Below are 57,538 nucleotides of genomic sequence, written 5' to 3' on the forward strand. Positions count from 1 at the left end.
TAGTACGGCAACCGCACTGTGTGATCTTGAGCGGCGTGTCGTGATCACGGGTCCGGACTGGACGTGATCAACTTCGGGGTGTGGTGAGTCCGGAAGAAGCCGTAGCGCCCCCGCCGGCGGCGTTCGATGACCGCCTGGAGCGGTGGCAGGCCGGGTTCAACGATGCGTTCGCGCTGGTAGCGGGCCGGTTTGCGCAAGCGGACTCGCGTCGCCGTGCCCGGATGTACCTGCTGGGACTGCTCTCGGGAGCGGAGCGGAAGAACTCGTGGACACTGGCCGAGCAGGCCGGTGACCTGACCCCGGATGGCATGCAACGGCTGCTGAACTTCTATCGCTGGGACGCTGACGCCGTCCGTGACGACCTGCGCGCCTACGTGCTGGAACACCTCGGCGACCCGAGCGGGGTCGCGGTGGCCGACGAGACCGGTTTCCTCAAGAAGGGCACCAAATCAGCCGGGGTCCAACGCCAGTACTCCGGCACCGCCGGGCGGATCGAGAACTGCCAGCTCGGCGTGTTCTTGACCTACACCTCGACCAAGGGCCGGGCGTTGATCGACCGCGAGCTCTACCTGCCGGCGTCGTGGACCGACGACCGAGAACGCTGTCAGGAAGCCGGAATCGACGACAAGGTCGAGTTCGCGACCAAACCCATGCTGGCCCAGAACATGCTCAAACGCCTGCTCGACTCCGACGTCGAGGTGGGCTGGTTCACCGCGGACGAGGCCTACGGCGACAACCCCGGCCTGCGGGCATGGCTGGAACAGGTCAACCTCAACTACGTCATGGCCGTCTCCTGCGACCAACGCTTCACTACCCCGACAGGCCCGGTGCGGGCCGACGAATTGGCCCGCAGTGCGCCCCGCAAGGGCTGGCAACGCCTCTCGGCCGGGCGGGGCAGCAAGGGACACCGCTTGTATGACTGGCTGCTGCTGGATCCCGGCGCCGACGAGCACCTGCTGCTGGTGCGCCGTTCGATCAGCAAGCCCACCGAGTTGGCTTACTACATCTGTCACACCAGCCGCCCGGTGCCGCTGGCTGAACTCGTCCGTGTTGCTGGATCTCGGTGGGGTGTCGAGGAAACCTTCCAGTTCGCGAAGAACGAGACCGGCCTGGACCACTACCAGGTTCGCCGCTACGACGCCTGGTATCGGCACATCACCCTGTCCATGCTCGCGGCCGCGTTCCTGGCCGTCACGGCCCGCGCTGAACGGGTCCGCGACGAAAAAGGGGCGCTAGAACCGACGTCGAGTACCTGATTCCGCTGTCCTGCAACGAAATCAGGCGTCTGTGGGCCATGCTGACCCACTCGGCGCGCTCGCGGGCGCACGTCGATCACTGGTCAGACTGGCGACGACGGCGCCAAACCCAAGCCCGCCACAGCCACTACCAGCGACAACGCATCAAATATCCCAGACTGCGGTTGCCGTATTAGGAGGTTTGATGGTTTCGCTGCCCACCGTGCGCCGCCGCTGGCTGGCGATCGGCGCCCTGGTCGCCGTCGGGGCGTTGGTCGTGCCCGTGGCCCTCGCCCAAGCTGACGACCAGCAGGACCGATCCGTCCGGCATTCCTCCGGCGACCGGACGTCCGACGTGCGCAACGCGATCAAGGGCGGCAAGGCCCGCAACGTGATCCTGTTCCTCGGTGACGGCATGGGCGACTCGGAAATCACCATCGCCCGCAACTACGCCAAGGGCGCAGCCGGCCGTCTCGCCATGGACGAACTTCCGTTGACCGGCGAGTACACCACCTACTCCGTCCAGAAGGGCGACCCGTCGAAGCCCGACTACGTCACCGACTCGGCGGCGTCCGGTAGCGGCTGGGCTACCGGCAGCAAGACCTACAACGGCGCCATCTCGGTCGACGCGTACGGCAACCCGCTGCCCACCATCCTCGAACTGGCCAAGCGCAACGGCTACCGCACCGGCGACGTCACCACCGCCGAGGTACAGGACGCCACCCCCGCCGTGCTCGGCGCTCACGTCGTCGACCGCAAGTGCTACGGCCCGGACACGATGGCCAAGTGCCCGAAGAACGCCAAGGAGAACGGCGGCGCCGGCTCCATCTCCGAACAGCTCGTGCAGACGCGGCCGGACGTGCTGCTCGGTGGCGGTAAGGCGTCCTTCGGGCAGAAGGTGCGCGCGGGTGAGTTCGCTGGCAAGACCGTGCTGGACCAGGCCACCGCGTCGGGTTACCAGGTGGTGACCGACGCGTCGGGGCTCGCCTCGGCCGGGAAGGACAAGCCCCTGCTCGGCCTGTTCGCCGACGGCAACATGGCCGTGCAGTGGGCCGGCCCCGGCGCGAAGGTGGGCGGCACGACACCGACCACCTGCACTCCGAACCCCGACCTGCCCGCCGCCGCGCCCAAGCTCGCCGACATGACCCGCAAGGCCATCGAGGTGCTCGACCGGAAGGGGCACGACCGTAAGAACGGCAAGGGCTTCTTCCTCCAGGTTGAAGGCGCCAGCATCGACAAGCAGGACCACGCCGCCAATCCGTGTGGGCAGATCGGCGAGACGGTCGCATTCGACGAAGCAATCGCCGCAGGCCTCGCCTACGCACGCAGCAACCCGGACACGCTCGTCGTGGTCACGGCCGACCACGGCCACACGAGCCAGATCATCCCCAACGACGCCAAGAGTCCCGGTGAGACCGCCACCCTCATCACGAAGGACGGCGTGCCGATGACGGTCAACTACGCCACCAACACTCCCGGAGAGTCCCAGGAGCACACCGGCACCGAGGTGCGGATCGCCGGTTACGGTCCGCAGGCCGCCAACGTCGTTGGCGTCACCGACCAGACCGACCTCTTCCGGACCTTCAGTAGGGCGCTGGACCTGCGCTGACCGTTGGTCGTGACCGCTGGCCCTGACCGCTGGCCCTGACCGGGAGCCTCCGCGCCGCCGCGCGGGGGCTCCCGTTTCAGTGGTGGCGAATTGAGAACATGATTGATTTCCTCCCATTCAATTAATGTCGAGAACCGGTATGGGTAATGTGGGGCACATCTGACCGGCTGTTGGTGGCGTCAACCGCCGGATTCGATAAGCCCGAACGGGGTAACACCGGAAGGCTGGGTGTCGCCGGTGCTACAGAGTCCTTGGCGGGTCCGAGTCCAGATCGCTAGGGTTGCCTCGACAGTGCGATCCGCTCCTACTGTCGCTGGGGACGGCTCGTGGCGGTGGATAGTTTGATCACTGCCCTCCTGGGGTTGACGTTGCTGGTTCGGGCCCCGCTCTGTTGACCAGGGCGGATGTCTGTGTCCAGTGCGTCGCGGGTGCGCTCTGGGGCCGCCTGTCGGGTGTAGGGCGTGGCTGATGGGGGATTGAGATGGCCTGGTACGAAGTCGACCGTGAACCCCGCGTCAATGTCGCGCTGGCTCTCCGCAACGAACTACAGCAGTACGGCGTGGAACGCATGCTCCAGTCGTTGAGCATCGTCGGTGATATTCGCGTTGAGCACACTCCCGAGAGTGCGGTCAAGGCGGTGATCGGTGACGATTACGCCATCGTCGTCGTCGCGCTCCGCGAGATCGACGAATCTGCGGCTGCCTGTTTGGACGCGGCGGCAGGTCGTGGGATGAAAACCTTGTTGCTAGTCGATGAAGCAGACCTGTCCGAACCGCGCAGGCTGGCGGGCATCCGCAGCGGCGGCTTCGTTGTCATCAATGAACTGAGTGCCTCCAAACTGGACGATACGTTGCGGCGTATGCGAGACGGCGAGGTGCCGATCCCGTCTCGCCTGGTCAAGAGCCTCCTCGAGTTGGCTCACGAGGGCGCCGAGCCGGTCAGAACCCGACTCGAGGTGCGGATCACTCCGCGGGAGCGCGAGGTGATCCTGTTGTTGGTGGACGGCCTGAGCAACAAGCAGATCGCACGCCGTCTTGGCATCTCAGGCCACGGTGCCAAGCGGCTCGTCGCGAACATTCTGGCCAAGCTGGACTGCTCCAACCGAACGCTCGCAGTCGCCAGGGTGCTGCGCGAGGGCCTCTACGAGGAGTACCTACAGCAGGTGTGACCTGTCATGGCGGCCGGCCGCCATGATCATGTGTCAGTGCGGACACCTCTCACCCGTCGGCACCCTGTCGTTGGGTCTCGTCGCAGCGTCCCGATCATCGCCTGGCGCGCGGCGGCGGCCACGCGCTGACGTTGCTCGGGAACTGCGCACGGGCAACAGCTCAGGTCGCGTCGTGGAAGATCACCCCAAGCGTGTGCCGATGCCCGGTCCGGATCACGCTGACGCCGTGCCGCACGGTGATCCGGTAGAAGCCGCGGCTGCCAACACCCGGCCGAAATCGAGTCGGCCAGATCACCGCCTGTCCCTGGCCTACAGAGACTGCGGTGCCACGAGACTGTGCCCGAGGCAGGTTCTCCACCAGAAGGAACTCGCCACCGGTGTAGTCCTCGCCCGGCCGGGATAACGCGACCATCACCTGTAAGGGAAACGCGTGTTCGCCGTAGATGTCCTGGTGCAGGCAGTTGTAGCCACCTGCCTGGTACTGAAGTAACAGTGGCGTCGGGCGCACCTGCCCAGCTGCGTGGCAACGGTCCAGGAAGTCGTCGAGTTCGTCAGGGAACCGGTCCGGGAACCGAAGCTGTTCGTTCCAGGTGTTGGCGAGCGGCGCGAGCCGCGGGTAGAAGGCGGTGCGCAGGTCCGCCACCGTCTCTGGCAGGGGGTTCGCGAAGTACTTGTACTCGCCGGAGCCGAAGCGGTGTCGGGCCATGTCGACGCGCGAACGCCAGTGCTCCGGCTCGTCGTAGAGCCCGACGAGGTCCTCGCACTGTTTCGCCGACAGCACCTCAGGGGTGACCGCGTAGCCGTGTTCGACCAGCGACGAACGCAACTCCTGCCAGTCCCACTGGCTCAGCAGTGTGTCCACCGAGGTGGCCAGGTCCGTCATCAGAACGTCTCCTCCCTTGAGGGTCCGCTTCGACTGGTGCCGAGCGGATGGATGGGCATATTCCTTGAACACCGACGGGGGCGATCGGGTTGCACCACGGGTCCGATTCACTCGACAGATACCTGGTGCGCCGCCTGGTACACAGGACACAGTGGACTCCGGCCGAGCCGCATCCGCTCGGCGCCGCCGCCCCGACCACGGCCGAGGGAACTGAGCGGAAGACGAGTGCAACCGAATCCGCCGACTGGTGTTCTTAGTGGTGTGACCGACATGTGCGACGACGAGAAGTCCGGGGCGACCGACGCTCTGCTCGCGCGCCTGGTCGACGATCTCGATGCTGGATTCGTCGACCTGGTGCGTGGCTATGAGCAGGTCGTGTACTCGGTCGCGCTTCGGGTCAGCGGGCAACCATCCGATGCGGACGACCTCGCAGCCGAAGCGTTCCTGCGAGCATATCGCGCCCTGCGCGGCTACGACGCGGCGCGGATTCGCGCGTTGCAGCCTCGCTCCTGGCTATTGACGATTGTGCTGAACATCTGGCGCAACTTGATGCGCGAGTCCAGCAGGCGGCCGAGACAGGTGCCGCTTGCCGACCTCGTCGACCCTCCGGCCAGCGGACCGGGTGTCGAGGAGTTGGCCGTGCAGAGCGAAGGCATGCGCGAGCTGACTCGGACGATCTCGACGTTGCCAACAGTCCAGCGGGCCGCAGTGGTTCTGCGGCATGTCATCGGTCTGCCGATTCCTGACGTCGCAGAGATTCTCGGTTGCCCCGAGGGCACGGCGAAGTCGCACATATCTCGAGGTCTCAAGAAGCTTCGCGCCCTGTACCTGGCGCGAGATCGCCGCGCGACGATGTCGCCGCCGACGATCGTCTCGAACCACCGCGCCGACGGCCTGCGGATCGCCGCAGCCACACCGGCGCTTGCGGGAAGGAGGGATCAGTGATGACGAAAAGCGCAGAGGACGCACTGGTCGAACAGCTCAGCCAGCTCGGCGCCCTGCCTCCGAACGACCTGCTCGGTCGTGTCGCGGTCGACTGGGTCAGCCTGCCGGCGACGGTAGGGCGGGTCTACGTGGCTTTCAGCGGACACGGGATCAGCTATCTGCGAACGGCGGATTCCGTGCACGGTGAGGAGACGGAGTTCCTCGAGTCCTATCGACGCCGGTTCGGCCGCCCGCTGCGTCCGGCTTCGCGTCCGCCAGCCGGGTTGGCGCCCGCACTGCGTACGGGTCGGGCGAAGGCGCTGACCTACGACCTGCGTGAGCTCAGTTCGTTCGAGCGGGCTGTTCTCACGGCGATTCAGGAGATTCCGCACGGTCAGACCAGGCCATACTCCTGGGTGGCGCGGGAGGTCGGTCACCCCGGTGCGGCGCGGGCCGTGGGGTCGGCGTTGGGGAGGAATCCTGTTCCGGTGCTGATTCCCTGCCATCGGGTGACGCGTGCTGACGGTCAGCCGGGCGACTACGTGTTCGGTCAGGAGGCGAAGGAATCGCTGCTGCGTGCCGAAGACGTCGACCTCGACGAGGTGCGGGAGTTGGCGGCGGAGCAGGTCTTCTATCTCGGCAGCGACACCACCAACATCGTGTGCTTCCCGACCTGTCACAACGCGCGAAGGATCAGTGCTGCACATCGGCGAGGCTTCCGCGACGTGGTCGAGGCCGAGGAGGCCGGCTATCGCCCCTGCCAGCACTGCCGGCCGGAGAGCATGGCGACGGCATGATGACCAGGAAGCAGTTCGTCAGGTCAGAGTCGGTGGAAGTGATGGCGGTCGTGGAGCTTGTTCGCCAGCAGCGTGCCGTGCTGGTCAACGTGGGCCACGGTCGCGATCCGGACTCGGTGTCCAACGCGAGTGCGTTCGTCGAGACGTGGCAGTCGATGGGCGGGGAGGTCGGCGCGGTGGTGTCCTGGCCTGCTGTCGCGGCATCGTGGCTCCGTCCGGCCTGCCGGTTCGCGGCCGGTGCACCGGACGCCTGGGTGGTTGCTGATGAGGTCGCGGGTTGGACGGGATTCGCACCGAGATTGGTCGCCACTGGGCTCTGGCGATCGGCGCGCACGGTGGCGTTCGGTTCGTTGGCTGATCCTGGCTTACCCGAGTTGGTCGGGTTCGAGGCCACGGACGGGCTGCGCGGTGCGCGGCCGGATGGTTCCGCGTGGACTTTCCGGGACGGCGTCTTGATCTCCGACCGTGCTGGCGGCCGCTGATGGCAGCCCTCATCGCGCGGCCTCGTCGGGAGATCGCACCCGGTGCGGTCCATGTCCCGGACTGGCTGGACGTGGACGAGCAGCGGCGGATTGTCGACGCGTGACGGGAATGGGCACTGCCGCCGGCTGGACTGCACGCGACCCGACTACCCAGTGGCGGGGTGATGTCGGTTCGAACCGTGTGCCTGGGATGGCACTGGATTCCGTACCAATACTCGCGTACCGCTCCGGACGGTTCGCCGGTGAAACCCTTTCCCGAGTGGCTGGCCGAGTTGGGACGCAGAGCAGTGCGTGAAGCAGGCAGGGAGGTGGGAGGCGGCACTGAGTACCAGCCCGATATCGCGCTGGTCAACTACTACGACAGAGAGGCGAAAATGAGTATGCACCAAGACAAGGACGAGCGCAGTGCGTCGCCGGTCGTCTCGCTGAGCTTAGGGAACACCTGTGTCTTCCGGTTCGGCAACACGGAGAACCGCAATCGGCCGTGGACGGATGTCGAACTGGAGTCCGGTGACCTGTTCGTGTTCGGCGGCGCTTCCAGGTTCGCGTTTCACGGCGTTCCGAAGACGTTACCCGACAGTGGGAATCCGGAGATCGGCCTGCGTGGAGGCCGGCTCAACATCACGCTGCGGGAGTCCGGATTGGACAGCGTCGGCACTCCCTGACGTGTCAGAGGTCCGCGGTCGTGCGTGGGCTTCGCTGGCGGCTGGTGTGGGACGGCCGCCGGCCGCGCGGTCATGGGGTGAGGTGCCCGTTCGCCCAGGCCCAGGCTGCGATTCCGACCCGGTTGCGTGCGGCGATCTTGCCTTGGATGTTGCTGATGTGGGTCTTGACCGTGCCGGGGGAGATGAACAGGTCGGCGGCGATCTCGGCGTTGGTCTTGCCCTCGGCGACACCTCGGGCGATGTCGAGTTCGCGGCGGGTCAGCGTTGTGGCGCCGTTCGCGCTGCCGGGCTGGTCTGCTCCGTCGGTCCGCGCGGCCACCGGGGTGGCAGCCACCGGGCTGGCGGGCACTGTGATGGCGGGCAACGTGGTGGTGGGCACTGTGGTGGTCGGCGCGGTCAGGTTCCGTAGCAGCCGGACGGTGACCTGCGGGCTGATCAGGGTGTCGCCGGCCATGGCGGCGCGCACGGCCTCGATGAGCAGGGTGGGGCCGGATCGCTTCAGCAGGAAGCCGCAGGCCCCGTTACGCAGGGCGGTCGTCACGTAGTCGTCGAGGTCAAAGGTGGTGACCACGATGACACGGGTGGGGTCCATGACGTCGGGTCCGGCGAGCTGCCTGGTGAGTTCCAGGCCGTCCAGGCGGGGCATGCGGATGTCCGCAAGCACGATGTCGGGCTTGAGGCGGCGGGCCAGTTCGAGCGCGGTCGTCCCGTCGGCAGCCGCACCGACCACGGTCATGTCGGGCTGGGCATTCAGAATCAGCGTGAATCCGATTCGGACGTCCTCCTGGTCGTCGGCGATCAGGATGCGTGTGGTCACGTCGGCCATGGTGTCATCCGGCGTGGATCTGTGGCGGCACTGGCAGGGCGGCCACGACGCGCCAGCCAGTCGGTTCGGGGCCTGAGGTGAGCGTGCCGCCGAGGGCGTCGACCCGGGCGGCCAGGCTTGCCAGGCCTGAGCCGCCTCGGCGTTCGGTGCGTGGTGCCGGCGGCGTCGGGGTGGCTGCTGCGTTGTCGCTGATGGTCACCGTCAGCGTCGGGCCGGTTGCGCCGACGGTGACCTGGACGACGGTTGCGGACGGCGCGTGCCGACGGACGTTCGTCAGCGCCTCCACGACGATCCGGTACACCGTCGTGCCGGTCTCGCGGGGCGCGTTGATCCCGGCCTGCCGGTCGAGGTGGACGTACGCCGCGCCGGCCGTGGTGAACCGCTCGGCCAGTTCGGGTAGGTCCGCGAGTCCTGGCAACGGGGTTCGGTCGGCGTCGCCGGCTCCGGTGCGGTCGTCGTGGAGCATCTGCACGGTTCGATCCATTGAGGCCAGCGCACGCAGGCCGGACACCTCGATGCGTTTCAGCGCGTCGAGTGCCTGGCCTGGGTTGGTGGCTGCGACGAACTGGCCGGCCTGGGCCTGCACGATCATGCCGCTGATGTCGTGTGCGACGAAGTCGTGCAGGTCTCGGGCGAGTTCCAGGCGTTGGTCGCGCCGCGCCGAGGCCACTGACTGGCGGCGTCGGCGTTCGGCGAGGCGCGGGTATCCGCCGATGACGGCGGCGCCGAGCGGCGCGATGGACCAGAGTGCGGCGGCTCCGACGACGGTGAGCGGCGTTGGGTCTGGCAGGAATCGCAGTATCCAGACTGCCACCGCGCTGGCGGCAAGCAGTCCGGCGGTGACCGCCTCGCGGCGGGGTGACCATCGCACGATCACTGCGGTCACCAGGAGCAGCGCGGCGGATTCGACGAGCCCCAGAGTGCCTCCGGCGGACCCCTCCGCCGGTTGCCCGACGAACGAGATGGAGGTTGCACCCAACGAGACAACAGCGGCCGCAGCGGTGGGCCATGCCGCGCGGCGGCGGGTGGTCGGCCAGCCGACGGCAAGCCACACGACGACCGCGACGGCCGCCGCCGTCGGAATCGTGGCGAGCCTCGGCGTGGTCACCACACCCGCGAGCACTACCACACCGCCGCTGGCCACCGCTGCTCTGTCGCGTACTCGCATGCTGCAAAGCCTAGGTAGCCCGCGGCGGCGCGCGCCTCTCCCGAACGGCAGAGATTGCGTCCGTGCGGTCTCCGGCAGAGCGTGGGAACCGTTGGTGGCTCGGCGAGGTCAGTTGGTGAGCGCTCGCACTCGGCGAAGCACCTCGTCGGTGCCCAGCGTGTTCGCGACCGTGTACAGGTCCGGGCTGCGGGTCGAGCCCGTCAGGGCCACCCGGATCAGCTGGGACGCCTCTCGGATCGAGCCGGGGTAGGCGTCCGGGTTCTTCTTGTACTCCTTGGGGTTGGGCGCGAACCCGTGCTTGGTGGCCAGCTCCCGGATCTGGTTGAACCACTCCTGCGGGTCGTCCAACGCCTGGTAGCCGTCGGCGAAGTCGGCGGCGAAGGTGCGCACCAGTTCCGGTGCCATTCCGCCAAGACGTTCGTCCGTCGCGGCGACCGGCTCGAACAGCGCTGGGAAGAAGAACGCGTAGGCGGACCGGAAGTCCGACCACTTGCGGAGGTCCTTGCGCGGGTTCTCCACGCCGTCGCGCTCGACCGCGAGCGCCGCCAGCGCGAGCTCGCGTTCGCCCTCGAGCACCGGCACGAGGTCGGCGTCGAACTGCCGCGCCCACTCGCTGACGGCCTCGAGGATCTGCTCGCCGGAGAGCGTGGCGATGTGGTCGGCGCTGATGTCCTCCAGCTTGACCAGGTCCACCAACGGTCCAGCGACCCCGCACTCGTCGAGATTGATCGGCGAGTCCAGCGCCTCGTCGAGCGGCAGCTCGGCCAGGCGGCCGTTGGCCAGCCCGCGCAGGTAGTACAGCACCGCCTTGGCCGGGTAGCCGGCCTCGATGTAGAAGTCGAGCCCGGCTTCCGGGTCCTTGCGCTTGGACAGCTTCCGCTTGCCGCCGGGGATCTGCTTCATCAGCGGCGCGATGTGCGCGTAGGTGACGTGCTCGAAACCGAGCGCGTCGAACAACTGGAGGTGCAGTGGCACCGAGGAGATCCACTCGTCGCCACGGATCACCAGGTTCACCCGCATCAGGTGGTCGTCGACGGCGTGCGCGAAGTGATAGGTCGGCAGCCGCAGCGCCTGGTCGGACGACTTGAGGATCACCACGTCGTTGCGGTTGGCCTCGTGCTCCAGCTCGCCACGGATCGCATCGGTGAAGCTGGCCCGCGCGCCGGGCTCACCGGGGGAACGGAACCGCACGACGTAGGGCACACCGGCGTCGAGCTTGGCCTGCACCGCCTCGGGCTCGGCATCCCGCCAGATCGCCCACGTGCCGTAGTACCCGGTCGGGAGCTTCGCGCCTTCCTGACGCCGGGTGATGTCGGCGAGCTCGTCCTTGGTGGCGAAGCAGAGGTACGCCTTGTCCTGCCGCAGCAGGTGCCGGACGTAGCTGAGGTAGATCGACTCCCTGGCGGACTGGTGGTAGGGCCCGTAGTCGCCGGTGTCGTCCTGCTCGTCGGCGACGAGGCTCACGTAGTCGAACGCCCTGGCGAACTGCTCGAGCGCGCCGGCCACCTCACGCGACTGGTCGGTGTCCTCGACACGCACGAGGTAGCGCCCACCGGTTCGACTGGCGACGTCCCGGTCGATCATGCCGACGTACAGCGAGCCGATGTGGATGAAGCCGGTCGGCGACGGGCCCAGCCGGGTGACCTTGGCCCCGTCCGGGAGCTGCCGCTGCGGGTAGCGCTGCTCCCAGTGCTCCGGCTCGGGCAGGTCGGCGGGGAACAGAGCGTCGATGACGGCACGGTCCAGCATCGGGTCAGGGTCTCCAACACAGCGAAGAGGAAGGGGCCCCAGGGTATCAACCGGCAGGCTCGCCGGCTGCCCCGACGAACGATCCGCCGCGTGGGTGGGTTTGACCTGGTGCGCACTCCAGGTCGTACGGTTCGTTCTACCGCTGGCAGGGCTTCTAGCTGCGGAAACATCGAAGAGAAGGTAGTGCGACGATGAACGAGAGCGGCCGGTACGAGCGTGGGATGGCGATGCTGCGGCAGATCGACGGCGAGGGTGGCCAGCGTGTCGTCGACTCCCTGGTCGACGTCTCGCCCGAGCTCGGCAACCAGATCGTCTCGTGGGCGTTCGGCGAGATCTACGCGCGTCCCGGCCTGGCGCCGCGCGACCGTCAGCTGGTGACGCTCGGCATGCTCACCGCGCTCGGCGGGTGCGAGCCGCAGCTCGACGTGCACATCAACGCCGCGCTGAACGTGGGCCTCACCCCGGATGAGATCGTCGAGGCTCTGCTGCACTCCGCTGTCTATTGCGGCATTCCCAAGGCACTCAACGCGACCTTCGTGGCCAAGAAGGTCTTCGCCGAGCGTGGCCTGTCGCCGGTCGGCGGCGCCGCCTCCGCAGGCGACGCGTCCCGGGCCGACGCGTAACGGCGGACGGGGTAGCAGGTCGATTCGTCGCAGGTCGGCGTCTCCTGGGTTAGCGCCTGGCTGACCCGAGACGCCGATCGCGCCGCCGACCGCACCCGGACCCCGCGCGGTCCAGTCGGGGCGGTGATGCCGGTGCCCGGTGCGCGAGGTCGTTGATCGGGCCACTCACTGGACTGCCTCCGTCGAGTTCGAGGCAGCTGTGTTGTCCCGCTGGGCTGTCGGCGCGGCGGGGCGTTTGAGCGCGAGCACGAGCAGCGCGCCGAGGAGTGTGGCCGCACCGGCAGTCCAGAGGGCCGCGTGCAGTCCATTGACGACGGTCGAGGGAGCGGGCGTCGGCTCGGGTCCGACGCCGAGGCCGGCGTTGGCGATCGCGACGAGGGCGGCGAGTCCGACGGCTCCACCGATCTGCTGGGCCGTGGTGGCCAGCGCGGACGCCGTGCCCTGTTCGCCTCCGTCCACTCCGGACGCGGCGGCCGCGAACATGGCGGGGAAGGTGATGCCGCCGCCGACGCCCCACACGACGAGGCCGGGCAGCACGGTCCAGAAGGATCCGTCGGTGGGCATGCCGATGGCGAGCACGATCATGCCGATCCCGTTGACCAGCAAGCCGATGAACAGCGTCGCCCGGATTCCCCACCTGCCGATCAGCGGCGCGGTGAGCCGGAACGACGACGTCGCCGATATGACGGTCAGCGGCAGGAACGCCAGTCCGGCCGCCAGCGCGCTGTAGTGCAGGACGTCCTGGACGTAGGTGGTGAACAGGTAGTACGCGCCGCCGAGCGAGCTCTGGAACAACAGGATCACCAGCATTGCCGTTGCCAGGCTGCGGTTGCGCCACAGCCTTGGCGGCACGAGCGGGTCGGCGGTGCGCCGCTCGACGAGCAGGAATGTCCCGAGCAGCAGGACGCCGAGCAGCAGCGCGCCCACGACCCTCGGCGAGGCCCAGCCGGCGTCTGGACCACTGACCAGTCCGAAGACCACCAGCGACGACCCGGCGGTGGCGATGACCGCGCCAAGCACGTCGAAGCCGCCCCGGCCGGCGCGGCCGCGCGCGTCCGTCGGCAACGCCGATGGCGCGGCGATGGCGAGTCCCAGCGAGATCGGGACCATGACGAACAGCACCCACTGCCAGCCCCAGGCATTGGTGAGCAGGCCGCCGAGCACCGCGCCCGCGGCGAGGCCGCCGCTGCCCGAGCCGCCCCAGACGGCCAGCGCCCGGTTGCGTTCGGCGCCCTCCGCGAAGCCGGTGTTGATCAGGGACAGCGACGCCGGGGTGAGCAGCGCGGCTCCGATGCCCTGTGCGGCGCGCGCGGCGATCAGCGTGCCCTGGCCGGTGGCGAAGCCGCCGACCAGCGACGAGACGCCGAAGATCACCAGGCCGAGGATCAGCAGGCGGCGGGCGCCGAGCCGGTCGGCCGCCCTGCCGCCGAACAGCAGGAAGCCGCCGAAGCCGACGGCGTAGGCGGTGACGACCCATTGCAGCGACTGGGCGTTGAAGCCGAGCGCGCGGCCGAGATCGGGCAGGGCGACGTAAACGATGTTGTAGTCGAGCGCGACGAGGAACTGGCAGAGCGCCAGCAGCGCGAGCCGGAGCCCGGCGCGTCGCCCGGAAGAGGTTGAGGAGTTAGCCACGAACTCGACTCTTTTCTGAGGCAGCACGATCTTGTCGGTGTCCACGAGATACACGGTGTAGATCTACTACACGGCGTATAGTTGCGACACAGCAGATGGTAGCCCAACGCTGTAGAGTGTCAAGAGTGGGAGACGGGACGCAGAGCCGGCGCGAACGACTGAGGGCGGAGACGTCCCAGGAGATCAAGACCATCGCCCTGAAGCTCATGGCCGAGGGCGGGCCGGGCGCCATTTCGCTGCGTGCCATCGCCCGCGAGATGGGCATGACGGCCGGAGCCATCTACGGCTACTACGCCACCAGGGACGACCTGGTCAGTACCCTGATCGCGGACGTCTACACCTCGCTCGTGGACGCCCTCGAGGCCGCGCGCGACGCGGTGCCGGCCGATGATCCGGCCGGCAGAGTGCTGGCGTGGGCCACCATGCACCGGTCCTGGGCGATCGCCAACCCGGAGGGATTCCGGCTCATCTACGGCGATCCGGTGCCCGGCTACCAGCCCCCTGCGGGCGGTCCGGCCGCCGAAGCCGAACATCGAGCCTGCGCCGGGCTGACCGGCCTGGTCTCCGACGCGTGGCGGGCCGTCGGCCCGCACCTGGCGGACGGTGGCTACCAGTGGTCGGACTTCGACCCTCACCTCGCAGGCCTGGTTCGCGAGGAGTTCCCCGAGCTGCCGCCCGAGGCCGTCGCCGTGTCGCTGCGCATGTGGGGCCGCATGCACGGGCTTGTCTCCCTTGAGGTGTACGGCCACCTGCGCGCCCAGGCGCAGGACCCGGCGAGGCTCTACCTCAACGAGATGCTCGACCTGATCAGGTCGCTCGGCCTGACGCCGCTGGACCTGTCCGCGTCCTGACCGCCCGCCGCGCCGCATACCGCCGCCCGCTCGACCTTCGGGTTAATTGGTTCGACTGCGTTCCCCGCTCATCCGATGATGCTGGTGGAATCAGACAGGTCGGGCGATCGTGCGCCGGCCGGGGAACACCGGAGACGGGATTGCTGATCGACATGAGCGACTATGTGGAGATCAACAAGGCCAACTGGAACGAGCGTGCCGGAGTGCACGCGGCGTCCTCGGGCTACGCCTTCGACCGCTTTCTCAGCGACCCGGGGCACCTCAGCAGCGTCGTCCGGTTCGACCGGGAACGCCTCGGCGACCTGACCGGCCTGCGCGGTGTCCATCTCCAGTGCCACATCGGCACCGACACGCTGTCGCTCGCGCGGCTAGGCGCCAGGATGAGCGGTCTCGACTTCTCGTCGGCCGCGTTGGCCGAGGCCCGCCGTCTCGCGACGGGCGCCGATGCGGAGATCGACTATCGCGAGTCCGAGGTCTACGACGCCGTCGACGTGTTCGGCGCAGGGACGTTCGATCTGGTCTACACGGGAATCGGCGCGCTGTGCTGGCTCCCGAGGGTGGACCGGTGGGCCAGGGTCGTCGCGGACCTGCTTCGACCGGGTGGTCGCCTGTTCATCCGCGAGGGGCACCCCATGCTGTGGGCGTTCGATGAGGAGGCCGAGGCGCTCACGGTCAGGTACCCGTACTTCGAGCACGCGGAGCCGCTGGTGTTCGACGAGCCGGAGACCTACATCGAAACCGACGCGAAAATCACCAACAGCATCACCCATTCCTGGAACCACAGCCTCGGTGAGATCGTGACCGCGTTGCTCGACGCCGGACTGCGGCTCACCCACTTCGTCGAGCACGACAGCGTGCCGTGGCAGGCACTGCCGGGGCATATGACCGTCGACGACGAGGGCGAGTGGCGGCTCAGTGTCGCGCCGGAGCGCCTCGCGGCGACCTACACGATCCAGGCCGTGAAGGCGTAGCGGCCGGCGCCGGGCCGGGTCTCATTCGGTGGTGCGCCAGGAGATCGGCGGCACGTTGTACTTGGCTGCGAGCCTGGCCACGACGGCGTCGGAGTTCTGGATACCGGCTTCGACGAGGGCCCGAACGATCTCCTGCATGGGCACCTGCCCGTGCAGATCGAGCCCCGCCTGGATAGCCGTGATCTGGAGTCGGTTGGCCGAGTCGATGGGCATGACCTTGCTGCCGTCGACGATTGCCTGAACGGGATCCTCTGACATGGCAACGAGATTAGGCGCAGAACGAGGTGCAACTGGTGTCACTAGAGAGTGAGAATTGAGCGCTGGCAAGGGAATAACGTTTGAGCGAGCGAATATTGACGGTCGAGCGCGAGTTCGTCGGTCCTCGTCGGTCGAGGATGCGGCCGGACCTCGGCTCGGTGCCAGGAACACCGAGCCGAGTGGCGACATCGCCCGCGTCGCTTTCGGGCGGGCGGTATCCCCCGTCCGGCCATGATCGGCTGTGGTGGTTGTCCTCAAGGTGCTATCCGGTTCACGTGATCCATCGGCAGCCAGACGATCGGCCCATGGGGTTCGAAGCGAATGCCCACCGTGTCGTCGTAGACCCGGTGGACCGTGCCGCCGCCGCCAATGAAGTCGCCGTCGATCACGTGCACCTCGTCGCCGATGACGATCGGCCTGTCCTCTCGATCCTTGGTCATGCCACCGAAGGTAGAACCGTTGTGGCTCAAGCAAACCGTTCTTCACCCCATCCGGTCATGCAGGTCGGCGGATTCTCACCTTCCGCGGTCGTCGCAGGGCATTGCGTCTTGGACGCTGTGGCTGCCCCTGTCGGAGTGTCATATCCCAGGCGGCCGGCGGAGCGGGGTCACGACCCCACTCGTTTCAGGTCGACCGCCGGGAGCCACACGACTGGTCCGCCAGGGTCGAAGCGGACGCCAATGGTCCTGCCGGCGAGCCGGTGGACTTTGGCGCGGTTGCCCGCGAAGTCGCCGTCGATCACGTCCACCAGTTCGCCGACCTCGAGCGGACTCTCTTCTTGATCCTTGGTCACGGGCCGACCGTAGAACCGTTGTGGCTCAACCGAACTGTTGTTCACCCCATCCGGTCACGACAGTCTGCTGGATTCGCACCGGCCGCGGATTCCGTTGGTATGGAGGCGCGATCCGGTGCCTCGGGAAAGATCTGCCTGTCGAAACGTCGTGTGCATCGGCAAGTGGGCCACGTGGGTCACTTGCAGATGCTCACGGAAGGTCTGGGCTGACGAAGGAAACGAAGTAACGAAGGAATCAGGCCGCTCGTGCCAGAGTGATCACGGCGCCAGTGCCTCGAGGGTTGTGTTGCCGCGTCGGCCGCCTCGAACGACGTGTCCGCCCGCTGAGACGATTTTCTGGGGACTGATCGGGAACCGGCCGAACCGCCGCGACATCAGATCGGGCGACCACCAGCGTGGACTGCCCCGGAGCCGTGATGAGACGCACCCTCGCAACACTGATCGCCCTGTCCGCGCTGCTGGTCGCCGGGTGCTCCGGCTCAACCACGCCCGGCCACGTCCTCCCCGCCGCGCAGGCAACTCCCCTGCGGGCCGCCCTGGCGCGGATCGCGGCCACCGACGACACCAGGACCTCGGTGGCCTACGACCACACCTCGACGCTGGTGCGGCTCGCCGGCAAGGACTGGTCGATCGGCGCCGGCGGGTTCGCCTCGCTACGTGGCGCGGGCGCCGGCGCGATCGCCCAGTACGGGTCGATCCTGCAGGACAAGGCGAACATCCGGCTGTTCGACGCGGACTTCGCGATCTCGGCTGGCAAGCCGCCCAAGCAGCTTGTGCTGGTGGCCGGCGGACAGAACGACCAGGCCAGGCAGGGCCTCAGCCAGTTGGGCTGGCAGGAGGACAACGGTGTGCTGCGAGCTCCCGGTCTGGACAAACTGAGCGAGGACCTCGGCGCACTGGAGTTCTCCCTGGCGCAGGCCAGGGTGAGCGGCTCCGACCTCGTGTACGGAGGGATGGGCAGCAAGCTGGACGACGCCTCGCCGTCCGGGCCGACCCTTGCCGACGATCCCACGATCGGCGGGCTCGCCGACTGCCTCGGCGATGTGGTGGCCGCAGCCATCGATACCCCGGTGTTGCACGGCAAGCTGCACCCCACCGCGATCGCGGTCGGCGTGCGCGCCCCGGGGAACAACAGCGACACCCCGCACATCCTGCTCTGCGCGTCCTGGCCGGACGCCGACGCGGCCAACCAGTACACGACCCTGCTGCGGAAGGCCCTGGACAGCGCGAGTTCGGCGGTCACCAACCAGCCGTGGCGGGACCGGCTGTCCGGCGTGACCGTGCACGACCCGACCGGCGACCGCCACATCGTGGGCTGGGATGCCGATACCCCGAACGGCCGGGCGACCACCGTGCTACAGATGATGATGAACCTGGACCTGCCTGCGTTTCCGTGCGAGGGCAAGGCGATGCCACCGGCGGTGCGCGCCAAGCTCTCGGACTACTGCTGACAGCCTTGGCGCGTTGCCATGAGGTGAGACACCAGCCGCCCAGCGGTTCGTGACCGAGGGGCCGTCTGCGCGAGCGTCACTCGATTGACCGAAGCAAAGCGTCGTAGGCGGTGCGGGAGAAGGACAACATCGGGCCGTCGACATTCTTCGAGCGATCGGTCGATGGACCAGTCACGCTCGGACGGAATCCTTCGCCGCGTTGACCTTCCGACCGCCGTCGTGCGAGCCTGGGGCGGACAACATCAAACAAGGTCGTCAGCGCCAGGTTGGTCGGTGGAGCGCGCTGACGTACTGGCATGTCTCGAAAGGAACCTGATGACCACCGACCCCTACGGCCTCGCCGAGGGCGAGTACGTTCCCGATCCCGACCGCGACACCGCCGCGATCGTCGACGGCTTCTTCGAACACATCGCCGGCACACTGCGCGAACACGCGCTGCCGAACCACCTCGTCGCCGAGATGCGCGCACGGCTCGCGAACCTGGAAGCCGCAAACGCGCACCTGATCGTCGACGAGCCCGCGCACCACAACCTCCGGATGACCCTCGCGCTGGTCGCCGCCTACGAGTTGTTGCTGCCGCACCTCGACCGCGCGGCGGTCCTCGACGCGGTGCGCAGCGGTTTCGTGGAGTCGCTCGGCGACACCGTGTACGAGGCCACCCGGCTGATGCTGGACTCCGCCCCGGACCCGTTCGCGGCCATGGTGGCGATCTCGAAGTCCCGCGAGGAGCACGCGTTCGGCGCGGGTTTCACCTTCCATCGTCCGGTCGACGACGATCGACGTTACGACGTGGACGTGCATCGCTGCTTCTACCACGACGTGCTCGTGGCGAACTCCGCCGCCGAGTTGACGCCGGCGATGTGCGCCTTTGACGGCAACTGGATCGAGGCGATCGACCCGGACCGGCACGGGTTCCGGTTCGACCGCGTCACCACGATCGGACTGGGCGGCACGCACTGCCCGTTCCACTTCCGCCGCACCGGGAACTAGCCACGTGATCGACTGCTGAGTCGTGCTGGCGGCGGCGTCGGGGCGGCTCCGCTCCGACGCCGCGTCGCACGGTGCCTGCTGGCGCGGGAACGCCTTGCCACCGCAGGCAAATCCGATCCGGCTAGGCGCGGGGCAGCCGCTGGAGGGCGATCTTCGCCAGCGACTCCGCGGCCGGGCACACGTCAGCCGGCCGGCCCTTGATCTTCAGGCTCAGCACGAGAATCGGATCGTCGGGCTTCGAGCTGTCGCCGTTCTCGCTGATGGGCTTGCGGATGGCGACTCTAAGCATGCACAGCCCTTCCACAGAGTGGCGCAGTGCCGAGTGGCCATCGACCATCCCCCGTTCGGTCCCCGACCACGCGACGGTGTTCTCAACGGACGCGAGCAGCAGGCTGTCCGGCGTGCCCTCCGCGTCGACACCAGGTCCGATACTCCAGCCGCACTTCCCTTCCTTTCCGGGGACGCTGGTGGCCGGCCCGGCGTCGGCGGCCTTGGCGACCTCCTCTGGCGTGAGGAGCCCGCACAGATCGCCGGGGGCGGCACGCCTCGGCGTCGCCGCGACGACGTCGCTCGGCAGGGCGAACGCCGTCATGGAGACCCACGTCGACGACGGCGAGGCCGACGTGCCGGCCTGGGGAGTTGAACTCGAACAACCGGCAAGGATCGACAGGGCCGTCACGACGATGGTCAGCGGCGCGAGCAGGCTACGGCAGCGGGTCACAGGACCGGACGTTAGCGACGAGTCGATCACTCGACGACACGAACGGGCGGAGATCGTGCGTTCGCCGGATCCGCATTCCGACAGTCAGCCCAGCAGCCCCTGCGGGCACTCGATTGCGGATGTCAGGTGGGGCCGGCGACGAGGGTGCGGGCGAGGAGGTCGTGCCGCCGCTTGGATGCGGGGTCGATGCCGGCGTACACGCGGACTCGGAGCGCCCCGCTGGGCAGCTCGTCGATTGTTCCGCGCTCTCGCGTGAGCTTGCCTGGAGATCTGGCCGTCGACCAAAAAATAAAGGGCCTTGCGTCACGACTGGTGTCATGAAACAAGGCCCTTGCAGAGGAGAAGCCTCTGATTTGTGTGCCCCCGGCAGGATTCGAACCTGCGCTCCCGCCTCCGGAGGGCGGTGCTCTATCCCCTGAGCTACGGGGGCCCATCGCTTGCGCGACGGATGAAGCTTAGCGCATTCCCAGGAGTGCTCCGCACCGCCTACCGTCATGGGGCATGAAACCGGCACGAACGAGTTCCGTTGAGTCTGGTGGTGTGCGGCTCGCGGTGTACGAGGAGGGGGACTCCTCGGCGCCTACTGTGCTGCTCGTCCACGGGTACCCCGACAACTCCTCGGTCTGGCGCGACGTGGCCGCCGAGCTGCGAAATCGCTTCCATGTGGTGCGCTACGACGTGCGCGGCACCGGGGAGTCCGGGCAGCCCGACGGGCGGGAGGGGTACCGGCTCGACCAGCTTGCCGCCGACCTTGCCGCGGTGGCCAGGGCGGTCTCGCCGGACGCTCCGGTCCACCTGGTCGGGCACGACTGGGGCTCGGTGCAGACCTGGCACGCTGTGACGGATCCCACATACGCCTCGCTGTTCGCGTCGTTCACCTCGATCTCCGGGTCCTGTCTCGACCACGTGGGCTCCTGGATGCGGGGACGGCGGCTCCGACCACAGGTGCTGCGGCAGCTCGCGCACTCCTGGTACATCGGGGCCTTTCACCTGCCGGTGCTGCCCGAGCTGGTCTGGCGCGCGCGGCCGTTGCTGGCCCGGTTTCACGCCAACTACCGCGACGCCCGCAACGGGCTCGAGCTCTATCGCGCGAACATGCTGACCGCGACCGGACACCCGGGGGAGCGGCGGGCATCCCTGCCGGTGCAGCAGCTCGCGCTCACCGGGGATCCGTTCGTCACCGGCACGCACCTGACGATGGCCGACCGGTGGTGCGACCGGCTCTGGCGGCGTGAGCTGCACACCGGGCACTGGGCGCCGCGCAGCCATCCCGGGGCGGTGGCCCGGCTGGTGACCGAGTTCGTGGACCATCTCGCCGGTGCACCCGCCTCGCGCGGGCTGGCCAGGGCGCGGGTCGGTGCGCCGCAACACCCGTTCGAGCGGCAGCTCGTGCTGGTCACCGGCGCCGCCAGCGGCATCGGGCGCGCTACGGCGCTGGCCTTCGCATCCGAGGGGGCGGACGTGCTCGCGGTCGACCTGGATCTGGCCGGGGCCCGGCGCACGGCCGAGGAGGCCGCCAGCAGGGGCGGCACGGCGGCGGCCTACGCGCTCGACGTCGCCGACGGCCCGGCGACCGAGGAGCTGGCGGCCAGGGTCCTCGTCGAGCACGGGACCCCCGACATCGTGATGGCCAACGCCGGGATCGCGGTGACCGGGCCGTTCCTGGCCACCTCGGAGGAGGACTGGCGGCGCGTGGTCGACGTGAACCTGTGGGGCGTGGTGCACACGCTGCGCGCGTTCGCGCCGCACCTGGTCGATCGCGCGGAGGGCGGTCACCTTGTCGTCACCGCCTCGATGGCCGGGTACTTCCCGATGCCGTCGCTGCCCGCCTACGCCACCACCAAGGCCGCGGTGCTGATGCTCGCGCAGTGCCTTTCGGCGGAGTTGGCCGGCGCCGGTGTCGGGGTGAGCGCGATCTGTCCCGGCGTGGTGCACACCAACATCACGCGGACGGCTCGGTTCGCCGGCTCGACGCCGGAACAGGAGCGGGCGGGGCGGGAGGCGACCACGACGCTGTACCGGCGGCGCGGCTACGGGCCGGAGCGGGTGGCCAGGGCCGTGCTGCGAGCGGTCGCGGACAAGCGGTTGGTCGTGCCGGTCACCCCGGAGTCCCGACTCGCCTCGATCGGCAACCGCGTCTCGCCTCGGCTGGTTCGGCTCGCGGCGCGGGCGGCGGGGCGCTGGTGAGACGGCCGCGGGCCGCACCCCGGATGGGATGCGGCCCGCGGCTGTGCTGGGTCAGTGCGTCAGAGTCCTTGGCACTGGCCCGTTGCCGGGCCCCGCACGGTGTTCGGCAGGCCGTTGTTCACCGGCTGCTGCGCGTTGCCCGTGCAGGCGAGCGGACCGTCGATGGCGCTGGCGGCCACGATGCTCGCGGCGGGCACGGCGTTGTTCACCAGGCTCACCGGCCCGCTGATCCGCGCGTTCTCGATGCTCACCTCGCCGGTCGCCCCGGTGACGGTCACCGGGCCGTCTACCTTGGTGCCGAGCAGCACCACCGTGCCGGCCCCGGTGGCCGACACCGGACCGTGCACGGACCCGCCGACGGCGTAGAGCGACGCGCCGGCGTCGACCACGATCGGCCCGTTGACGGTCGCGTTGTCCAGGCACACCACGCCGCTGGACACGCGCAGCGGACCGTTGTGCTGGCCCGTGATCGTGCTGGTGCAGCTTGGGTTGGGTTTGGCTAGCAGCTCCAGTTCGGCGAGGGACGTCGTTGCCTCACCGGTGTTCGCGGTGACCTCGAGGCGGTAGTAGGCGTACCGGCCCGGCTTGTCGACCTTGAACGCCCTGGTCTGCTGCCGTGACGCGAACACCTCGCCCGACCGCTGGTCGATCACCGACCAGGTCTTGCCGTCGTAGGAACCCTTGAGCGCCCAGGACTTCGGGTCGCCTGCGCCCTTGCCCGAGGTCAGCGTGTAGAAGCCGACCTTCTCCTTGGCGCCACTCGGCTGGTACTGCACCCACGGCGTCGCGCCGGCGAAGTCGACCTGCGTCTGCGAGCTGTTGTCGAACAGCGCGGTCACGTCGGTCGGACCGGTCGCGGTGCCCTTGCCGGCCCCGGTGATGTCCCGCTGCGGCTGCGCGATCCCGGTGCCCTGGGTGATCGACGGCGGCGCGTCGTCCGCCGCGGTGCCCCACCTCGACGGGTTGGGGCCCATGTCGAAGTCCAGCACGCCGCCCTTGGCCAGCACGTCGTGCGGCAGGTAGGTCTTGTCGTAGGTCTGCCCGTTGACCTTCAGCCCCTGCACATACACGTTGCGCTGGTTGTTCTTCGGGGCATTGATCACCAGGTCCTTGCCGTTCTCCAGGTGCACGGTGGCCTTGGTGAACAGCGGCGAGCCGACGGCGTAGTTCCCGCTACCCATCTGCAACGGGTAGAAGCCGAGCGAGCTGAAGATCTGCCACGCGGACATCTCGCCGTTGTCCTCGTCGCCCGGGTAGCCCTGGCCGATCTCGCTGCCGAGGTAGAGGCGGGATAGGGCCTCGCGGACCTTCTCCTGCGTCTTCCACGGCTGGCCCGCGTAGTCGTACATGTACGCGATGTGGTGCGAGGGCTGGTTGCTGTGCCCGTACTGGCCCATCCGGACGTCGCGGGCCTCGATCATCTCGTGGATCGTGGTGCCGTAGGAGCCCGGGTACAGCGCGGTTTCCTGGGTACCGAAGAACTCGTCGAGCTTCTTGCCGAGCTTGTCCTTGCCGCCGTAGAGGTTCGCCAGCCCCTGGCCGTCCTGGGGCACGGAGAACGCCATGTTCCACGCGTCGGTCTCGGTGTAGTCGTTGCCCCACACCCTCGGGTCGAACTGCTGCGGGCTCTGTCGCCACGCGCCGTCGGGTGTCCTGCCCTGGAAGAAGCCCACGTTCTTGTCGAACATGTTTACGTAGTTCTGCGCCCGGTTGAGGAAGTACTCGGCGTTGTCCTGATACTCCTTGCGGCGCGGGTCGCCCGGCTTGCTCCGCTCGTACAACGCCTTCGCCAGGTTCGCGATGCCGAAGTCGTTGACGTAGCCCTCCATCGCCCACGACATGCCCTCGCCGGTCGCGGTCGAGGTGTAGCCGAGGAACAGTGAGGTGTCCAGGCCCTTGCGGCCCACGCTCTGGTTCGGCGGGGTGACCGTGGCGTTCTTGATGGCCGCGTCGTAGGCGGCCTGCACGTCGAAGTTGCCGACGCCCTTGACGTAGGCGTCCGCGAAGGCGACGTCCGAGCTGGTGCCGGTCATCAGGTTCGCGTAGCCGGGCGAGGACCAGCGCGACACCCAGCCGCCGTCCTTGTACTGCTGCACGAACCCGTCGATCATCTCGCCGGCCTTGCTCGGGGTGAGCAGCGAGTAGGCCGGCCAGGTGGTGCGGTAGGTGTCCCAGAAACCGTTGTTGACGTACACCTTTCCGTCGACGATCTTCGCGCCGGTCTGCGTCGGGGTGTTCGCCCCGGTCGGCGCGGACACCGGGCTGGCGTAGCGGTAGGTCGGAGCGGCGGCGGTGCCGGTGTTCTCGAAGCCCGAGTTGGGGTACAGGAACAGCCGGTAGAGGTTGGAGTACAGGGTGACCAGCTGGTCCTCGCTGGCGCCCTGCACCTCGATCACCCGCAGGGCCGCGTCCCAGGCCTGCTGGGCGCGGGCGCGGACCGAGTCGAACGTGTCGGTCGGCGCGATCTCCTGCGCCAGGTTCTTCTTCGCCTGCTCGACGCCGATCAGCGAGGTGGCGATCCGCATCGTGACGACCTTGTTGGCCGAGGTGTCGAACTGGAAGTACCCGGTGACGTTGTCGCGGCCTCCGCCGGTCAGCGTGCCGGCCGCCTTGACCGGGCTGTCGACGGTGGCGTAGACGAACAGCCTGGTTGAGCCGTTGACCGGCTGGCCCTTGTCGAGCGTATCGAAGTAGCCGGTGGCGACGCCGGTGGCCGGGTCGAGGGTGAGCCCGCCGTTGTTGTTGACGTTGTCGAACACGAGGCTCGAGCTGTCGCCGGTGAAGGTGAACCGGAACACCGCCGCGTGGTCGGTCGGGGTGATCTCGGTGCGCATGCCGTTCTCGAACCGCACGCCGTAGTAGTCGGGTTGCGCGGTCTCGTTGTCGTGCCGGAACGGCAGCGCCCGCGCGCCCCGGTCGGTGGTGGGCGTGCCGCCGGTCGGCATCACCTGGAAGGTCTGCCTGTCGTTCATCCACGGGCTGGGTTCGTGGCTGGCGGTGAACGACTGGAGCGTCGGCAGGTTGTCCGCGTTGTTGGCCTTGGCGTACTCGTACAGCCAGCTGTTGGAGGACGCGTTGGTCATCGGCGACCAGAAGTTGAAGCCGTGCGGCAGCGCGGTGGCCGGGAAGTTGTTGCCGCGCGAGAAGCTGCTGCTGGAGTTGGTGCCCCTGGTGGTGGACACGTACTCGGTCAGGTGCTGGCGGTTCGCCGCGGCAGGGGTTCCGGTCACCTTGATGTCGTCCACCCAGCCGCCGAAGGTGGCCGGGCCGTTGGGGTTGTCGTAGGCGAGCAGGATCCGCTTGATCGTCTTGCCGGCGGCGACCGCGCCGATGGTGGCGGTGAGGTGGTTCCACTGGTTGGTGTACAACGACTTCGACGCGCCCTGGCCCTGCGGCGACAGCTCGAACCCGTGCTGGTCGCGCGCGCCGAGCTGGCTGAGGTAGGTGCCGTCGTCGAAGGCGAGGTCCACCGCCGCGTAGGTGCTGGGGTAGCTCAGGTCACCCTGCACGAACTCGGGGAAGATCAGGTAGGACAGCTGGGTGTCCTTGGTGACGGCGAGGTTGACGTCGAAGACCTTGTTGTAGGAGTAGCCGTGTCCCTTGGCGTAGTGCGTGCCGAGGTAGCGGAACGCCCGCACGCCGGTGAAGCCGACGTTGGACTTGGTGTTGTAGCCGCCGGTCGGGCCCTTGTCCGTGAACGTCCGCATGTTCGGGGCGGGCGGGATGACCGCGTTGGTGATCAGGTGCACGTCGGCCAGTTGCAGGATGGGGCCGCCGTTGTTGAGCGTGATGTCCAGCCGGTAGTACAGGTACGCCGTGGTGTTGGGCACCTCGTACTTCTTGGTCTGCTGCCGGCTGTCGAAGGTCTGGCCGGTCTGGGTGTCCAGCGTCGTCCAGTTCTGGCCGTCCGCCGAACCCTTGATGGTCCAGTTCTTCGGGTCGCGCTCGGGGGCGTCGTTGGCGGAGGACAGCGCGTAGCGCGCGATCGCGACCGGCTCGGACAGCTTGAACTGCGCCCAGCCGGTGTTCGCGAACACCAGCCACTTCGTGTTGACGTTGCCGTCGACGAGGTTCTCCTTGACCTCGCCGCCGGGGGTGTTCTCGGCGCTGGCCGTCACCTGGACAACCTTGTCGGTGACGTCGCCGGGGATGCTCACGGCGTCGTTGCCGTTGACCCCGGACGCCTTTGGCTGCCCGCTCGGGTCGGTCTCCACGGTGTCGGTCCAGGTCGGCGCGGGGTCGCCGGCCTCGAAGGAGGAGGAGAAGTCCGTGGCCGCGCCTCCCTGCTGTCCCGGTGCTGCCAGTGCGTTCGAGTAGCCGCCGAGGCTCAGCGCCGCGACGACCGCGCCGACAAGCATGGTCCGTGTTGTTCTGGCCCGCATCCGCCCCATCGCGTCGCGCCCTTTCGTTCGGTGTCCGCAGTGACCCGCGCGACAGCGAAACCGGGCGGTGACATCGTTGTCAAGATTCGTGATCGGTCTTGTCCTGCGACGTGTCCGGTAATTGCGGCGAACAGGGCCGTGGACCCTCCGCCGCGCGCGGAGGGTCCACGGGGTCGGGGCAGGGTCAGGCCGCGGTCGCGGTGAGGTACTGCTCCCTGATCTCCTTGGGGCCGAACGGCCAGGTCCGCTCGACCTTCGCCCAGACCAGGTAGGCGGCGATGCCGACGACCATCCAGGCCAACGACAGCAGCACCGGTTTGAGGCCCGCCGAGTAGTAGATGAACAGCCAGCCGGCGAGCGCCACGATGGCGGGCACCGGGTAGAGCCACATCCGGTACGGCCGGTTCAGCCCGGGTTGCCTGCGCCGCAACACGATCAGCGCGAACACCTGGGCCACCGACTGCACGATGACGAACACCGCGGTGAGCATGTTGATCACGTCGCTGAGGGTGAACAGCGAGCCGATCGCGGTGATCACGCCCATCACGATCAGCCCGACGTGCGGGAAGTGCAGCCGTGGGTGGAGCTTGCCGAACCACGGCAGGAACAGCTTGTCCCGCGCGGCCTCGAAGGGCACTCGCGAGCCGCCGAGCAGCCCGGCGAACACCGAGCCGAACGCGGTCACGATGACCAGCACGGTGATGATCTTGGCGGCCACCACGCCCCAGCTGCGCTCCAGTACCAGCGAGGCGATCGACGTCGACTTGGTGACCTCCTCCCAAGGCACCGCGCCGAGCACGCCGACCTGGAGCAGGAAGTACAGCGCCATGATGCCGACGATCGAGTAGACGATCGACCTCGGCAGCACCCTGCCGGGGTCGCGGATCTCCGCGCCGAGGTAGGCGGTGGTGTTGTAGCCGAGGTAGTCGTAGATGGCGATGACCAGGCCGGCGCCGAGCCCGGCCCAGAACGCCCCGCCGAAGGGGTGGAACGCGCCGGGGGTGAAGGCGAAGGCCAGGCTCGGGTGGAAGTGCGTGTAGGCGGCGATGATCACCGCGATCACCGAGCAGAGCATGACCCCGAACAGCACCGAGGTCAGCTTGCTGATCTGGCCGATCTTGCGGTAGAGCAGCACGACGGTCAGGGCGACGACGGCGATGCCGATCACGTGGCCGATCAGCGTGGTGTTGCCATTGGCGTCCACGACCCCTGGCACCAGGTAGCCGAGGTAGGTGACGAGCCCGATCACACCGGTGGACATGATCAGCGGGATGAACAGCAGGGCCGTCCAGGCGAACAGGAACGGCATCAGGCGTCCGGTGCGGTACTGGAACGCCTCGCGCAGGTAGACGTAGGTGCCGCCGGCGCCCGGCATCGCCGCGCCGAGCTCGGCCCAGACCAGCCCGTCGGCCAGCGCGATGATCGCGCCGATCAGCCAGCCGAACATCGCCTGCGGGCCGCCCATGGTGGCGACCATCGTCGGGATGGTGACGAACGGGCCGATGCCACACATCTGGGTCATGTTGATGGCGGTCGCGGACTTGGGGCCGACGCTGCGCTCGAAGCCGCTACTTGGCGGGGATCCGGTGTGGGCCTGGGACGCGGGATTCGTGTTGGGGGTCACGGCCGTACCTCCTGGGTCAATTAGGAAAGTTTCCTAACATAAGTGGGGCGGCAGCAGAAGGTCTGAGACGTAAACTTGCGTCGACTCGTGACGGAGGCAAGCGGTGGCGGTGCGGAAAACCCCGCAGGTGGGGACCCCGGCGGGGATGCGCGAGCTGAATCAGCGTGCGGTGTTGGACCTGCTCAGGCGGGTCGGCATGGCCACACGCCCCCAGGTCGCCAAGGACACCGGCCTGTCCAAGCCGACGGTCGGGCAGGCGCTGCTCGACCTGGAGCAGCACGGACTGGTCCGTCCGGTCGGTCGGACCACGACCGGGCCGGGCCGCTCGGCGGTGGTCTACGAGGCGAACCCCTCGGCGGGGCACGTGCTCGGCGTGGACATCGGCCGGGAGCGGATCAGGGTCGCGGTCGCCGACCTGGCCGGCGCGGTGGTGGCCAGGGTGGACGAGCGCAACCGGTGCCGGTCGGCCAGCTCGCTGGTGCGGACCGTGCGCGACCTCGCGGAGCTGACCGTGCGCGACGCCGGGCTCGAACTGTCCGACGTGGTGAGCAAGGTCGTCGGCAGCCCCGGCGTGCCGGACCCGCGCAGCCGGGGCCTGCACCACGCGCCGAACCTGCCTGGCTGGGGCCGGGCGGGGCTGCTCGACGAGCTGGAGGCCGTGCTGGGGCCGGGCCTGGTGGTGGAGAACGACGCGAACCTCGCGGCGGTCGGCGAGCACACCTACGGCGTCGCGCGCGGGGCCGACGTGTTCGTCTGCGTCACCGTCGGCACGGGCATCGGCATGGGCATCGTCGTGGACGGCCAGCTGTTCCGCGGCGCGCACGGCGCGGCGGGCGAGATCGGCTACCTGCCCTACGGCGAGCCGGGCGCCGAGCAGGCGCCGCCGTCGCGCGGGCTGCTGGAGACGGCGGCCGCGGCGAACTCGGTGGTCGAGATGGCCGCCGCGCGCGGCCTGCACCAGGTCCGGTCGGCCAGGGAGGTGTTCGGGCTGGCCAGGGAGGGCGACGAGCGGGCGCTGGCCGCCGTCGCCGAGGAGGCCACCAGGCTGGCCTTCGTGGTCGCCTCCGTCGCCGCGGTGATCGACCCGTCGATGGTGGTGCTCGGCGGCGGTGTCGGCAGCAACACCGACCTGCTGCACGAGCCGCTGGAGCTGGCGCTGCGCCGCACGACGCCGCTGGTGCCCTCGGTGGTGGCCGGGGAGCTCGGCGACGGCGCGGTGCTCAGCGGGGCCATCGCGATCGGCCTGCGGTCAGCGCACGAACTGGTGTTCAGCCAGCGTGGCAACGCTCACGAGTCGATTACTCTCTGAGAGTGATGTGCGGCCATTCGCCAACGAACTCACTCGTTTGGCCTAGATACGAATGCTGTTTCGTGGCTTAGCGTTACTTCTGCCTCCCCCTGGAGGCTGTTGTGTCCTTCCGTTACCGGGAAGCTGGAGAGGGTCGGGGATGGTGCCCGTCCTCTCGGCAGCACGGGACAGGTAACCGCGCCCGCACCACACCTGTCCCGTGCACCGGGTGACGGTCGGCAGTGACGGTGAGTCAGTCGGCCAGTCACCCGGCGGTGACGGTCGGCGGTGCCAGCCAGCAGTGTCAGTCGGCAGTGACGGCCGGCCAGTCAGCCGGCGGTGTCAGCCAGCAGGGTCAGCCGGTCGGCTCCTGCGCTCGGACGGCCGAGGCCAGTACGGCGTGACTCGGGCCGGACCCGGGAACCCGCCTGCCGTAGCGCTCGGACAGCCCGACCGTGTCGTGCGCGACACCGTGCCAGCCGTGCCGGGCCAGCCACCCCACCGGCTCCTCGGTCAGCGTCGACCGCCACACGCCCCTGGTGTTGCGCAGGCTGTGCGCCAGCGCCAGCCGGCTGCCCATCGGCGAGACGCCCCGCAGCGCGCCGATCAGCCGCTCCACCTCGTCGCCGGTCAGGTACACCAGGATGCCCTCGGCCAGCCACGCGATCGGCTCGTCGACGCGCAGCCCGGCCGCGACCAGCGCGGCCGGCCAGTCCTCCCGCAGGTCGGCGACCACGGTCCGCCGGTCACACCTCGGCGGACGCCCGGCCAGCACCCGCTCCTTGAAGGCCAGCACGTCGGGCAGATCCAGCTCGAACACCGTCGTGCCGTCCGGCCAGGCCAGCCGCAGCGCCCGCGTGTCGAGGCCGGCCGCGAGCAGCACGACCTGCCGGCAGCCGGCCTCGGCCGCCTCGAGCAGCTGGTCGTCGAAGAACCTGGTGCGGATCGACACGTGATGGGCCAGCCCGACCCATTTCGGTTCGAGCGCCACCGTGCCACCGATGGCCGCGACGAAGTCGGCGGCGAAGGGATCCTCGAACAGCCGGTCGGCGCGCTCGCTCTCCAGCGCCCGGAACCCGGCGACGGCCAGCGCGGTCGCGCCGACCCCGGTTGGTGCGTCTGCCGTCACGGTGCGCAGTCTGGCAGGCGCGATCCGTTCCGCTCCACGGGTTTTCGCGGCGGCGCGGAGCGTCAGGCAGGCGGCGGCAGCGGCTGCGCGCCGCGCTCGACGAGCATGTTCGTCATCGTCAGGATCTCGCTGCTCTGCGACTTGAGCATGTTCTCCGCCAGAGTCCGCACCACGGACACGCCCGCGTGCTCGGCCGCGTACCTGGCCATCGGGCCGCCGCCCTCGTGGTGCCGGATCATCAGCTGGAGGAAGTAGACGTCGAAGTCCTTGCCGGACAACGACCGCAGCTTCGCCAGCTCGTCCTGGCTGGCGATGCCCGGCATGGTGGTCACGCCCGTCGACCCGGTCGACGCGCCGCCGTGCGCGTGCCCTGCGGCGCCGGCCATCCACGCCATGTGGGTGGTGCCCGGCGACTGCTCGGGCTGGCTCCACAGGCTCAGCCAGCCCTTCATCCTGCCGACCTGCTCCAGCTGCGAGCTCTCCACGTCGAACGCGATCTGCCGCAGCGCGGGGTCGGTGCTCTTCTGTAGCGCGATGTTGGACATCTCGACGGCCTGCCGGTGGTGGGTGGCCATGTCCTGGCAGAAGCCGACGTCGACCGAGTCGGCCGAGGGGGACGCGGTGTCGCCGGAACCGGGCAGCTGGATCAGCAGGCCAACGGCCGCGCCGAGCAGGAGGATCGCGAGCACTGCGGCGGACGCGACCAGCGCCTTCGCCCACGGGGCAGGCCGCCCGCCGGTCGAACCGGCGGACGGCTGCTCCTCGTCGACGTCGATCTCGGGCACGTCAGCCGCTCGGGGTGCCCGACGCGGGAGCGGACGGCTGGCCGGTGGGCGCCTGCTGCTGGGGCGCCGCGCCGGGCTGTTCGCTGGTGGCCGCCGTGCCGCCGTCCATCGGGACCGCGTCCGCGCCGGGCTTGTCGGCCACGAACGGCGGCGGGTTGTCCTGGTCGAACTGGCCGGGGCCGCCCGCGTCGCAGGACGCGCCGATCTCCGGGTAGGTGTACTGGTTCTGCCGCAGCGACTTCACGAACTCGTCGATCCGCTCGTCAGTCGCGCTGTCCAGCTTGAGCTGGTGGCCCCACGACTGGAGCGAGACGGCCTTGTCCAGGCCGGGGTACGGCGACATCATCATGTACGGCTGGCCGCTGACCTTCTTCGACAGCGAGTCCAGGTCGGCGCCCTTGACCTTGTCCGGGTTGTAGGCGACCCAGACCGCGCCGTGCTCCAGCCCGTGCACCATGTTCTCGGTGCGCACGGCCTTGGGGTAGACCACGCCGTTGCAGCCGGGCCAGAAGCCGTCGTGCGGGCCGCCGAAGGGCGGGCTCTGGTCATAGGCCACCCGCTGGGTCGGCTGCACGTGCTTGCCGGCCGGGTAGTCCTTCTTGACGACCCCGCTGATCTGGCTGGACGGGTCCTTGTTGGAGTCCGAGGGCACCCACTTCGCCAGCGCGGCCTCGCGCGCGTTCTTCGCCGAGATCTGCGAGTAGGCGTAGCCGAACACGCCTCCTGCCAGCGCGAGCACGGCGATCACCGCGACGATCGTGCCCCACGGCTTCGGCTTGTTCGCCACCACCGATGAGCGCGCCGCCGCGACGCTGCTGCGCGTGGCCTTTGTCTTCTTGCCGCTGGTCATGTCCGCCTCAGACCTCGTCTTCGTCACCCATGCCGGACGACTGCCGTCGGCTAGTGTAGGGACTGGGTGTCTGGTGCATGTCAACTCGTTCGTGTCTCACCCACCGGGACCGGCCAACCCGGTCGGGAGCTGCGCATACGCTTGCCTAGACTTCTCCGGGTGACTCCCGCCGCGCTCGCTGACCTGGTTCGTGCCACGGCCCTGGACGTGCTGTCCAGCCGTGGGCTGGACACCTCCGTCCTGCCCGAGACAGTGACCATCGAGCGTCCGCGCAACCCCGAACACGGCGACTACGCCACCAACCTCGCCCTCCAGCTCGGCAAGAAGCTGGCCGTGTCACCCCGCGACCTGGCCGGCTGGCTGGCCGAGGCGCTGACCGGCCAGGACGCGCTGACCTCCGTCGACGTGGCCGGCCCCGGCTTCCTCAACCTGCGGCTGGCCGCCGACGCCCAGGGCGCGATCGTGCGCGAGGTGCTGGCCGGCGGCGCCGACTACGGCACCGGCGACCTGCTCGCCGGCCGGCGGATCAACCTGGAGTTCGTCTCGGCGAACCCGACCGGCCCCATCCACCTCGGCGGCACCAGGTGGGCGGCCGTCGGCGACGCGCTCGGCCGGATCCTGACCGCGGAAGGGGCCAGCGTCACCCGCGAGTACTACTTCAACGACGCCGGCGCGCAGATCGACCGGTTCGTGCGGTCCATGATCGCCGCGGCCAAGGGCGAGCCAGCCCCCGAGGACGGCTACGCGGGCGCCTACATCAACGACATCGCCGACGCGGTGCTCGCCAGCGAGCCCGGTGCGCTCGGGCTGCCCGACGCGGAGCGGGCCGAGGTCTTCAGGACGATCGGCGTCGGGCTGATGTTCGAGGAGATCAAGAAGAGCCTGCACGAGTTCGGCACCGACTTCGACGTCTACTTCCACGAGAACTCGCTGCACGAGTCCGGCGCGGTCACCAAGGCCGTCGAGGCGCTCAAGGAGTCCGGGAACCTGTACCTGGAGGACGGCGCCTGGTGGCTGCGGTCCACCGAGTACGGCGACGACAAGGACCGGGTGGTCATCAAGACCGACGGCAACCCCGCCTACATCGCCGGTGACATCGCCTACTTCCAGGACAAGCGGTCGCGCGGGTTCGACCTGTGCATCTACATGCTCGGCGCGGACCACCACGGCTACATCGGCAGGCTCAAGGCCGCCGCGGCCGCGTTCGGCGACGACCCGGACACCGTCGAGGTGCTGATCGGCCAGATGGTGAACCTGGTCGCCGACGGCAAGCCGGTGAAGATGAGCAAGCGCGCCGGCACGGTGATCACGCTGGAGGACCTGGTCGAGGCCGTCGGCGTCGACGCGGCAAGGTACTCGCTGATCCGGTCCTCGGTCGACTCCTCCCTGGACATCGACCTCGACCTGCTTCGCAAGCACAGCAACGACAATCCCGTGTTCTACGTGCAGTACGCGCACGCCAGGGTGTCCAGCGTGCTGCGCAACGCCGCCGACCTGGGCATCGAGCTCGGCGAGCTGGCCGACTTCGACGCGACGCTGCTCACGCTGCCCAAGGAGGGCGACGTGATCCGCACCCTCGGCGAGTTCGCGCGGGTGGTGGCCTCGGCCGCCGAGCTGCGCGAGCCGCACCGGGTGGCCCGCTACCTCGAGGAGCTGGCCGGCGCGGTCCACAGGTACTACGACGAGAAGGGGGCCAAGGTGCTGCCCAAGGGCGACGAGGAGACATCGCCGCTGGCGGTACCGAGGCTCCGGCTCTACCAGGCCATGAAGCAGACGCTGGTCAACGGCCTTCGGCTGCTCGGCGTGAGCGCCCCGGAGCAGATGTGATGCGCGCGCACCCGGCAGGACCACGGCACGCCGACGTCATCGTTGCAGGCAACACAGCGGGATCGCGTCCGTCCACCACGGACCAGCTCGACGCGCTGCACCCGGATGTGTGGCCGCGCAACGCATCCCGGGGCGACGACGGTGTGGTGCGGCTCGCCGGGGTGGACGTGCGCGAGCTGGCCGAGCGGTACGGCACGCCCCTGTTCGTCATGGACGAGGCGGACTTCCGCGCGCGCTGCGCCGAGCACGCCAGGGCGTTCGGCGACCCGACGCTGGTGCACTACGCGTCCAAGGCGTTCCTCAGCGTCGAGGTCGCGCGCTGGGTCGCGCAGGAGGGGCTGAGCCTGGACGTGTGCAGCGGCGGCGAACTCGCCGTTGCGCTGCGCGCGGACTTCCCGCCGGAGCGGATCGCCCTGCACGGCAACAACAAGTCCGTCGCCGAGCTGGCCGCCGCCGTCGAGGCCGGTGTCGGCGCCGTGGTGGTCGACTCGTACTTCGAGATCGCCAGGCTGGACCAGATCGCCAGGGACCGCGGCGTGGTGCAGCCGGTGATGATCCGCGTGACGGTCGGCGTCGAGGCGCACACCCACGAGTTCATCGCGACCGCGCACGAGGACCAGAAGTTCGGCTTCTCGCTGTCCTCGGGGGACGCCGCGGAGGCCGCCGGCCGCGTCATCAAGGCCGAGGGGCTGAGCCTGGTCGGGCTGCACAGCCACATCGGCTCGCAGATCTTCGACGCCAACGGTTTCGAGGTGGCCGCCCGCAGGGTGATCGAGCTTGTCGCGCAGCTGCGCGACAAGCACGGCCCCGAGCTGCTGGACACACTGTCCACTGTGGACCTCGGCGGCGGACTCGGCATCGCCTACACGCCGGACGACGACCCGCCGCCGCCCGCGTTCCTCGCCGAGCAGCTGCGCACCATCGTGTCCAAGGAGTGCGAGCACAACGACCTGCCCATGCCGAAGATCGCGGTCGAGCCCGGCCGCGCCATCGTCGGGCCGGGCACCGTCACGCTCTACGAGGTCGGCACCATCAAGGACGTCGAGCTGGACGCCGGCCTGAGCCGCCGCTACGTCAGCGTCGACGGCGGGATGAGCGACAACATCCGCACCGCGCTGTACGACGCCGTCTACGACTGCCGCCTGGTGTCCCGCGCCGCCGAGCACGACTCGGCCGCCGTGCTGTGCCGCGTGGTCGGCAAGCACTGCGAGGCGGGCGACGTCGTGGTCAGGGACTGCTGGCTGCCGGCGGACCTGGCGCCGGGCGACCTGATCGCGGTCGCCGCCACCGGCGCGTACTGCTACGTCATGGCCAGCGGCTACAACCGGCTGCCGCGACCCGCCGTCGTGGCGGTCACCGACGGAACGTCCCGGCCGCTGCTGCGCCGGGAGACCGAGGACGACCTGTTGCGCCTGGAGGTTTCCTGAGCATGGCGGACAAACCCATCCGAGTCGCGCTGCTTGGCTGCGGCACCGTCGGCACCGAGGTGACCAGGCTCCTGCGCGACCAGGCCGCCGACCTGACCGCGCGGATCGGCGCGCCGATGGAGATCACCGGCATCGCCGTGCGCCGCCCCAACAAGCACCGGGACGTGCCGGCCGAGCTGCTGACCACCGACGCGGCCGCGCTGGTCGCCTCCGACGACGTCGACGTCGTCGTCGAGGTGATCGGCGGCATCGAGCCAGCCCGCACCCTGCTGCTCGACGCGCTGCGCGCCGGCAAGTCCGTGGTGACCGCGAACAAGGCGCTGCTCGCGGAGAGCGCGGGCGAGCTGTTCGCCGCCGCCGACGCTTCCGGGGCGGACCTGTACTTCGAGGCCGCGGTGGCAGGCGCGATCCCGCTGCTGCGGCCGCTGCGCGAGTCGCTTGCCGGCGACCGGATCACCCGCGTGATGGGGATCGTCAACGGCACCACCAACTACATCCTCTCCGCGATGGACAACACCGGGTCGGGCTACGGCGAGACGCTGGAGGAGGCGAGCAGGCTCGGGTACGCCGAGGCCGACCCGACCGCCGACGTCGACGGGTTCGACGCGGCGTCGAAGGCGGCGATCCTCGCGTCGCTCGCCTTCCACACCAGGGTCACCGCCGCCGACGTGCACCGCGAGGGCATCGCCTCGGTCGCCTCCGCCGACATCGCGGCGGCGCGGGCGCTCGGCCGCACCGTGAAGCTGCTGGCCATCTGCGAGCGCGTCACCGACACCGACGAGTCCGGCGAGACCACCGAGTCCGTCGCCGTGCGGGTGCATCCCGCGATGATCCCGCGCAGCCACCCGCTCGCCGGGGTCGGCGGCGCGTACAACGCGGTGTTCGTCGAGGCCGACGCGGCCGGCAGCCTGATGTTCTACGGCCAGGGGGCCGGGGGAGCGCCGACCGCGAGCGCGGTGCTCGGCGACCTCGTCGCGGTGGGCAGGAACATGGTGCAGGGCGGCAGGGGGCCGCGCGAGTCGGCCTACGCCGCGCTGCCGGTCCGCCCGATGGGCCAGACGCCGACCAGGTACCACATCAGCCTCGACGTCGCCGACCGCGCGGGCGTGTTGTCGCAGGTCGCGGCCGTGTTCGCGGAGCACGACGTGAGCATCGCCGTGGTCCGCCAGGAGGGCAGGACCGACGACGCCAGCCTGGTGATCGTCACGCACGCCGCGTCCGAGGCCGCGCTACGGTCCACAGTGGACATGGTCGCCGGCCTGCCGGTCGTGCGCGAGGTCGTCAGCGTGATGCGGGTGGAGGGCACGGAGTGAACGAGATTGTGACCGACTCGACCCTGCGGCCGGGCTGGCCGGGCATCCTGCACGCCTACGGCGACCGAATCCCGGTGCCCGACGGCGCGACCGTGGTCACCCTGCACGAGGGCGGCACCCCGCTGGTCGAGTCGGCGCACCTGTCCGAGCTGACCGGCTGCCGGGTGCTGCTCAAGGTCGAGGGCGCGAACCCCACCGGCTCGTTCAAGGACAGGGGCATGACCGTCGCGATGACGTACGCCCTGGCCAGCGGCGTGCGCGCGGTGATCTGCGCCTCGACCGGCAACACCTCGGCCTCGGCGGCCGCCTACGCCGCCCGCGCCGGCCTGACCTCGGCCGTGCTGGTGCCCAGCGGCAAGATCGCGCTCGGCAAGCTCGCCCAGGCCGTCGCGCACGGCGCGCGGATCCTCCAGATCGACGGCAACTTCGACGACTGCCTCGAACTGGCCCGCAAGACCTCGGCCGAGTACCCGGTGACGCTGGTGAACTCGGTCAACCCGGTGCGGCTGCTCGGCCAGAAGACCGCCGCGTGGGAGATCTGCGACGTGCTCGGCCGCGCGCCCGACATCCACTGCCTGCCGGTCGGCAACGCCGGCAACATCACCGCGTACTGGCAGGGCTACTCCGACTACGCCGCCGACGGCGTGGTCGAGGGCACGCCGAGGATGTTCGGCTTCCAGGCGGCCGGGGCAGCGCCGCTGGTCACCGGCGAGCCGGTGAGTCACCCCGAGACGATCGCCACCGCGATCAGGGTCGGCAGCCCGGCGTCCTGGACCGGCGCGGTCACCGCGCGGGACGAGTCGGGCGGCCTGTTCGAGGCCGTCACGGACGAGCAGATCCTCGACGCCTACCGGTTGCTTGCTCGCCGGGAGGGCATCTTCGTAGAGCCAGCCTCGGCGACCAGCGTCGCGGGCCTGCTGGCGACCTCGGAGGACGGCCGACTGCCAAGGGGTTCCGTGGTGGTCTGCACGGTCACCGGCCACGGCCTGAAGGATCCGGACACCGCGCTGATCGGCATGTCCGAGGTCGAGCCGCTGCCGGTGAGCCCCGGCGCGGTGGCGCACGCGCTGGAACTCACATGAGTGGTGTTCGGGTCACGGTTCCGGCGTCCTCGGCGAACCTCGGCTCTGGGTTCGACGCGCTCGGTGTCGCCCTCGGCCTGCACGATGTCGTTGAGGTGTTCGTCACACCCGGTGGGCTGACCGTCGAGGTGACCGGCGAGGGCGCGGGCCAGGTGCCGACCGACGAGAGCCATCTGGTGGTACGGGCGTTGCGCGCCGCCTGCGCGGCGACCGGGACGCGGCCGCCCGGCCTGCTGCTGCGCTGCCACAACGTGATCCCGCACTCGCGGGGCCTCGGCTCGTCCGCGGCCGCCGTGGTGGCCGGCGTGGCGGCCGGGTTTGCGCTGGCGGGACAGGAGTTGGACGAGCGGGCGCTGCGGTTGGCTGCCGGGTTCGAGGGGCACGCGGACAACGCGGCGGCGAGCCTGTTCGGCGGGGTCGTGGTGGCGTGGTCCGAGGACGACGGGTTCCGGGCCGTGCGGCTCGACCCGCATCCCGGGATCTGGCCGGTCGCGCTCGTGCCGGCGCAGGAGTCGGCGACCAGCACGACGCGCGGGCTGCTGCCTGCGACCGTGCCGCACGCCGACGCCGCCTTCGCGGCAGGCCGCTCCGCGCTGGCCGTGCACGCCTTCACCACTCGCCCTGACCTGCTGTTGGCCGCCACGGACGACCGGCTGCACCAGTCCTACCGGGAACCCGCCTGGCCCGCGACCATCCGGGTGATTCGCGAGCTGCGGGCGGCCGGGGTGCCGGCGGCGGTGTCCGGGGCCGGCCCGACCGTGCTCGCCCTGCCGGCCGACGGGACGCTGCCGGACGGCGTCGACCTGACCGGTTTCGCGGTGCGGCCGCTGCCGGTGGACCTGGTCGGCGTCCGGACAGAGCCGATCGGCTGAGCGGCGACTGCCCTGTTCGCCGGACCTGCCCTGTCCGGAGCGTCCTCGCATGTCCGCCAGCTGGAACAAAGTCGAGGTCGCCGCTGTTGAATTGAGACACGACGCGCCACCCCGGTTGTTGCACCCGGCCTGGCGTGCGTCTACCCTCGGGGGCGATCAGTCACCGCGCGCACGGGCGCCGGTGCCGTTCCCGGACATTCGTTCCGGGTCGCATCTCCTGCTGCGAAGCGACTCTGTGCCGTATGGGCGGGGTCGACGCTGACAGGTACCCGATCGCCGTGATGACCGAGAAGTCCCGTGTCGGCGTTCCCCGTCGTTCGTGTGCACAACGCCCTCGTCGAGGTCCGCTCTCACCGGGCGAACGTGCCGTTCCGCGTTCCGTCGGACGGCAGGTCCGCTGGGCCGCGTAGGAGGCGCGGTTCGGTCAGGAAGGACATGTGTGAGCACCACAGATTTGTTGAGCAGCGAGGCCGTTTCCGCTGCCACCAGCGTTGGCCAGGCAAAAGCGGCCAAGATCGCAACCGATTCCAAGGAGAGCACGCTGACCACCCCATCCAACGGCAGCTCGCCGCGCCGTCGTGCCGGCCTGTCGGGCATGGTGCTCGCTGAGCTCCGGGAACTCGCCGGCACGCTCGGGATTACCGGCACCACGGGCATGCGTAAGGGCGATCTGATCGCCGCGATCAAGGAGCGGCAGGGCGGCACCTCCAGTCGGGGCAGTGCCGCGACGACGCCGTCCGCTCCGGTCGCCGAGGCGGCCCCCGCGCCGGCGAAGGCTGAGCGGTCCTCGGCCAAGTCCGCCGCGAAGGCCCCCCAGCAGCAGCTTTCGGTGCTCGACGCGCCGGCCGAGCGGGCCGCAGAGCCCGCCGCGCCCGCCGCCGACCGGCCGGCCGAGGCCGCAGCACCCGCTGTCGAGCGCGCTGGCGGCTCCGACGAGGACGGCAGCCGCCGCAACAACCGTCGGCGTCGTTCCTCCGGCCGCGCGGCCGGCAGCCCGGACGCGGCCGAGGCCGCGGCACCGCGCCAGGGCGGCGCCCCGGCCGCCGAGCAGCGCCCGGCCGCCGACACCGCCGTGAAGCAGGACGAGCGGCAGCCGGAGCGCCAGGAGCGCACCGACCGTCAGCAGGGCGAGCGGCAGCAGGGCGACCGTCAGCAGGGCGAGCGCCAGGAGCGGTCCAACGACCGCCAGGGCCGCCAGCAGGGCAACCGCCAGGAGCGCAACGACCGCGGCGACCGCAACGAGCGCCAGGACCGGCAGGAGCGCAACGAGCGCAACGCCGACCGCGCCAACGAGCGCCCGAACGGTCCGGACGACGACGACGAGGACGGCGGACGTCGGCGCGGCCGGCGCTTCCGGGACCGTCGTCGTCGCGGCGGCCGTGAGGACGTCAACGAGCGCGGCGGCCGGGGCGTTGGCGGCGGCGGTGGCGACACCGAGGTCCGCGACGACGACGTGCTGCTGCCCGTCGCCGGCATCCTGGACGTGCTGGAGAACTACGCCTTCGTGCGCACCTCCGGCTACCTCGCTGGCCCGAACGACGTCTACGTGTCGCTGTCGCTGGTCCGCAAGTACGGCCTGCGCCGGGGCGACGCCATCACGGGCGCGGTGCGTCAGCCGCGCGACGGCGAGCAGCAGCGGCAGAAGTTCAACCCGCTGGTGCGCGTCGACAAGATCAACGGGATCGACCCGGACGAGGCTCGGAACCGGCCGGAGTTCACCAAGCTGACTCCGCTGTACCCGAACGAGCGGCTGCGTCTCGAGACCGAGCCGCACATCCTCACCACCCGCGTCATCGACCTGGTGATGCCGGTCGGCAAGGGGCAGCGCGCGCTGATCGTGTCGCCGCCCAAGGCCGGCAAGACCTCGGTGTTGCAGTCCATCGCCAACGCGATCGCGACGAACAACCCCGAGTGCCACCTGATGGTCGTGCTCGTCGACGAGCGGCCTGAAGAGGTCACCGACATGCAGCGGTCGGTGAAGGGCGAGGTCATCGCCTCCACCTTCGACCGCCCGCCGTCAGACCACACCTCGGTCGCCGAGCTGTCCATCGAGCGGGCCAAGCGCCTGGTCGAGATGGGCTTCGACGTGGTCGTGCTGCTCGACTCGATCACCCGGCTTGGTCGTGCCTACAACCTGGCGGCGCCGGCGTCCGGCCGAATCCTGTCCGGTGGTGTCGACTCGACCGCGCTGTTCCCGCCGAAGCGTTTCCTCGGCGCGGCGCGCAACATCGAGAACGGCGGCTCGCTGACCGTGTTCGCCACCGCGCTGGTGGAGACCGGCTCCGCGGGTGACACGGTGATCTTCGAGGAGTTCAAGGGCACCGGCAACGCCGAGCTCAAGCTCGACAGGAAGATCGCGGACAAGCGGACCTTCCCCGCGGTGGACGTGGACCAGTCCAGCACCCGTAAGGAGGAACTGCTGCTCTCTCCGGACGAGCTGGCGGTCAACCACAAGCTGCGCAGGGTGCTGCACGCCCTGGACAGCCAGCAGGCGATCGAGCTGCTGCTCGACCGGCTGCGCAAGAGCCGCACCAACATCGAGTTCCTGATGCAGGTCGCGAAGACCACGCCGGGTGCCGGCGAGGACTGAGCACACTGACATATGTGGGCCCCTGACGCTCGGCGTCAGGGGCCCACATGCGTTTCGAGGGCTGTGCCGGTGAGGGCGGTGTGTTGGGCGCTGTGCGACGGAGCCGGGACGGGGCGCGTCCCGACGCCGAGGTGAGAGGCAGTGTCCTCAGCGTCGAAATCTAGGGGCGGGGGCGGGCGGGCGGGGTCCAGCCCCGGTAGTTGGAGAAGTAGCTGTAGCCGCCCTGCGACCTGGTCACGTGGCCGATGGCCCCGTTGACGCTGGTGGCGTAGAAGCCGCCGTTGCCGTCGGAGATGCCGACGTGGCCCCACGCGCTGATGTTCCAGTACACGAACGCGCCGGCCGGCGGGTTGCGGTCGCCGGGGTGCTTGGGGCTGGCGCCGTTCCAGTGCGCGTTGGCCGAGGCCCAGACGCCGGAGGTGCCGTAGGAGACCTCGGCGGCCTTCTCGCAGTAGTGCTGGTAGGCGGTGCTGCCGAGGTGGTTCTGATACCACTGGACGGCGCCGGACGGGGTGCCGTCGCCGGCCGCGTGCGGTGCGACGACGGCGGCCGAGGTGTCGGTCAGCGGGGCCGCGTTGCCGGTCAGGGGGCTGGCGAGCAGGGCGGCTGCGGCGATCGCGGCGATCGCGGTCGCCGAGCCGAGTCGATGCAGAGAGAGTTTCACTAACTTCCTCCGGATATGGTTGGCAGGTAACCATTCGGTCAAGAAGCTAGTGATTGCCGGGTCCGGTGTCACTCGACCGGTTGGCCCAAGTCGCGTGGCATGGACCGGCGCCAGGTCAGGCGCCGCAGCCCGTGGTGAGCCTGCCGTCCTCGCCCTCGGCGACCCTGCGCCGGCTTCGCACCGACTCCACCACCAGCAGCACCGTCGCCGGCATGCCAATGGCCAGCGCGAGCGGCGTCGGCAGCCGCACGCCGTCGAGCGCGACCCCGGCCGCGAGCACCACGGCCAGGTACGGCCAGCGCAGCCAGCGGCGCTGCCAGGCTGCCGCCCAGCTGACGTTGTCGCTGACTGCGGCGGTCACCGCGGTCGCCGCCCCGAACACGGCGACCGACAGCGAGACGTGCCAGCCGAGGCCGCCGAGCGCCGCGCCGGCCAGCGCGGTGAGCGTCAGCACGGAGGCGGCGAACAGCAGCGGCACCGCCAGCCACATGGACACGGCGAGTGGGCGTCGAGTCGCGCACAGCACGCGGACAGTGTGGGGGCACTCGGGTGGGATTCGCTGCCTTCGTCCCGGCGAACGGCTTTCTCCTGCGGCAAACGGCCTACCAGGAGCGCCAAACGGTCACGAACGGGTGACGTGCGCCACTACCCGTAGAGCCGAGTCCAGGTGGGAACAACCGGGGCCGAGGGCGTGTTTTCATCCCTGTCGGGCCATCTGGCAGACTAGTAGGTCGAGTCCGGCTCCGGTTCACCCCCACGACCGAAGGGGGATCCGGCGGCCGCTGAGAAAGGGACGAGACATTGAAGACTGGCATCCACCCCGAGTACAAGGACACCCAGGTGACCTGTGGCTGCGGGAACTCCTTCACCACGCACAGCACCAAGGCGAACGGGACCATCCACGTCGAGGTCTGCTCGAACTGCCACCCGTTCTACACCGGCAAGCAGAAGATTCTGGACACCGGTGGCCGGGTCGCGCGCTTCGAGGCTCGCTACGGCAAGCGCAACAAGTGAAGTTGAGCTAGCGACGTTCACGGCGCCCGCCCGAGCACACCGTGCCGGGCGGGCGCCGTCGTCGTTTCTCGACCAGGTGCGACCCATGCAGGAGACGGAGCATTCGTGACCCGACCGGTGTCTGACGCGCTCGACTCGATGCTCGCCGAGCACGCCGAGCTCGAGCGGCAGCTGGCCGACCCCTCCGTGCACGCCGACCAGGCGAACGCGCGGAAGCTGGGGCGCCGCTACGCCCAACTGACCCCGATCGCCCGCACCGTGCGCGAGCTGGAGCAGGTGCACAACGACCTCACCGCGGCACGGGAACTCGCCGCCGAGGACGAGAGCTTCGCCGCCGAGGCCGAGGAGCTGGCCCAGCGCGTGCCCGTGCTGGAGAGCCGGCTCACCGAGCTGCTGCTGCCGCGCGACCCGCACGACGGCTCCGACGTGGTCATGGAGATCAAGTCCGGCGAGGGCGGCGAGGAGTCCGCGCTGTTCGCCGGCGACCTGCTGCGGATGTACCTGCGCTACGCGGAACGGCACGGCTGGAAGGCCGAGGTGCTCGACGGCACCGAGTCCGAGCTCGGCGGCTACAAGGACGTCACGGTCGCCATCAAGGGCAAGGCCGACGACACCGACGGCGTCTGGGCGCGGCTCAAGTTCGAGGGCGGCGTGCACCGCGTGCAGCGCGTCCCGGTGACCGAGTCGCAGGGCCGCATCCACACCTCCGCGGCAGGCGTGCTGGTGTTCCCCGAGGCCGAGGACGTCGAGGTGGACATCGACGAACGGGACCTGCGGGTGGACGTGTTCCGCTCCTCCGGCAAGGGCGGCCAGGGCGTCAACACGACCGACTCGGCGGTGCGCCTCACCCACCTGCCGACCGGGATCGTGGTGTCCTGCCAGAACGAGCGCAGCCAGCTCCAGAACAAGGCCCGCGCCATGGTGGTGCTCAAGGCCAGGCTGGTCGCGCTGGCCGAGGAGAAGGCCCAGCAGGAGGCCTCCGCCGCGCGGCGCGGCCAGATCCGCACCGTCGACCGGTCCGAGCGGGTGCGCACCTACAACTTCCCGGAGAGCCGCATCTCCGACCACCGGGTCGGCTACAAGGCGCACAACCTCGACCAGGTGCTCGACGGCGACCTCGACAACGTGCTGGACGCCCTCGCCGAGGCCGACCGCGCGGAGCGACTCGCCGCGAGCACCGGAGCATGACGCGGGCCTCGTTCGGGAGAGGCGACTCGCCGCTAGCACCGGGGCATGATCGAAGGGTTGGCGTGACAGGGTGAGCACCGTGACCCGACAGCCGCTTCGCCTCGCCGTCATGGAGGCCGAGCGCATCCTGACCAAGGCCGGTGTGGACAGTCCGCGCGTGGACGCCGAGCTGCTCGCCGCGCACGTGCTCGGCGTCGAGCGGACCCGCCTGCCGCTGGTGCCGCTCGTTGACCAGTCGACCGTGGAGACGCTGCGCCAGCTGGTGTTGGAGCGCGCCAAACGGGTGCCGTTGCAGCACATCACCGGGTGGGCGCCGATGGGCGCGATCACCGTGGACGTCGGCCCCGGCGTGTTCGTGCCGAGGCCGGAGACCGAGCTGCTGCTCGAGTGGGCGCTGACCGCGCTGCGCGGCGTGGCCAACCCCGTCGTCGTCGACCTGTGCACCGGCTCCGGCGTGCTGGCGCTCGCGCTGGCCAACGCGCGGCCGGACGCGGTGGTGCACGCCGTCGAGCGCGACACCAACGCGCTGGCCTGGGCGCGGCGCAACGCCGACGCGCGCGCGGCGGACGGCGACACCCCGATCCGGCTGCACTCCGGCGACATCGCCGACCCCGGCCTGCTGATCGACCTGGACTCCTCGGTTGACGCGGTGCTGTGCAACCCGCCGTACGTGCCCGCCGGCACCCCGGTGCAGCCGGAGGTCGGCGAGCACGACCCCGAGGCCGCGGTGTTCTCCGGGGCGGACGGCCTCGACGCGATCCGGCACGTGGTCACCTGCGCGGCGCGGCTGCTGCGGCGCGGCGGCGTGGTCGCTATCGAGCACGACGACAGCCACGGCGAGACGGCTCCCGCGCTGCTCATCGGCCGGCGCGTGCTCACCGACGTCGTCGACCACCTCGACCTGGCCGGCCGGCCCCGCTTCGTCACCGCCCGCCGCGCCTGAGGGCGCCGAGCACCGGGCAATCAGGTCATAGCGGTCGTTGCCGGGCGCTACTTCCGGCGGGTGCGTCGTCGGGGCGCAGCGCCGCGTGCCAGGATCACTGCCGTGAGTACGGTCTATGACTCCAGCCGGCCGGACAGTCGCGCGGCGGGGCTCGCCGCGGCAGCAGGCGCGGTGCGCTCGGGACGCCTCGTCGTGCTGCCGACCGACACCGTCTACGGGATCGGCTGCGACGCCTTCGACGCGTCGGCGGTCCGTTCCCTGTTGGAAGCCAAGGGGCGGGGCCCGGACATGCCGGTCCCGGTGCTGGTCGGCTCCTGGAGCACCATCGACGGCCTGGTGCTGACCGTGCCGAGGCAGGCCCGCCAGCTGATCGAGGCGTTCTGGCCGGGTGGCCTGTCCATCGTGCTGCCGCACGCGCCCTCGCTGGCCTGGGACCTCGGCCAGACCAGGGGCACCGTGATGCTGCGGATGCCGCTGCACCCCGTCGCGATCGAGCTGCTGCGCGAGATCGGCCCGATGGCGGTCTCCAGCGCCAACCGCACCGGGCAGGCGCCGCCCGCCACGGTCGAGGACGCCCGCGCACAGCTCGGCGACTCCGTGCCGGTGTACCTGGACGGCGGTCCGTCCGGCGAGAACATCGCCTCGACGATCGTCGACCTGACCGGCGACGAGCCCGTGGTGCTGCGGGCGGGCGTGGTGTCGGTGGCCGAGGTGTCCGAGGTGCTCGGCGTCGAGGTTCAGGTCGCCGGCTAGGTCTTGTTCCGTGCGTCGCGCCGAACCGAGTTCGGCCGAGGCAACCGTGTCCGAACTCGTCGCCGCTCACCCGGCCTACCCGAGGGGTTAACCTCAGATCGTGGGCCCGTTGCCTGCATCATCGTCAGCCGGCCTGCCAGTCCGGGAGTACGTCCTCGTCGCCCTCACGGCGGCCGTGGTCACCTTCCTGCTCACAGGTCTGGTCAGGCTGCTCGCCTTCCGCGTCGGCGCGGTGGCCTATCCCCGCTCGCGCGACGTGCACGTCAAGCCGATGCCACGGATGGGCGGCGTCGCGATGTACGGCGGCGTGCTGATCGGCATGCTGCTCGCGCAACACCTCCCGGTGCTGCGCCGCGCGTTCGACTTCTCCAACGACCCGACGGGCGTGATCATCGCCGGCGGCGTGATCGTGCTGGTCGGCGCGCTGGACGACCGGTTCGAACTCGACTCGCTGACCAAGCTGGCCGGGCAGATCACCTCGGCCGGCATCCTGGTGCTGTTCGGCGTGCAGTGGGTGATCTCCTGGGTGCCGTGGGGCGGCGACAACGGCGGGTCGCTGCTGGTGCTCGACCAGAACCAGGGCGCGCTGCTGACCGTGCTGCTGACCGTCACGATGGTCAACGCGATGAACTTCGTGGACGGGCTGGACGGGCTCGCCGCCGGCATCGGGCTGATCGCGGCGACGGCGACCCTCGTGTTCTCCCTCGGCCTGCTCGACAAGTCCGGCGGCGAGGTCACCTCCTACCCGCCCGCGCTGATCGCGGCGACGCTCGCCGGCGCGTGCCTCGGCTTCCTGCCGCACAACTTCCAGCCCGCGCGGATCTTCATGGGCGACTCCGGCTCGATGCTGATCGGGCTGATGCTCGCCGCGTCGACGACCTCAGCCTCGGGCAAGCTGAACATCAACTACGGCGGCAAGGACGCGCTCGCGCTGCTCTCCCCGTTGATCGTGGTCGCCGCCGTGCTGTTCGTGCCGCTGCTCGACCTGCTGATGGCGGTCGTGCGCAGGACGCGTCGCGGCGAGAGCCCGTTCGCGGCGGACAAGATGCACCTGCACCACCGGTTGTTGGAGATCGGCCACTCGCAGCGCAGGGCCGCGCTGCTGATCTACCTGTGGGCCGCGATCCTCGCGTTCGGCGCGGTCGCCGTCACGCTGGTGGACGTGCAGGTGGTCGCCTGGGTGATGGGCATCGGCCTGCTGGTGGCCGTGATCGTCTCGGTCGTGCCGAGGATCCGCGAGTCCAGAAGGTCCTGACCTCGGCGTTTGTCGAGCTCGTCGGGCACACAGAGGTGCTGACACGATGACTGTCCGACGGAGTGACGCCCAGCCGGCGCCTCGCCGCGTTGTCGTCGCCCCACATGGCTCCGCCATGAGGGGCTCCTCCGCCTTGCGACGCACTCGCCTGGACGTCACTCCCAGTCGAACGCCATCGTGTCAGCACCTCTTACACTTGGTGGACCAATACCTCTGGAAGGGCGTCATGACCAAGAACGAGCCCGGCGGGGCCGCAGCGATTCCGACGACCCACGCCGGAGCCGTGCTGACCTACGCCGACGCGATGCTGCGCGCCGCGTTGTGGCCGGGTCTCGCGGTCGCCGTGGTCGGGATCGTCGTGTCCACTGTGGTCACTGGAGTGCCCGGTCTGGTCGGCGGCGCCATCGGCGCGGGTTTGGCTCTTGGTGGCTCGCTGTTCACCTTGTACATGATGCGGCGCAGCGCGGAACTCCAGCCGATGATGCTCATGGGCGTCGCGCTGGGCAGCTTCTTTGCCAAGCTGATCGCGCTGTTCATCATCGCGACGCTGCTCAAGGGCGTGTCCTGGTTGAACGCGCGTTCCCTTGCGTTCACCATGTTGGCGACGTTCGCGGTGTGGACCTACTTCGAGGTGCGCGGGTTCCGCAGCGCTAAGGTGCCGACGCTGATCATGCCGCCGAGCGACGCGGACCCCGACGCCTAACCAGTACGGCCGTACGCCGTTCCGGTTCGGGCTGCTATTCTGCGCCCAACGGTTCGAGTGCTGGAGCGACTCGGCGGTACCCCCTGCGGAGGCTGGGGAGACCGAGGCGCCCAGACCCTGCTCGGTCCGTACTCACTTACCGATGGTGGGCGGCGCGCATGCGTGCTGCTCAGCTCCCTGGTAGGTGGAGGTCGCCTCCAAGTGTCCGAACCACGTCAGGTACGTTACGTCCTGATCGTGACGATTCCCCCGGCGGTGTGAACGCCGGCCGGGAGAACCGGAAGGAGCCCAGAGTTGGGCAGGCTGTTGCTGGCCGAGAGTGACTCCTACGTCGCGCCCGGCCCACAGAGCTTCGACTACCCGGCGATCTTCGGCGGCGTCACCAAGCCGATGGTCCAGATCGCGCTCTCCGTGATCATCGTCGCCGTCTTCTACCTGACCGCGTCCAGCCGGCTCAAGCTGGTGCCGGGCAAGTTCCAGTTCCTTGCCGAGTCGGCGTACAGCACGGTGCGCAACTCCATCGGCGGGGAGAACATCGCCCGCAAGGACCTGCGGCCCTACATCCCGCTGCTGCTGACGCTGTTCAGCTTCATCCTGGTGAACAACCTCTTCGGGTTCATCCCCTTCTTCCAGCTCCCCACCATGGGGCACATCGCCTTCCCGATGGGCCTGGCGGTGTTCGTCTGGCTGCTGTTCATCTTCGTCGGCATCAGGCGCCACGGGTTCGGGCACTACTTCGCCAAGACGCTGGTTCCCGAGGGCGTGCCGAAGCCGGTGCTGATCCTCTACATCCCGATCGAGTTCTTCTCGACCTTCATCATGCGGCCGGTCACGCTCACGGCCCGACTCTTCGCCACGATGTTCGCGGGCCACATCATGCTGCTGGTGTTCGTCACCGGCGGTGAGTACATCCTGCTGCACGCCTCTGCCGGGGTGAAGGTCGCCGCGCCCATCGCGTTCCTGATGGCCATCGGGCTGAGCTTTGTCGAGCTGCTGATCCAGGTCCTTCAGGCCTACGTCTTCACGTTGCTGACCGCCAACTACATCGGCGGCGCACTGGCCGAAGGCCACTAGCGCCCGAAGGCCGCCAGATACCCCCCGATCCGCAGGACTTGCGGACCGAGTTGGAAAGGGAACACCCATGAGCTCCACGATCGAGATCACCAGCAAGGGCCTCGCCGCCATCGGTTACGGCCTCGCCGCGATCGGCCCCGGCATCGGTGTCGGTCTGATCTTCGCCGCCGTCATCAACGGCACCGCGCGCCAGCCCGAGGCCCAGGGCAAGCTGATGGGCATCGCGTGGCAGACCTTCGTCCTCGTCGAGGCGCTGGCCCTGCTCGGCTTCGTGCTCTACTTCCTCGCGGGCTGACCAGAGAAATCTCGGGTAGGGAGACGCCGTGCTGCACACCCAGCTCATTCTTGCTGCCGAGACGCAGCCGAACCCGGTCCTGCCGAACCCGGCAGAGATCATCATCGGGCTGATCGCCTTCTTCATCCTGCTGTACATCATCACGAAGAAGGTCGTTCCTCGTTTCGAGGCGCTCTATGCCGAGCGCAGCGCGAAGATCGAGGGCGGGATCGAGAAGGCCGAGCAGGCGCAGGCTGAGGCGCAGCGCGCGCTTGAGCAGTACCGGGCGCAGCTCGCCGAGGCCCGTGCCGAGGCCGCCCGCATCCGCGACGACGCCCGCCTGGAAGGCGTGCAGATCGTGGACGAGATGCGGGCGCAGGCACAGGCCGAGTCCGAGCGCATCGTGGCCCAGGGCCAGGCCCAGCTCGACGCCCAGCGTGCCCAGATCGTCGCGGAACTGCGCGGCGACCTCGGTCGCATGGCCGTCACGCTGGCCGAGCGCGTGGTGGGCGAGTCCCTTGAGGACGAGACCCGCAAGCGCGGCACCGTGGACCGTTTCCTCAACGAGCTGGACGCCGTCTCGGCGCCGGCTGGCAAGTAGAGGATCACGATGACGTTCCACGCCGCGAGTCGCGAAGCCCTCGTCGCCGCCGAACTGCGGTTGATCGAGGTCATCGACGGCGCCAAGGCCGACGCGCTGAGCACGCTCGGCACGGACCTGTTCGGGGTCCTCGACCTGCTCAGCCGCGAGTCGACGCTGCGCAGGACGCTCGCCGACGCGTCATCCGAGCCGGCCGCCCGCGCACGTCTGCTGCGCGGGCTGCTGGAGGGCAAGGTCAGCGCCTCGGCGTTGGACGTGCTCGACTCGGTGGTCACCGCGCGCTGGTCCAACCCGCGCGAGTTCTGCGACGGCATCGAGTCCCTGTCCCGCACCGCGCTGCTGGCGCGGGCCGAGCGGGACGGCCGGCTGGACTCCGTCGAGGACGAGCTGTTCCGGCTCGGCCGCATCGTGGCCGGCCAGCCCGACCTCGAACTGGTGCTGTCCAACCCGACCGGTGACCGCGCCGGCAAGCTCGCCCTGATCGACGGGCTGCTCGCCGGCAAGGTCGAGCCGGTCACCGCCACCCTGGTCGAGCAGTTGGTCGGCCTGCCCCGCGGTCGCAGGATCGTCGAGGGTCTCGAGGAGCTTGCCGGCCTGGCCGCCAAGCGCCGCGAGCGGTCGATCGCCTACGTGCAGTCGGCGGTCGCCCTCACCGACGCCCAGGAAGACCGTCTGTCCGCCACCCTGACCCGGATCTACGCCAGGCCGATCGCCCTGCACGTCGAGGTGAAGCCCTCGCTCGGCGGCGGCCTGGTGATCAGGATCGGTGACGAGGTCGTCGACGGCAGTGTGGCAGGACGGCTGGACGCCGTCCGTCGCGAGCTGGCCGGCTGACCACACCGGAACCGCGGCTGCCAAAGCCCCTTTCCCAAGAACGAAGCGAGAGCAGGAACGACATGGCGGAGCTGACGATCTCGTCGGACGAGATCCGCAGTGCGATCGAGAACTACGTCTCCAGCTACTCCCCGGACGTGAGCCGGGAAGAGGTCGGCACCGTCTCTGACACCAGTGACGGCATCGCCCATGTCGAGGGCCTGCCCTCGGCGATGACCAACGAGCTGCTGGAGTTCCCCGGCGGCGTCCTCGGCGTCGCGCTCAGCCTGGAAGCGCGCGAGATCGGCGCCGTCGTGCTGGGTAACTACGAGGACATCGAGGAGGGTCAGGAGGTCAAGCGGACCGGGCAGGTGCTGTCCGTGCCCGTCGGCGACGGCTTCCTCGGCCGCGTCGTGAACCCCCTCGGCCAGCCGATCGACGGCCTCGGCGACATCGTCGCCGACGACCACCGCGCGCTGGAGCTCCAGGCCCCCTCCGTGCTGCAACGGCAGCCGGTCAAGGAGGCCATGCAGACCGGTATCAAGGCCATCGACGCGATGACCGCGATCGGCCGTGGCCAGCGTCAGCTGATCATCGGCGACCGCAAGACCGGCAAGACCACGGTCTGCGTCGACACGATCCTCAACCAGCGCAAGAACTGGGAGACCGGCGACCCGAAGCAGCAGGTCCGCTGCGTCTACGTCGCGATCGGCCAGAAGGGCTCCACCATCGCCGGCGTGAAGGCGGCGCTGGAGGAGGGCGGCGCGCTGGAGTACACCACCATCGTGGCGGCCCCGGCGTCCGACTCGGCCGGCTTCAAGTGGCTCGCCCCCTACACCGGTTCGGCCATCGGCCAGCACTGGATGTACCAGGGCAAGCACGTCCTGATCGTGTTCGACGACCTGACCAAGCAGGCCGAGGCGTACCGCGCGATCTCGCTGCTGCTGCGTCGCCCGCCGGGCCGCGAGGCCTACCCCGGCGACGTCTTCTACTTGCACTCCCGTCTGCTGGAGCGCTGCGCGAAGCTGTCCGACGAGATGGGCGGCGGCTCGATGACCGGCCTGCCGATCATCGAGACGAAGGCCAACGACGTGTCGGCCTACATCCCGACGAACGTCATCTCGATCACCGACGGCCAGTGCTTCCTGGAGTCCGACCTGTTCAACGCGGGTGTCCGGCCGGCGATCAACGTCGGTATCTCGGTCTCCCGAGTCGGTGGCTCCGCCCAGATGAAGGCGATGCGGAAGGTTTCCGGGTCGCTGCGACTGGACCTGTCGCAGTACCGTGAGCTGGAGGCCTTCGCGGCCTTCGCCTCGGACCTCGACGCGACGTCCAAGGCGCAGCTGGAGCGCGGCAGCAGGCTGGTCGAGCTGCTCAAGCAGGCTCAGTACTCGCCGGTGGCCGTCGAGGAGCAGGTCGTGGCGATCTACCTCGGTACCTCGGGGCACCTCGACTCGGTGCCGGTCGCCGACGTGCGCCGGTTCGAGCAGGAGTTCATCGACCACGTGCGTCGCTCGCACGAGGGCATCCTGACCGAGATCCGGGAGTCCAAGGACCTCTCCAAGGACAACGAGGAGCGGATCGTCAACGCCGTGAACTCGTTCAAGGAGCAGTTCACCGCGTCCGACGGCTCCTCGGTGGTCAACGAGCCCGCCGCGACCGCGATGGACGCCGACCAGGTCGGACAGGAGTCGGTGAAGGTCAGCCGGCCCGCTCCGGCCAAGAAGTGACGTAGGCCATGGCCGCACAGATTCGCGAACTTCGCGTACGGATCCGCTCGGTCCAGTCGACCAAGAAGATCACCAAGGCACAGGAGCTCATCGCCACCTCGCGCATCGCCAAGGCGCAGGCCCAGGTGGCCGCCTCGCAGCCCTACGCCCAGGAGATCACCAACGTGCTCTCCGAGCTGGCTGACGCGGCGTCCAACCTGGACCACCCGCTGCTGGTGGAGCGCAAGGAGCCCAAGCGGGCTGCGGTGCTGGTGGTGACCGCCGATCGCGGGCTGTGCGGTGGCTACAACGCCAACGCGCTGCGGGCGGCGGAGGAGTTGCAGGCGCTGCTGCGCAGCGAGGGCAAGGAGCCTGTGCTCTACGTCATCGGTCGACGGGGCGTCAACTACTACAAGTTCCGCAACAGGCCGATCGCCGGGCAGTGGACGGGCTTCTCGGAGCGCCCGCACTACACCGACGCGGTCAACGCCGGTGAGGCGCTGGTGCAGGCCTTCCTGGCCGGCGCCGACGACAACGGCGACGCGCCCGGCCCCGACGGCGTGCTCGGCGTCGACGAGCTGCACGTGGTCTACACGCAGTTCGAGTCGATGCTCACGCAGAAGGCCGTGGCCAAGCGGATCGCGCCGATGGAGGTGGAGTACTCGTCGGAGACCGGCGGGCTCCGCTCCTCCTACGAGTTCGAGCCGAGCGCCGAGAAGCTGCTCGAGGCGCTGCTGCCGAAGTACATCAACACCCGGCTGTTCGCCGCGCTGTTGGATTCGGCGGCGTCGGAGTCAGCGGCCCGTCGGACGGCGATGAAGGCGGCGACGGACAACGCTGACGAACTGGTGCGCACGCTGAGCAGGCAGGCGAACCAGGCTCGTCAGGCCCAGATCACCCAGGAGATCAGCGAGATCGTCGGTGGCGCCAGTGCGCTTACCGGTGGCGCAGGAAGTGATGAGTGACATGAGTACTACTGCCACCACCACCCGCACCGGCCGTGTGGTTCGGGTGATCGGTCCGGTTGTCGACGTGGAGTTCCCGCGCGACTCGGTGCCCGAGCTGTTCAACGCGCTGCACGCCGAGATTTCCTTCGAGGCTGTGGCCAAGACCCTGACCCTGGAAGTCGCCCAGCACCTCGGCGACAACCTGGTCAGGACCATCTCCATGCAGCCGACCGACGGTCTGGTGCGCGGCACGACGGTCAGCGACACCGGCCGGGCCATCTCCGTGCCCGTCGGTGACGCCGTCAAGGGCCACGTGTTCAACGCCCTCGGCGACTGCCTCGACGCGCCGGGCACCGGTCGCGACGGCGAGCAGTGGTCCATCCACCGCAAGCCGCCGGCCTTCGACCAGCTCGAGGGCAAGACCGAGATCCTGGAAACGGGCATCAAGGTCATCGACCTGCTCACCCCGTACGTCAAGGGCGGCAAGATCGGCCTGTTCGGCGGCGCGGGCGTTGGCAAGACGGTGCTCATCCAGGAGATGATCACCCGTATCGCCCGCGAGTTCTCCGGCACGTCGGTGTTCGCCGGTGTCGGCGAGCGCACCCGTGAGGGCAACGACCTGCTGCTGGAAATGGACGAGATGGGTGTTCTCCAGGACACCGCCCTCGTCTTCGGGCAGATGGACGAGCCGCCGGGCACTCGTATGCGGGTGGCGCTGTCCGCGCTGACCATGGCGGAGTACTTCCGCGATGTGCAGAACCAGGACGTGCTGCTGTTCATCGACAACATCTTCCGGTTCACCCAGGCGGGCTCGGAGGTGTCCACCCTGCTGGGCCGGATGCCGTCCGCCGTGGGTTACCAGCCGACGCTGGCCGACGAGATGGGTGAGCTCCAGGAGCGCATCACCTCGACCCGTGGCCGGTCGATCACCTCGCTCCAGGCGATCTACGTGCCTGCGGACGACTACACCGACCCGGCCCCGGCGACGACCTTCGCCCACCTGGACGCGACGACCGAGCTTTCTCGGCCGATCTCGCAGAAGGGCATCTACCCGGCGGTCGACCCGCTGACCTCGACCTCCCGCATCCTGGAGGCCTCGATCGTCGGCGCCGAGCACTTCCGGGTCGCCAACGAGGTCAAGCGGATCCTCCAGAAGTACAAGGAACTCCAGGACATCATCGCCATCCTGGGTATGGACGAGCTCTCCGAGGAGGACAAGCTCCTCGTCGGCCGCGCCCGTCGCATCGAGCGGTTCCTCGGCCAGAACTTCCTGGTCGCGGAGAAGTTCACCGGTCAGCCCGGCTCGGTCGTGCCGATCAAGGACACCATCGAGGCGTTCGACCGAATCTGCAAGGGCGAGTTCGACCACTTCCCGGAGCAGGCCTTCTTCAGCATCGGTGGCCTCGACGACGTCGAGGCAGCCGCGAAGAAGCTCGCCGCCAAGTAGGTCGGCAACGCGTGACCGAGGGGCCGGGGTCCACTGTGGACTCCGGCCCCCCGGTGCATGACCGGCACCGGTGTGCCGGGATGCCCGGCAGGGCACGCGCCGGACCGTTTAGACTGTTAGTGACGACCGACGAAGGAGAAGCCCGTGGCTGAGATGTCCGTCCAGCTGGTCGCCGTCGAGCGCCGCCTGTGGTCCGGCACGGCCAACATGGTGGTCGCCAAGACGACCGAGGGCGAGATCGGCATCCTGCCAGGTCACGAGCCCACGCTCGGTGCGCTGGTCGAGGGCGGCGTCGTCAAGATCCACACCACGGACGGCGAGATCGTGTGCGCCGCGGTGCACGGCGGGTTCCTCTCGATCACCGCCGACGGGGTGAGCGTGCTCGCCGAGTCCGCCGAGCTGGCGCACGAGATCGACGTAGAGCAGGCCCGCGCCGACCTGACCCACGCCGACGAGGTGGAGCGCGCGAGAGCACTTGCCCGACTCCGTGCCACAGGGCACTCGGCCTGAGACCCGGCGACGGAACGAGCGGGCGCGGCCGTGGGGATCGCCGAGATCGTCGGACTGGTCCTGTTCGTGGTGGCGCTTGCGCTCGGACTGCTCGCCTGGCGGCGGCTCCGGCTGCTGCGCGCGGGCGGCGTGCACGTCGCGTTGCGCCGCACCGTTGACGAGGCCGGCCGGGGCTGGCATCTCGGCGTCGGCCACTACCGGGGCGACCAGTTCGTCTGGTTCCGGGTGCTGAGCCTGCGGTCCGGCCCGAGCCAGGTGATCCTCCGGGACGGCCTGGAGATCGCCACCCGCCGCGAGCCGACCAGCCCGGAGACCTATGCCATGCCCGTCGGCTCGATCGTGCTCCGCTGTAGCGGAACCTCGGGTGACGTGGAGATCGCGATGGGCCCGGACGCGCTGACCGGCTTTCTTTCCTGGCTGGAGTCAGCGCCTCCGGGCCGAGCTGTTCCCTGGGCCTCCTGAGCGGCCTGCCGGCTAGGCGTTCGCGCTAGGCGTTCGCGCCGGGCTGCCAGAGCACGTCGCCGTCGGGGTTCGCCACCCGCGCGAGGATGAACAGCAGGTCGGACAGCCGGTTGAGGTACTTGGCGGTCAGCACGTTGGTGTGCTCGGCGTCCGCCTCAAGCAACGCCCAGGTGCTGCGCTCCGCGCGCCGCGCGATCGTGCGGGCCTGGTGCAGCAGCGCGGCCCCCGGCGTGCCGCCGTTGAGGATGAACGAGTCGAGCTTGCCGAGCCGTGCGTTGAACTCGTCGCACCAGCCTTCCAGGCGGTCCACGTAGCCCTGGGTGACCCGCAGCGGCGGGTACTTGGGGTCGGGGACGATCGGGGTGCACAGGTCGGCTCCGACGTCGAACAGGTCGTTCTGGACCGCCTGCACGACGCCGTGCAGCTCCTCGGTGAGCGAGCCGAGCGCGAGGGCGACGCCGAGCGCCGCGTTCGTCTCGTCGACGTCGGCGTAGGCGACGATGCGCGGATCGGTCTTGGGCACCCGGGAGAAGTCGCCCAGCCCAGTGGTCCCGTCGTCGCCGACGCGGGTGTAGATCTTGGTCAGGTGCACGGCCATGAATCGACTCTAGTGCGGGCGACCCACCGCCCGTCTCGGCACCGATTCAGGCCCTCCGTAGGATTGCGCGCGGGGGCGACACGCAGCGAGGAGTACTTGGTGAGCGAGCATTTCCGGGTTAACGGCGGCGCGCGCCTGGTCGGCGAGGTGGACGTCGTCGGCGCGAAGAACAGCGTGCTCAAGCTGATGGCGGCGGCGCTGCTCGCCGAGGGCACCACCACCCTGACGAACTGCCCGGAGATCCTGGACGTCCCGCTGATGGCGGACGTGCTGCGCAGCCTCGGCTGCGAGGTCGTCATCGACGGCGACACCACCGTGATCACCACCCCGGCCGAGCTGAGCCACCGCGCGGACTCGGCGTCCATGGGCAAGCTGCGCGCCTCGGTGTGCGTGCTCGGGCCGCTGGTCGGCCGCTGCAAGCGCGCGGTCGTCGCGCTGCCCGGCGGCGACGCGATCGGCTCCCGGCCGCTGGACATGCACCAGAGCGGGCTGCGCCAGCTCGGCGCGTCCAGCTCGATCGAGCACGGCTGCGTGGTCGCCGAGGCCGAGGACCTGCACGGCGCGCAGATCTGGCTGGACTTCCCGAGCATGGGCGCCACCGAGAACATCCTGATGGCCGCCGTGCTCGCCGAGGGCACCACGGTGATCGACAACTCGGCGCGCGAGCCCGAGATCGTCGACCTGTGCATGATGCTCCAGCAGATGGGCGCCAAGATCGAGGGCGCCGGCACCTCGACGCTCACCGTGCACGGCGTGCCGTCCCTCCAGCCGACCACGCACCGGGTGATCGGCGACCGCATCGTCGGCGCGACCTGGGCGTTCGCCGCGGCGATCACCAGGGGCGACATCCGGGTGCGCGGCGTCGACTCGCACCACCTCGACCTGGTGCTGGAGAAGCTGAGGCTGGCCGGCGCCGAGGTCACTCTGTTCGACGACGGTTTCCGCGTGGTGCAGCACGACCGGCCGACGTCGGTGGACTTCGTGACGCTGCCCTACCCGGGGTTCGCGACCGATCTCCAGCCCTTCGCGATCACGCTGTCCGCGGTGTCCGACGGCACCTCGATGATCACCGAGAACCTGTTCGAGTCGCGGTTCCGGTTCGTCGAGGAGATGGTGCGGCTCGGCGCGGACGCCCGCACCGACGGTCACCACGCCGTGGTGCGGGGCGTCGAGATGCTGTCCAGCGCGCCCGTGTGGGCCTCCGACATCCGGGCAGGCGTCGGCCTGGTGCTGGCCGGCCTGCGCGCGGAGGGCGTCACGGAGGTGTGGGACGTGTTCCACATCGACCGCGGCTACCCGCAGTTCGTGGAGAACATGCGCCGCCTCGGCGCGGACGTCCAACGCGTCTCCGCACCCCCGGAGCGCTGATCCCGCTTGTCATGAAGGGTCCCTTCAGGACACTCAGTGTCCTGAAGGGACCCTTCATGACAT

At 69.5% G+C, this 57,538-nt stretch carries 52 protein-coding genes, 1 tRNA gene and 1 pseudogene; 36 read left to right on the top strand and 18 right to left on the bottom strand.

The features are described 5' to 3' along the window. Positions 1-134: 134 nt before the first annotated feature. The 3 genes from F0L68_RS20815 (at position 135) to F0L68_RS20825 (ending at position 4,012) form a co-directional block, all read left to right on the top strand. On the top strand, positions 135-1,256 hold the full coding sequence (locus F0L68_RS20815) for an IS701 family transposase (protein ID WP_149851477.1): 1,122 nt from the start codon (positions 135-137) through the stop codon (positions 1,254-1,256). Between the two features lie 184 nt (positions 1,257-1,440). Then, entirely contained in the window at positions 1,441-2,844 is a 1,404-nt protein-coding gene (gene phoA / locus F0L68_RS20820) for an alkaline phosphatase (RefSeq protein ID WP_149851305.1), read from the top strand. 481 nt (positions 2,845-3,325) lie between these two features. Further along, positions 3,326-4,012, top strand: coding sequence for a helix-turn-helix transcriptional regulator (locus F0L68_RS20825; RefSeq protein WP_149851306.1), 687 nt, complete (start codon positions 3,326-3,328; stop codon positions 4,010-4,012). Positions 4,013-4,172: 160 nt separating this feature from the next. Here F0L68_RS20825 and F0L68_RS20830 read toward each other — a convergent pair whose 3' ends face one another. Next, positions 4,173-4,895, bottom strand: a complete 723-nt coding sequence (locus tag F0L68_RS20830) for a 2OG-Fe(II) oxygenase (protein WP_149851307.1) — start codon at positions 4,893-4,895, stop codon at positions 4,173-4,175. Between the two features lie 270 nt (positions 4,896-5,165). Between F0L68_RS20830 and F0L68_RS20835 the strand changes: the two genes are divergently transcribed. From F0L68_RS20835 to F0L68_RS20850, 4 genes and pseudogenes are all read left to right on the top strand, one after another. After that, complete coding sequence (locus tag F0L68_RS20835; RefSeq protein ID WP_149851308.1) at positions 5,166-5,840, top strand: RNA polymerase sigma factor; 675 nt, start codon at positions 5,166-5,168, stop codon at positions 5,838-5,840. Further along, a complete protein-coding gene (locus tag F0L68_RS20840; protein ID WP_149851309.1) occupies positions 5,840-6,616 on the top strand; it encodes a methylated-DNA--[protein]-cysteine S-methyltransferase in 777 nt (258 codons plus the stop codon). Before F0L68_RS20835 ends, F0L68_RS20840 begins: the two co-directional genes overlap by 1 nt. Then, the gene (locus F0L68_RS20845; protein ID WP_149851310.1) at positions 6,616-7,098 is read left to right on the top strand and encodes a hypothetical protein; all 483 of its coding nucleotides are present in this window, start codon (positions 6,616-6,618) and stop codon (positions 7,096-7,098) included. Before F0L68_RS20840 ends, F0L68_RS20845 begins: the two co-directional genes overlap by 1 nt. Continuing rightward, positions 7,098-7,763: pseudogene (locus F0L68_RS20850) on the top strand (alpha-ketoglutarate-dependent dioxygenase AlkB family protein). The gene F0L68_RS20845 and the pseudogene F0L68_RS20850 overlap by 1 nt, the downstream one beginning before the upstream one ends. Before the next feature lie 70 nt (positions 7,764-7,833). Here the strand turns inward: F0L68_RS20850 and F0L68_RS20855 are convergent. From F0L68_RS20855 to F0L68_RS20865, 3 genes are all read right to left on the bottom strand, one after another. Beyond that, positions 7,834-8,580, bottom strand: coding sequence for a response regulator (locus tag F0L68_RS20855; protein ID WP_223198988.1), 747 nt, complete (start codon positions 8,578-8,580; stop codon positions 7,834-7,836). 13 nt (positions 8,581-8,593) lie between these two features. Further along, the gene (locus F0L68_RS20860) at positions 8,594-9,757 is read right to left on the bottom strand and encodes a sensor histidine kinase (RefSeq protein WP_149851312.1); all 1,164 of its coding nucleotides are present in this window, start codon (positions 9,755-9,757) and stop codon (positions 8,594-8,596) included. 108 nt (positions 9,758-9,865) lie between these two features. Then, positions 9,866-11,506 (bottom strand): glutamate--tRNA ligase, encoded by a 1,641-nt coding sequence (locus tag F0L68_RS20865; RefSeq protein ID WP_149851313.1) that lies wholly within the window; start codon positions 11,504-11,506, stop codon positions 9,866-9,868. 191 nt (positions 11,507-11,697) lie between these two features. Here F0L68_RS20865 and F0L68_RS20870 point away from each other — a divergent pair, with 191 nt between their 5' ends. Further along, the gene (locus F0L68_RS20870) at positions 11,698-12,129 is read left to right on the top strand and encodes a carboxymuconolactone decarboxylase family protein (protein WP_149851314.1); all 432 of its coding nucleotides are present in this window, start codon (positions 11,698-11,700) and stop codon (positions 12,127-12,129) included. Between the two features lie 165 nt (positions 12,130-12,294). Here the strand turns inward: F0L68_RS20870 and F0L68_RS20875 are convergent, their stop codons facing one another. After that, a complete protein-coding gene (locus tag F0L68_RS20875; protein ID WP_223198989.1) occupies positions 12,295-13,806 on the bottom strand; it encodes an MFS transporter in 1,512 nt (503 codons plus the stop codon). Between the two features lie 80 nt (positions 13,807-13,886). Between F0L68_RS20875 and F0L68_RS20880 the strand changes: the two genes are divergently transcribed. Beyond that, complete coding sequence (locus F0L68_RS20880) at positions 13,887-14,612, top strand: TetR/AcrR family transcriptional regulator (RefSeq protein ID WP_223198990.1); 726 nt, start codon at positions 13,887-13,889, stop codon at positions 14,610-14,612. A 152-nt stretch (positions 14,613-14,764) separates the two neighbouring features. Beyond that, on the top strand, positions 14,765-15,583 hold the full coding sequence (locus F0L68_RS20885; protein ID WP_149851315.1) for a class I SAM-dependent methyltransferase: 819 nt from the start codon (positions 14,765-14,767) through the stop codon (positions 15,581-15,583). 21 nt (positions 15,584-15,604) lie between these two features. Here the strand turns inward: F0L68_RS20885 and F0L68_RS20890 are convergent, their stop codons facing one another. From F0L68_RS20890 to F0L68_RS20900, 3 genes are all read right to left on the bottom strand, one after another. Then, complete coding sequence (locus F0L68_RS20890; protein WP_149851316.1) at positions 15,605-15,841, bottom strand: hypothetical protein; 237 nt, start codon at positions 15,839-15,841, stop codon at positions 15,605-15,607. Positions 15,842-16,095: 254 nt separating this feature from the next. Further along, positions 16,096-16,281, bottom strand: coding sequence for a hypothetical protein (locus tag F0L68_RS20895; protein WP_149851317.1), 186 nt, complete (start codon positions 16,279-16,281; stop codon positions 16,096-16,098). 167 nt (positions 16,282-16,448) lie between these two features. Then, entirely contained in the window at positions 16,449-16,634 is a 186-nt protein-coding gene (locus F0L68_RS20900; protein WP_149851318.1) for a hypothetical protein, read from the bottom strand. Positions 16,635-17,050: 416 nt separating this feature from the next. On the opposite strand from F0L68_RS20900, the gene F0L68_RS20905 reads away from it, so the two are divergent. Together F0L68_RS20905 and F0L68_RS20910 are read left to right on the top strand one after the other, a co-directional pair. After that, complete coding sequence (locus F0L68_RS20905) at positions 17,051-18,085, top strand: hypothetical protein (RefSeq protein WP_149851319.1); 1,035 nt, start codon at positions 17,051-17,053, stop codon at positions 18,083-18,085. 315 nt (positions 18,086-18,400) lie between these two features. Then, on the top strand, positions 18,401-19,075 hold the full coding sequence (locus F0L68_RS20910; RefSeq protein WP_149851320.1) for an L-2-amino-thiazoline-4-carboxylic acid hydrolase: 675 nt from the start codon (positions 18,401-18,403) through the stop codon (positions 19,073-19,075). A 121-nt stretch (positions 19,076-19,196) separates the two neighbouring features. Here the strand turns inward: F0L68_RS20910 and F0L68_RS20920 are convergent, their stop codons facing one another. Continuing rightward, positions 19,197-19,826 (bottom strand): DUF3558 domain-containing protein, encoded by a 630-nt coding sequence (locus tag F0L68_RS20920; RefSeq protein WP_223198991.1) that lies wholly within the window; start codon positions 19,824-19,826, stop codon positions 19,197-19,199. A gap of 328 nt (positions 19,827-20,154) precedes the next feature. Then, positions 20,155-20,226 (bottom strand) — tRNA-Arg (locus F0L68_RS20930). Positions 20,227-20,297: 71 nt separating this feature from the next. Between F0L68_RS20930 and F0L68_RS20935 the strand changes: the two genes are divergently transcribed. Beyond that, positions 20,298-21,983, top strand: coding sequence for an SDR family oxidoreductase (locus F0L68_RS20935; RefSeq protein ID WP_149851324.1), 1,686 nt, complete (start codon positions 20,298-20,300; stop codon positions 21,981-21,983). A 59-nt stretch (positions 21,984-22,042) separates the two neighbouring features. On the opposite strand, the gene F0L68_RS20940 is transcribed toward F0L68_RS20935, so the two are convergent. Next, entirely contained in the window at positions 22,043-26,341 is a 4,299-nt protein-coding gene (locus tag F0L68_RS20940) for a GH92 family glycosyl hydrolase (protein ID WP_149851325.1), read from the bottom strand. Between the two features lie 208 nt (positions 26,342-26,549). Beyond that, positions 26,550-27,989 carry an APC family permease gene (locus F0L68_RS20945; RefSeq protein ID WP_223198992.1) on the bottom strand — a complete coding sequence of 480 codons (1,440 nt, stop codon included), beginning with the start codon at positions 27,987-27,989 and terminating at the stop codon, positions 26,550-26,552. A 145-nt stretch (positions 27,990-28,134) separates the two neighbouring features. On the opposite strand from F0L68_RS20945, the gene F0L68_RS20950 reads away from it, so the two are divergent. Continuing rightward, positions 28,135-29,298: an ROK family transcriptional regulator gene (locus tag F0L68_RS20950; protein ID WP_149851326.1), complete on the top strand. Its 1,164-nt coding sequence runs from the start codon at positions 28,135-28,137 to the stop codon at positions 29,296-29,298. Positions 29,299-29,632: 334 nt separating this feature from the next. Here the strand turns inward: F0L68_RS20950 and F0L68_RS20955 are convergent, their stop codons facing one another. From F0L68_RS20955 to F0L68_RS20965, 3 genes are all read right to left on the bottom strand, one after another. Continuing rightward, complete coding sequence (locus F0L68_RS20955) at positions 29,633-30,406, bottom strand: SAM-dependent methyltransferase (protein WP_149851327.1); 774 nt, start codon at positions 30,404-30,406, stop codon at positions 29,633-29,635. 62 nt (positions 30,407-30,468) lie between these two features. After that, entirely contained in the window at positions 30,469-31,191 is a 723-nt protein-coding gene (locus tag F0L68_RS20960; protein WP_149851328.1) for a DUF305 domain-containing protein, read from the bottom strand. Position 31,192: 1 nt separating this feature from the next. Continuing rightward, entirely contained in the window at positions 31,193-32,041 is an 849-nt protein-coding gene (locus F0L68_RS20965; RefSeq protein ID WP_149851329.1) for a thioredoxin-like domain-containing protein, read from the bottom strand. 159 nt (positions 32,042-32,200) lie between these two features. On the opposite strand from F0L68_RS20965, the gene argS reads away from it, so the two are divergent. From argS to rho, 6 genes are all read left to right on the top strand, one after another. After that, a complete protein-coding gene (gene argS / locus F0L68_RS20970) occupies positions 32,201-33,868 on the top strand; it encodes an arginine--tRNA ligase (protein ID WP_149851330.1) in 1,668 nt (555 codons plus the stop codon). Continuing rightward, positions 33,868-35,295, top strand: coding sequence for a diaminopimelate decarboxylase (gene lysA / locus F0L68_RS20975; protein WP_149851331.1), 1,428 nt, complete (start codon positions 33,868-33,870; stop codon positions 35,293-35,295). Before argS ends, lysA begins: the two co-directional genes overlap by 1 nt. A gap of 2 nt (positions 35,296-35,297) precedes the next feature. After that, positions 35,298-36,608: a homoserine dehydrogenase gene (locus F0L68_RS20980; protein ID WP_149851332.1), complete on the top strand. Its 1,311-nt coding sequence runs from the start codon at positions 35,298-35,300 to the stop codon at positions 36,606-36,608. Positions 36,609-36,613: 5 nt separating this feature from the next. Next, positions 36,614-37,690, top strand: coding sequence for a threonine synthase (thrC, locus tag F0L68_RS20985; RefSeq protein WP_149851481.1), 1,077 nt, complete (start codon positions 36,614-36,616; stop codon positions 37,688-37,690). Continuing rightward, a complete protein-coding gene (gene thrB, locus F0L68_RS20990) occupies positions 37,687-38,562 on the top strand; it encodes a homoserine kinase (RefSeq protein ID WP_149851333.1) in 876 nt (291 codons plus the stop codon). Before thrC ends, thrB begins: the two co-directional genes overlap by 4 nt. Positions 38,563-39,001: 439 nt before the next feature. Beyond that, positions 39,002-41,152 (top strand): transcription termination factor Rho, encoded by a 2,151-nt coding sequence (gene rho, locus F0L68_RS20995; protein ID WP_149851334.1) that lies wholly within the window; start codon positions 39,002-39,004, stop codon positions 41,150-41,152. A 160-nt stretch (positions 41,153-41,312) separates the two neighbouring features. Here rho and F0L68_RS21000 read toward each other — a convergent pair whose 3' ends face one another. Beyond that, the gene (locus F0L68_RS21000; RefSeq protein ID WP_149851335.1) at positions 41,313-41,816 is read right to left on the bottom strand and encodes a CHAP domain-containing protein; all 504 of its coding nucleotides are present in this window, start codon (positions 41,814-41,816) and stop codon (positions 41,313-41,315) included. Positions 41,817-41,931: 115 nt separating this feature from the next. Beyond that, positions 41,932-42,342, bottom strand: a complete 411-nt coding sequence (locus tag F0L68_RS21005; RefSeq protein WP_149851336.1) for a hypothetical protein — start codon at positions 42,340-42,342, stop codon at positions 41,932-41,934. Positions 42,343-42,617: 275 nt separating this feature from the next. On the opposite strand from F0L68_RS21005, the gene rpmE reads away from it, so the two are divergent. The 15 genes from rpmE to F0L68_RS21080 all read left to right on the top strand — a co-directional run bounded on the left by rpmE (position 42,618) and on the right by F0L68_RS21080 (position 55,509). Further along, positions 42,618-42,830 (top strand): 50S ribosomal protein L31, encoded by a 213-nt coding sequence (rpmE, locus tag F0L68_RS21010; RefSeq protein ID WP_149851337.1) that lies wholly within the window; start codon positions 42,618-42,620, stop codon positions 42,828-42,830. Positions 42,831-42,935: 105 nt separating this feature from the next. Next, positions 42,936-44,018 (top strand): peptide chain release factor 1, encoded by a 1,083-nt coding sequence (gene prfA, locus F0L68_RS21015; protein WP_276313871.1) that lies wholly within the window; start codon positions 42,936-42,938, stop codon positions 44,016-44,018. Positions 44,019-44,097: 79 nt separating this feature from the next. Beyond that, positions 44,098-44,961 (top strand): peptide chain release factor N(5)-glutamine methyltransferase, encoded by an 864-nt coding sequence (gene prmC, locus F0L68_RS21020; RefSeq protein ID WP_149851338.1) that lies wholly within the window; start codon positions 44,098-44,100, stop codon positions 44,959-44,961. 102 nt (positions 44,962-45,063) lie between these two features. Further along, positions 45,064-45,714, top strand: coding sequence for an L-threonylcarbamoyladenylate synthase (locus F0L68_RS21025; RefSeq protein WP_149851339.1), 651 nt, complete (start codon positions 45,064-45,066; stop codon positions 45,712-45,714). Between the two features lie 100 nt (positions 45,715-45,814). Continuing rightward, the gene (locus tag F0L68_RS21030) at positions 45,815-46,969 is read left to right on the top strand and encodes a glycosyltransferase family 4 protein (RefSeq protein ID WP_438672302.1); all 1,155 of its coding nucleotides are present in this window, start codon (positions 45,815-45,817) and stop codon (positions 46,967-46,969) included. Positions 46,970-47,195: 226 nt separating this feature from the next. Then, a complete protein-coding gene (locus tag F0L68_RS21035; protein ID WP_149851341.1) occupies positions 47,196-47,672 on the top strand; it encodes a Cg1360 family ATP-synthase-associated protein in 477 nt (158 codons plus the stop codon). Positions 47,673-47,966: 294 nt separating this feature from the next. Further along, positions 47,967-48,746, top strand: a complete 780-nt coding sequence (gene atpB, locus F0L68_RS21040; RefSeq protein WP_149851342.1) for a F0F1 ATP synthase subunit A — start codon at positions 47,967-47,969, stop codon at positions 48,744-48,746. Positions 48,747-48,813: 67 nt separating this feature from the next. Then, on the top strand, positions 48,814-49,041 hold the full coding sequence (locus F0L68_RS21045; protein ID WP_149851343.1) for an ATP synthase subunit C-like protein: 228 nt from the start codon (positions 48,814-48,816) through the stop codon (positions 49,039-49,041). Between the two features lie 28 nt (positions 49,042-49,069). Further along, positions 49,070-49,621: a F0F1 ATP synthase subunit B gene (locus F0L68_RS21050; RefSeq protein WP_223198994.1), complete on the top strand. Its 552-nt coding sequence runs from the start codon at positions 49,070-49,072 to the stop codon at positions 49,619-49,621. 3 nt (positions 49,622-49,624) lie between these two features. Next, the gene (locus F0L68_RS21055; protein WP_149851344.1) at positions 49,625-50,455 is read left to right on the top strand and encodes a F0F1 ATP synthase subunit delta; all 831 of its coding nucleotides are present in this window, start codon (positions 49,625-49,627) and stop codon (positions 50,453-50,455) included. Between the two features lie 62 nt (positions 50,456-50,517). Continuing rightward, a complete protein-coding gene (atpA, locus tag F0L68_RS21060) occupies positions 50,518-52,164 on the top strand; it encodes a F0F1 ATP synthase subunit alpha (protein WP_149851345.1) in 1,647 nt (548 codons plus the stop codon). A gap of 8 nt (positions 52,165-52,172) precedes the next feature. Beyond that, positions 52,173-53,108, top strand: coding sequence for a F0F1 ATP synthase subunit gamma (locus tag F0L68_RS21065; protein ID WP_149851346.1), 936 nt, complete (start codon positions 52,173-52,175; stop codon positions 53,106-53,108). Between the two features lies 1 nt (position 53,109). After that, complete coding sequence (gene atpD, locus F0L68_RS21070) at positions 53,110-54,537, top strand: F0F1 ATP synthase subunit beta (RefSeq protein WP_438672303.1); 1,428 nt, start codon at positions 53,110-53,112, stop codon at positions 54,535-54,537. A 144-nt stretch (positions 54,538-54,681) separates the two neighbouring features. Continuing rightward, complete coding sequence (locus F0L68_RS21075; RefSeq protein WP_149851348.1) at positions 54,682-55,047, top strand: F0F1 ATP synthase subunit epsilon; 366 nt, start codon at positions 54,682-54,684, stop codon at positions 55,045-55,047. A gap of 30 nt (positions 55,048-55,077) precedes the next feature. Then, positions 55,078-55,509: a DUF2550 domain-containing protein gene (locus F0L68_RS21080; protein WP_149851349.1), complete on the top strand. Its 432-nt coding sequence runs from the start codon at positions 55,078-55,080 to the stop codon at positions 55,507-55,509. 25 nt (positions 55,510-55,534) lie between these two features. Here F0L68_RS21080 and F0L68_RS21085 read toward each other — a convergent pair whose 3' ends face one another. Next, positions 55,535-56,107 carry a cob(I)yrinic acid a,c-diamide adenosyltransferase gene (locus F0L68_RS21085; protein WP_149851350.1) on the bottom strand — a complete coding sequence of 191 codons (573 nt, stop codon included), beginning with the start codon at positions 56,105-56,107 and terminating at the stop codon, positions 55,535-55,537. A gap of 99 nt (positions 56,108-56,206) precedes the next feature. Here F0L68_RS21085 and murA point away from each other — a divergent pair, with 99 nt between their 5' ends. Next, positions 56,207-57,475: a UDP-N-acetylglucosamine 1-carboxyvinyltransferase gene (gene murA / locus F0L68_RS21090; protein ID WP_149851351.1), complete on the top strand. Its 1,269-nt coding sequence runs from the start codon at positions 56,207-56,209 to the stop codon at positions 57,473-57,475. Positions 57,476-57,538 lie beyond the last annotated feature (63 nt).

Source organism: Solihabitans fulvus (assembly GCF_008386585.1).
In the GTDB taxonomy this organism is placed as follows: Bacteria; Actinomycetota; Actinomycetes; order Mycobacteriales; family Pseudonocardiaceae; genus Solihabitans; species Solihabitans fulvus.

Bases quoted from the DNA above. Each gene is read 5' to 3' on its own strand.
- phoA (WP_149851305.1), top strand. From the start codon at position 1,441: ATGGTTTCGCTGCCCACCGTGCGCCGCCGCTGGCTGGCGATCGGCGCC.
- F0L68_RS20950 (WP_149851326.1), top strand. From the start codon at position 28,135: ATGCGCGAGCTGAATCAGCGTGCGGTGTTGGACCTGCTCAGGCGGGTC.
- F0L68_RS21045 (WP_149851343.1), top strand. From the start codon at position 48,814: ATGAGCTCCACGATCGAGATCACCAGCAAGGGCCTCGCCGCCATCGGT.
- atpD (WP_438672303.1), top strand. From the start codon at position 53,110: ATGAGTACTACTGCCACCACCACCCGCACCGGCCGTGTGGTTCGGGTG.
- F0L68_RS20860 (WP_149851312.1), bottom strand. From the start codon at position 9,757: ATGCGAGTACGCGACAGAGCAGCGGTGGCCAGCGGCGGTGTGGTAGTG.
- F0L68_RS20940 (WP_149851325.1), bottom strand. From the start codon at position 26,341: ATGCTTGTCGGCGCGGTCGTCGCGGCGCTGAGCCTCGGCGGCTACTCG.
- thrB (WP_149851333.1), top strand. From the start codon at position 37,687: ATGAGTGGTGTTCGGGTCACGGTTCCGGCGTCCTCGGCGAACCTCGGC.
- F0L68_RS20905 (WP_149851319.1), top strand. From the start codon at position 17,051: ATGAGACGCACCCTCGCAACACTGATCGCCCTGTCCGCGCTGCTGGTC.
- F0L68_RS20845 (WP_149851310.1), top strand. From the start codon at position 6,616: ATGACCAGGAAGCAGTTCGTCAGGTCAGAGTCGGTGGAAGTGATGGCG.
- F0L68_RS20840 (WP_149851309.1), top strand. From the start codon at position 5,840: ATGACGAAAAGCGCAGAGGACGCACTGGTCGAACAGCTCAGCCAGCTC.
- F0L68_RS20870 (WP_149851314.1), top strand. From the start codon at position 11,698: ATGAACGAGAGCGGCCGGTACGAGCGTGGGATGGCGATGCTGCGGCAG.
- F0L68_RS21085 (WP_149851350.1), bottom strand. From the start codon at position 56,107: ATGGCCGTGCACCTGACCAAGATCTACACCCGCGTCGGCGACGACGGG.
- atpA (WP_149851345.1), top strand. From the start codon at position 50,518: ATGGCGGAGCTGACGATCTCGTCGGACGAGATCCGCAGTGCGATCGAG.
- F0L68_RS20910 (WP_149851320.1), top strand. From the start codon at position 18,401: ATGACCACCGACCCCTACGGCCTCGCCGAGGGCGAGTACGTTCCCGAT.
- lysA (WP_149851331.1), top strand. From the start codon at position 33,868: ATGCGCGCGCACCCGGCAGGACCACGGCACGCCGACGTCATCGTTGCA.
- F0L68_RS20825 (WP_149851306.1), top strand. From the start codon at position 3,326: ATGGCCTGGTACGAAGTCGACCGTGAACCCCGCGTCAATGTCGCGCTG.
- F0L68_RS20835 (WP_149851308.1), top strand. From the start codon at position 5,166: ATGTGCGACGACGAGAAGTCCGGGGCGACCGACGCTCTGCTCGCGCGC.
- F0L68_RS20980 (WP_149851332.1), top strand. From the start codon at position 35,298: ATGGCGGACAAACCCATCCGAGTCGCGCTGCTTGGCTGCGGCACCGTC.
- F0L68_RS21065 (WP_149851346.1), top strand. From the start codon at position 52,173: ATGGCCGCACAGATTCGCGAACTTCGCGTACGGATCCGCTCGGTCCAG.
- F0L68_RS20890 (WP_149851316.1), bottom strand. From the start codon at position 15,841: ATGTCAGAGGATCCCGTTCAGGCAATCGTCGACGGCAGCAAGGTCATG.
- F0L68_RS20865 (WP_149851313.1), bottom strand. From the start codon at position 11,506: ATGCTGGACCGTGCCGTCATCGACGCTCTGTTCCCCGCCGACCTGCCC.
- F0L68_RS21035 (WP_149851341.1), top strand. From the start codon at position 47,196: ATGACCAAGAACGAGCCCGGCGGGGCCGCAGCGATTCCGACGACCCAC.
- F0L68_RS20935 (WP_149851324.1), top strand. From the start codon at position 20,298: ATGAAACCGGCACGAACGAGTTCCGTTGAGTCTGGTGGTGTGCGGCTC.
- F0L68_RS20830 (WP_149851307.1), bottom strand. From the start codon at position 4,895: ATGACGGACCTGGCCACCTCGGTGGACACACTGCTGAGCCAGTGGGAC.
- F0L68_RS20895 (WP_149851317.1), bottom strand. From the start codon at position 16,281: ATGACCAAGGATCGAGAGGACAGGCCGATCGTCATCGGCGACGAGGTG.
- F0L68_RS20965 (WP_149851329.1), bottom strand. From the start codon at position 32,041: ATGACCAGCGGCAAGAAGACAAAGGCCACGCGCAGCAGCGTCGCGGCG.
- F0L68_RS20885 (WP_149851315.1), top strand. From the start codon at position 14,765: ATGAGCGACTATGTGGAGATCAACAAGGCCAACTGGAACGAGCGTGCC.